The organism is Vibrio sp. 397 (assembly GCF_033339395.1).
In the GTDB taxonomy this organism is placed as follows: Bacteria; Pseudomonadota; Gammaproteobacteria; order Enterobacterales; family Vibrionaceae; genus Vibrio; species Vibrio alginolyticus.
This window is the reverse complement of the sequence record NZ_JAWOUN010000007.1, coordinates 62,127-119,797: the sequence shown is the minus strand read 5'-3', so window position 1 is coordinate 119,797 and position 57,671 is coordinate 62,127. Positions and strand designations below refer to the sequence as shown.

The window sequence follows — 57,671 nt, the reverse complement described above, 5'->3', positions numbered from 1 at the left end:
CGAGATCGCCATTCTTTTTCCATGATGCCATCGCTCGACGGAGTTGATCGGCCTCGCCGCCGCTAAACCCTGCGGCTACCATGGCTAGCTTGATGACTTGCTCTTGGAAAATAGGGACGCCCATAGTCCGCTCAAGAACGCTTTTTACTTCTTCCGATGGATAACTGACAGGCTCTTTGTGATCTCGTCGTTTTAAAAAAGGATGCACCATATCACCCTGAATAGGGCCTGGACGAACAATTGCAATTTGAATCACTAAGTCGTAATAACAAGCAGGCTTTAGGCGAGGAAGCATGCTCATTTGTGCACGAGATTCAATTTGGAATACGCCTATCGTGTCAGCTTTTTGGATCATGCGGTACACGTGTGGATCATCTTGTCGGCGAGTGATCTCGGAAATCGAGAGGGAGCGCTGGTGATGTTTCTCGACCAGTTGAAAGCACTTTTTGATGGCGTTTAACATGCCGAGTGCGAGTACATCGACTTTTAGTAGCTTCAAGCTTTCTAAATCGTCTTTATCCCATTGAATGATAGTGCGATCTTCCATCGAGGCATTTTCAACAGGTACCAACTCATATAAAGGGCCAGATGAAATTACAAAGCCACCTACGTGCTGAGATAAATGGCGTGGGAAGCCAATGATCTCGTTGACCAATTGGATAAACTGCTGCCCTTTGAGAGATTCTGGTTGTAAGCCAAGTTCAATAATTTGAGCTTGCCAGCCTTGGCTGCGATCTCGGCGATTAACGTTCTTAATGAAAAAATCTAATTGGGTCTCTTCAATCCCTAGTGCTTTACCGACTTCACGCACGGCACTTTTAAAGCGATAGCTGATCACTGTTGCAGCAAGTGCTGCACGCTCACGACCATATTTTTTGTAAATATACTGGATAACTTCTTCACGGCGCTCGTGTTCAAAGTCTACATCAATATCCGGCGGTTCCTTACGTTCTTTACTGATAAATCGTTCGAATAAGACAGCGATTTGTCGAGGATCGACGGCGGTAATTTCCAGGCAATAACACACCACAGAGTTTGCAGCGGAACCTCGCCCTTGGTAAAGAATGCCTTGCTGTTTCGCGAACATTACGATGTCGTGAATAGTAAGGAAGTAGTAGTGGTATTTCAGCTCTTGAATAAGCGCCAGTTCATTCTCGATGGTTTGATTGACTTCTGCTGGCACGCCTTCAGGAAAACGCAGCTTTTTACCGCGTTCTACCAACATACGTAAGTAAGAGTCGGGTGTGTAACCATCTGGGATCAGCTCGGTAGGATATTCGTATTTTAAATCGGAGAGCTTAAACCCGCATAAATCGGCGATGTAAGTACTTTCTTCCAGCCATTCTGGTTTGTAAATCCGAATCAACTTTTTAAAAGGACGAAGCGCTCGCTCAGTATTCGAAATACGGTCAAAACCGAGTTTATCGACGCTACAACCATGCTTTATAGCAGTAAGTACATGCTGTAATGGCAAGCGTTCAACATCATGCATGAGAACGCCTCCGCAGGCAGTTATAGGTAATTGAAATTCATGTGCTAACTGCTCGCAGTGCGCAATGTACTCAGTATCGTTGTTACTCAAATGGCGCTGAATCGCTACCCACAAACGATTAGCGTGGTGTTGATTGAGCCAGCGCCCCCAATAATGATCACTCTCTTGATGTGTGGGCAGCCACAATACCAAACAATGTCGAACCGACATCAAATCCCATTCGAACAGTTGATAGTTGCCTTTTTCACTGCGTCTCCTTGCGTTTGTGATGATACGACACAACTCGGCATAAGCCTTGCGACAAGGGCAAAGCAGTACGATTTGGCATTCATCATTTAACCAAAACATACTTCCAACGATTTGTTTGATATCGAGTTTATGTTGTTCGATGGTCGCATGGGCTTTGACAACGCCCGCGACTGAACATTCATCCGTTATAGCTAGAGCTTGATAGCGATAGAAAGCAGCTTGGAGTACCAGCTCTTCTGCATGAGAAGCTCCAGTCAAAAAAGAGAAGTTAGACTGACAAAATAGTTCCGCGTAACTCATAATGACCCAACAAAAATAACTGTCGATTTAACAAAAATAGCCATGAAGAAACCAGTGCTTGTGCTGATCACGAAATATCCATAACCAGCGGCCTTGCTTGGTGTGTGCAATGTAGTAATCACGCATGATCTCATCACCATCCCACCACCCAGAAACTATTCGCTCAGGTCCGTGGACCAAAGAAACTTGCTCTTGCAATACAATGGGAGTCGGTAATTGCATTGCTGGGCGTAGTATGGATGGTATGGCGTGCCCCTTTTCATCCGTAGCATCAGCAGGGCGATACTGACTGGCCTTTTCTGGTCTAGGATCGCAAGCAATATTGGGTTTTAAAACGGCACTTTTCCCCAATTTAGCTTGCAGTAAAGAAAGCAACTCTAAAGCATTCATGTTTCCTTTCTGCCCAGCAAAGAGATCGCGTGATGCACTAAGAGGCTCACCTTGACGGATGACTTTTAACGTTAGCCCTGTGACTGGGCCATTAAGCGAGAGTGACTCTAAGCTCAAACTCGCTAACTGTTGCCAACGCTGACATAGGTAATCACCTTGCGCAGAAGTGAGTTGAAGGTGTTGCTCTTGTTTCTCACGCTGGTGGAGTGTTAAACACAGTTCAAAAGCGACCTTATCTCTTAATTTAAGAAAGATTTCGAGTTGACGAAGTAATTTGGCCAACGGCTTTTCAATCCACTGAACGTTTTCGATCTCAAACAACAGCTCTAAATAAACTTGGAAGGATTCGGTAGGGTGATAAAAGTCGACAGGGTGTTTAAACTGCCCAGTCAGTCGACCAACGTAGTTCACCAAATCGATATCAAAGCGTCGTGCGATGTCTTGCAATGGCAGTTCAAGCAGGTTTTGCAATGTGGTGACACCTACACGTTGTAACTTCTCTACGGTAGCGTTTGATAAATCTGTCAGTTTTAACGGTAGTGGTGATAAAGCTTTTTGTATGGCAGATTTGTCTTCACTGATGACGTTCGCTCCTGATATTGCCATCAATTTGGCAGCAAAAGGAGAAAAACCACATCCGAATTGAAAACTCAGTTTCAGCTCCGATAAGTGAGCTCTGACTTTATTCCAATAGTTTTCAAGCCCTTCATACAGAGCGAGCATTGGAGTAGCACGCAGTAAAATACCTTGGTTTGGCATCAACACAACGTCAGATGTGATCAAATACAACCACTGAGCTACCTCTTGTAATTTATTTAATTCGGTTTGTGGATGATAAGGATGCACTTGTAAATCTCGACACAAGGACGCAGCACTGCCTAGGCCCATACCTGGCTTAATGCCTTGTTGTTCGGCAATCTCGTTGTATTGAATAATCTGGCAACGTTGGCTTTCGACAATCACCACGGGTTGTTCTTGGTTATCACCAAAGAGTGCGTCTAGCTGTAGGCGAGGGAAGTGCAAGTAAATCCACAGAGCCATATCACTAACCTTGGTTCGCCAGTGGGAAATTGACCACAGTCGAGTGCACAGTTTCAGATGATGGTTTCACCAGTTGCGGGTAATGGTGTTGGAAGCCGATACTAACGCTACCTCTATTCCAGCCTCCTTTCCTTTTCAGCACTTCAACATTAATCCCTTGCTCGTCGCCTTTCAGTTTTAAACTGAGTGACACAGGCAAAGACAAGCGGTTGATAGTATCTGTTTTAAGCATAAAGAGCGGACAACTCCCTTGTTCACTTGCTACCTGTAAGCGTTTCACTTGATGTATTTCAAGCTCTTCTTGCCATAACAAAACATTACTGCATACCCCACTTTTCAGACATTGCTCTGCAGCCCAAAGAGCATCTTTGGGATGAGCTGGATTAACAACCCACACTTGGTTTATATCCAACCCGATGTAGTGTAAAAACAGAGAATTCACTAGCGCAGGTGGTTGAATAAATGCGGTTATACCATTGGTCTGAGTGGCTTTTAAATAGGGAGCGAGCAAACGCAATTCACCAATACTACCAATAGATTCCATCTCCACTACGCCATGAGGTGGAAAGCCTCCGCCGAGCAAATCATCTAATTCAGAAAAACCGGAACTAGTCTGCAACTGCTGAGGATCTGCTTTCGTTAAATTTGCTTGCCAAACAAGGTGTTGGCTTTTTAAGTTCTGAATAATATCTTGCATAATAAATACCTGTATGTATATACAGTATATTTCTGTGGGAGAAAGTCGCAAGATTTTTATGAAGAGAGAAATGAAAAAAGGCAGCGTTTGCTGCCTTTTCAATCAATTATGTGAGGTAACCTGAATGAGTTATTTACGCTTCGGTTGAGCGTCGATGCACTGACCGTTCACATCGGTAACCGCAGGATCCATTAAGTGCAAATATAGCGGCATGATATCCAGTGGCGTTTTGAGAGTATTCGCATCTTCACCCGGATATGCTTTTTCACGCATGCGAGTACGAGTGGCACCAGGGTTAATTGCGTTAACGCGGATCGGTGTATCACTCAGCTCGTCAGCCAAAACTTGCATCATGCCTTCTACGGCAAATTTAGAGATAGCATATGGCCCCCAGAATGCGCGGCCAGAGTGGCCGACGGTTGAAGAGGTAAAGATAATACGCCCAGCTTCTGATTTACGCATCACAGGCAGTAGTGCTTGAGTCATTAGCACTTCGGCTTTCACGTTGATCTGCATGATATCGTCGAAGTCTTCCTCTTTGATTTGATCAAATGGACACAGCGAACTCAAGACACCTGCGTTGTGTAATAGACCATCCAAGCGACCAAACTGTCCTTCGATTGTCTCTGCCATATCAATGTAATTCTGCTGAGTTGCACCCTTGAGATCCAATGGAATGATAGCTGCTTGTGGATAGCCAGCAGCTTCAATCTCATCATAGATAGATTCAAGGTTTTGCACATTTCTACCCAAGAGAATAACAGTTGCACCGTGCTCGGCATAAGAAAGCGCGGCTTGACGGCCGATGCCATTACCAGCGCCAGTAACAAGAATGACTTTACCTTTTAGAGCATCAGCTGAAACGGAGTAGTTCACGGCGATAAATCCTTATTATTGTAAGAGGGTCCATGATAGTTAATTGACGCTAAAAAACGCCTGTTTCTCAATGGAAAATCTTGGTAATCGTGACAAGATGGTTACAATACACCAATTCATGTGTTATACCAATTCCAGAACTTTCGTTAGGTATGCTATCAATCAGAACAAGTGGTTACAAACCGCGCTGCCTTCTCGCTGATGTTTCTGCGTAACATACTAACGTCATCTGAAATGAGATAAAGGAGCTCTCGTTGGAATTTTTATTAGATTATGGTCTGTTTCTGGCCAAAATTATCACGGTGGTTGCTGCGATAATTGTTCTGCTCATTATTGCAAAATCGGCTGGTGGCAAATCGGGTGCGGCGAAAGGGGAGTTAGAGATTACCAACCTTTCAGAGCAACACAAACAATCTGTTGAGCAGTTAGAGCATCATTTGCATGACGATGCTTTCATCAAGGCTCGAGATAAAGCCGTCAAGAAAGAAGAAAAAGAGAAGAACAAATCTCGCGAGAAAGAAATCAAACAAGCGAGCAAAGACGGTTCATTAGATAGCAAGCGTGAACCACACCTATTTGTTCTTGATTTCAACGGTAGCATAGACGCAAAAGAAGTCGCGTCTCTACGTGAAGAAATCACCGCTATTTTGGCTGTCGCACGTGAAGGTGATGAAGTGTTACTTCGCTTAGAGTCTGGCGGTGGTATGGTTCATGGTTACGGCCTTGCCTCTTCTCAACTGGACCGAATCAAAGCTGCAGGTCTTCCTCTGACCATCTCTGTTGACAAAGTTGCGGCAAGTGGCGGTTACATGATGGCATGTGTAGCAGATAAGATTGTTTCTGCACCATTTGCAATTGTGGGGTCTATTGGCGTTATCGCACAAATTCCTAACTTCAACAAACTGTTGAAGAAACATGACATTGAGTACGAACAACTAACAGCGGGTGAATATAAACGCACGCTAACGATGTTCGGTGAGAATACCGATAAAGCGCGCGATAAGTTTAAGCAAGAACTTGAAGAAACACATGTCTTGTTTAAAGACTTCATCCGTGAGCGTCGTCCTAGTTTGGACCTAGACAAAGTAGCCACTGGTGAGCACTGGTTCGGTACACAAGCGAAAGAGCTTGGTTTGGTGGATGACATTAGTACATCTGATGATATCGTTGTTGCAGCATGCAAAGATAAAACTGTACTTTCTGTGCATTATGTACAAAAGAAAAAACTGGCCGACAAGCTAGCAGGTGTGGCGGGTAAAGTCGCTGATAGTGTGATTTTAAAGTTAGCTGAGCGTGGTCAACAGCCGATTGTTTAATCGAGCTTAAGTTCATGACATTTAAAACGGCGAGGGCGGAAGCTCTCGCCGTTTTTGTTGAACTTTATGTTTGTTGATGAATCCAATTACGCATTAGGTGTAATGCTTTACACGACATTTTTCCTCGCTCCAAAGACTGATTACCCGTATAATGTGCGCCTCGAAAACCGAGCAAATTGCTGAAAAGAAACTATTGGTGGAGAAGAACATGTCCTCTCAAACTCCGGTTGTAACCGTAGATGGACCTAGTGGTGCAGGTAAAGGCACTTTATGTATGTTGCTGGCGAAAAAGTTGGGTTTCCAACTCTTAGATTCTGGCGCAATTTATCGTGTACTTGCACTCGCTGCGATTCACCACGGTGTCGACACCGAGTCAGAAGATGCTCTTGTCCCACTAGCAACACACCTAGACGTTCAATTTATCGCGGAAGGTGACTTAGTTAAGGTCATTCTAGAAGGCGAAGACGTGTCAGGGGAGCTTCGTAAAGAAGAAACGGGTATGGCAGCATCTAAAGTTGCGGCTTTGCCACGTGTTCGTGAAGCATTACTACGTCGTCAGCGTGCATTTGAGACCGCTCCGGGTCTGGTTGCTGATGGTCGTGATATGGGCACAATTGTATTCCCGAGTGCGCAAGCAAAAATCTTCCTTGATGCAAGTGCTGAAGAGCGTGCAAATCGACGCCTTAAACAGTTGCAAGAGAAAGGGTTAGATGTTAGATTTGCTGACCTTTTAAGCGAGATCCAAGAGCGTGACGACCGAGATCGTAACCGCCCAGTGGCGCCATTACGCCCTGCTGAGGATGCGCTTGTGCTAGATTCTACGTCGATGACTATCGACGAAGTAGTAGAAAAGGCACTACAATATATCGAATCGAAGCTAGCTGAGTAATAATACTCGACTAGGCTAAGAGCGTTGGTCGCAAGGATGATGACTGGCGAATTTAATAACCCCATGCGGTAGGATACCCGTGGAAGTTTAATTTATTGAAGATTAATTAAATGACTGAATCTTTTGCTCAACTCTTTGAAGAGTTTCTAAACGAAACAGAATTCCAACAAGGCAGCATCGTTAAAGGTACTGTAGTAGCTATCGAGAACGGTTTCGTTCTTGTTGACGCTGGTCTTAAGTCTGAATCTGCTATCCCTGCTGAACAGTTCAAGAACGCTGCTGGCGAACTTGAAGTTGAAGTTGGCGCTGAAGTAGACGTAGCTCTAGACGCTGTTGAAGATGGTTTCGGTGAAACTCAACTTTCTCGTGAGAAAGCTAAGCGTCACGAAGCTTGGATCGTACTTGAGAAAGCTTACGAAGAAGCTGAAACTGTTGTTGGTATCATCAACGGTAAAGTTAAAGGCGGTTTCACTGTTGAACTAAACGGTATCCGTGCTTTCCTTCCTGGCTCTCTAGTAGACGTACGTCCAATCCGCGACACTGCTCACCTAGAAAACAAAGAGCTAGAGTTCAAAGTTATCAAACTTGACCAAAAACGTAACAACGTAGTTGTTTCACGTCGTGCAGTTATCGAATCAGAGAACAGCGTTGAGCGTGACGAGCTTCTAGAAACTCTACAAGAAGGTTCTGAAGTTAAAGGTATCGTTAAGAACCTTACTGACTACGGTGCGTTCGTTGACCTAGGTGGCGTTGACGGTCTTCTACATATCACTGATATGGCTTGGAAGCGCGTTAAGCACCCATCTGAAATCGTTAACGTTGGTGACGAGATCCAAGTTAAAGTTCTTAAGTTCGACCGTGAGCGTACTCGCGTATCACTAGGTCTTAAGCAACTAGGCGAAGATCCATGGGTAGCAATCGCTAAGCGTTACCCAGAAGGTCACAAACTAACTGGTCGCGTAACTAACCTAACTGACTACGGCTGCTTCGTTGAAATCGAAGAAGGCGTTGAAGGTCTAGTTCACGTTTCAGAAATGGATTGGACTAACAAGAACATCCACCCTTCTAAAGTTGTTAATGTTGGCGACGAAGTTGAGGTTATGGTTCTTGAAATCGACGAAGAACGTCGTCGTATCTCTCTAGGTCTGAAACAGTGTAAAGCTAACCCATGGCAGTCATTCGCTGAAGCACAAGCTAAAGGCGACAAAGTTACTGGTAAGATCAAGTCTATCACTGACTTCGGTATCTTCATCGGTCTAGAAGGCGGCATCGATGGTCTAGTTCACCTATCTGACATTTCTTGGAATGTTGCTGGCGAAGAAGCTGTACGTGAGTACAAGAAAGGCGACGAGATCTCTGCAGTTGTTCTAGCAGTAGACGCTGAGCGTGAGCGCATCTCTCTAGGCATCAAGCAAATGGAAAATGACCCATTCAATGCTTACGTTGCTGACAACAAGAAAGGTGTTCTAGTTAACGCTACTGTAACTGCTGTTGACGCTAAAGGCGCTACTGTTGAAATCGCAGAAGGCGTTGAAGGTTACATCCGTGCTTCTGAAGTATCACGCGATCGCGTAGAAGATGCTTCTCTAATCCTAAGCGCTGGTGATGTTGTTGAAGCGAAGTTCACAGGTGTAGACCGTAAGAACCGCGTAATCAACCTATCTATCAAAGCTAAAGACGAAGCTGACGAGCAAGAAGCAATGGCATCTATCAACAAGCAAGATGACAATGCATTCGGTAACGCAATGGCTGACGCTTTCAAAGCTGCTAAAGGCGAATAATATACTCGCTTAAGCAAAAAAGGAGCCGCAAGGCTCCTTTTTTATATTTGGTCATATTTAAGTAGTAATACTAATGACAGTAAACTATCTTAATAAAAGGCATTTCTTCATTGCGCATTTTGCATAAAATTTGTCTAGAATTGTCAGCAAGTGTTTGTTGGAATTAGTATTACTTACTATAATAAGTGATAAAGATACTCAAAGAGGGCAACTATGACTAAGTCTGAACTGATTGAAAGACTCTGCGCTGAGCAAACACACTTATCAGCGAAAGAGGTAGAGGATGCTGTAAAAGATATTTTAGAGCACATGGCCTCTACACTAGAGAGCGGTGACCGTATCGAGATCCGTGGCTTTGGTAGTTTTTCTCTTCATTACCGCGAGCCTCGCGTAGGTCGTAACCCTAAAACGGGCGATAAAGTGGAATTGGAAGGTAAATACGTTCCACATTTCAAACCTGGTAAAGAACTTCGTGAGCGTGTAAATATTGGTTAATGCACTCTTATTAGTTTGAAAAAAGCGGCATACGTTTGTGTATGCCGCTTTTTTGTAATGTATCCAAGTTAGTCATACATCTAAGATCGTTTACTAATCTAATTGTGGATTCAGCTGTTTTCTATACCCAAATAACTTTAACTTCTAAGCATGTCTACAAACTAAGCATCTTGAGGTTACTTGGGTATAGATTATTGCTAATATACGTAGTCTGAAGAAGCATTTTCCTGCATAATCTTACCGACTTACTCCTAGAAGGGTGATGTAACATGAAAATTATAAAAATCGTTGCTGTTTTAGCTCTCTTTTTAATTGCATTGGCGTTAGGTTCCCAAAACCAAGAGCTCGTGACTTTTAACTATCTTCTAGCAAAAGGAGAGTTCCACTTATCTACGCTATTAGGTGTAGTATTTGTGGTTGGCTTTGCTTTAGCGTGGGTTATCTTTGGTAGCATCCAACTGAAAACTCAGCTACAGGTCCGTCGTTTAAAGAAAAAACTGAAAAAGTACGAACCAACGGAATCAAACAACGCTGCTGATAAACCAGCCATTGAAAAACAGGCATAAGGATAAGGCTTAACTTTAATGCTTGAACTACTCTTCTTGTTGTTGCCTATAGCTGCTGCGTATGGCTGGTATATGGGGCATCGCAGCGCTCAGCAAGACAAGCAGAAGCAATCTCATCAAATCTCTCGTCAGTATATGACGGGTCTTAATCTGCTGCTCTCTGACCAATCAGATAAGGCTGTCGATCACTTTATTGAATTGCTCCAAGTTGATAACGAGACCATCGATACTCACCTTGCGTTGGGTAACCTGTTCCGGTCTCGTGGTGAAGTCGACCGCGCAATCAGAATTCACCAAAATCTTATTTCTCGTTCAGGCTTAACACTGGACCAAAAGAACCTCGCCCTTCAACAGTTAGCGAAAGACTACATGGTCTCAGGTTTTCTTGATCGTGCAGAGAAAATCTTCGAACAGTTAGTCGAAGAGCCAGATTACAAAGAGGCGGCTCTTCAACAATTAGTGACCATTTATCAGCAAACACGAGAATGGGAAAAGGCGATTTATTACGCGAACCAATTGGCTAAGTTAGGTAATAAACGCTCAAGGATGCGTGCAAATATTGCCCATTTTTGGTGTGAAATAGCCATGCTCGACCAAGCTGATGGGAATACTAATAAGGCAATACAGCATTTTAAAAAAGCGTTAGCGGAAGACCCGAAGTGTGTTCGAGCAAGTATTGCTTTGGGACGAATTTACCTAGAGTCTGAAGACTATAAGCACACCATCAAATATCTGACGGGGGTACTTGAGCAAGATAAAGACTTTATCAGTGATGTCTTGCCAACTATTGCAGAATGCTATCATCATCTGGGTCAGGAAGATGAACTTGTCGAGTTTCTGCGAGCTTGTATTGATAAGAAAGCTGGCGTATCAGCCGAGTTGATGTTGGCTCAATTAGTTGCTCATCACGAGAACGTTGGGGCTGCTCAAGAGTTACTGACGAAACAATTGCTGAAAAACCCAACCATGAAGGGCTTCTACCGTTTAATTGACTACCACATTGCAGAAGCAGAAGATGGTCGAGCGAAAGACAGCCTATCAACACTACAAGCGATGGTGGGTGAACAGTTAAAAGTGAAACCACATTACCGATGCCGGAAGTGTGGATTTTCTACCCATTCCCTTTATTGGCATTGTCCGTCCTGTAAAGGATGGGGGACGATCAAGCCAATCCGCGGATTGGATGGTGAATAATTCTTAATGCAGCTGGCAGAGTTTCTGTCTGCTGCATTTTTTTAACTTTTTATTTAATAAGAACCAAAACAGTTAGGAGATGAAATGATCGACCAAAAAGTTATTGTCGCACTGGATTATGATAACCAAGCAGATGCACTTGCGTTTGTAGATAGAATTGATCCTGCGTCATGCCGACTAAAAGTTGGTAAGGAGATGTTTACGCTATTTGGTCCTGATTTTGTACGTGAACTCCATAAACGTGGTTTCTCGGTATTCCTAGATTTAAAATTTCACGATATTCCAAACACCTGTTCGAAAGCAGTTCGCGCTGCGGCTGAAATGGGTGTATGGATGGTGAACGTACACGCGAGCGGTGGTGAGCGTATGATGACGGCATCACGTGAAATTCTTGAGCCATATGGTAAAGATCGTCCACTTCTTATCGGTGTAACGGTACTAACCAGTATGGAACAAAGTGATTTAGCTGGTATTGGTTTGAATGTTGCGCCTCAGGAGCAAGTGATTCGTCTAGCAACCTTGACCAAAAACGCGGGCTTAGATGGTGTCGTATGTTCAGCGCAAGAGTCCTCACTACTGAAGAGCGAACTAGGCCAAGAATTTAAATTAGTGACCCCTGGTATTCGACCTGCTGGTTCAGAACAAGGTGACCAACGCCGTATCATGACGCCAGTAGACGCTATCCAATCAGGTTCAGATTATCTTGTGATTGGTCGCCCTATCACTAAAGCGTCAAATCCTGCAGAAGTGCTGAAGTCGATCAATGAGAGCTTATCTAAAATGTAAGCACTGTCTCGATTGTATGGAGAAAAGTGAGGCTAAGATGCCTCACTTTTTATATCGAGTGAAAATACTGATCGCGGTAAACAGCCATTCCTTTTAACCAGCTATGTCTGATCATTTACTCGCTGTAACTGGTATATCGGGGCCAATTGAGATAAAGGTTCTGCGGTTTATTCTGAGTAAAGTAGGGCTTGGTACTATGCTGATCACACTTTTGTAACATAACTCACTGTGATGCCTCGAAAATGCAATCATGTGTTATTGATGGCTTGCGTTACAAATATCTAAAGAATACTATGGCGAAGATGCATTCACTGCGTTGTAAGGTCTAGGATGACCTAGTGAAACTCTTTGAAATTAATATAGAAGCTGGCAGGACGTCACTTCATATTACGTTCCTATTATTTCCTATCTGCGTATTTTAAATCGCAGCTTTCTGTGAGCTTTCACACGCTGTCTTCCTTGTTACGACCTTAGTGCGCAAACACAACAAGGAAGAAACATGACTAAAAAACTGCCATTTTCAGTACTAGCAACACTGACCGCTGCCAGTTTTCAACTGAGTGCGGCAGAATTGCCAGCTGATATCGAATGGATTTCAAACAACAACGAACCTCTATTTGCCTCTGAAGAAGCGGTACGAGGTGGCACCTATCGCACTTACATTCAGAGCTTTCCGCAAACATTACGAAGTGTTGGTCCAGATGCGAACTCAGGTTTGCGCCAATACTTAATGGATGGTTCACCAAAACTGGCTCAGCGTCATCCAAATACTGGCAAATGGATCCCTCAACTTGCTAAGTCATGGGCATTTGGAGAAGACAACAAAACCGTATTCTTTAAACTCGACGAAACGGCCGAGTGGTCAGATGGTGAAAAAATTACAGCAGATGATTACGTCTTTATGATGAAGTACTACACGTCAAAAGACATTATCGACCCGTGGTATAACGACTTCTTCACAAACAGTATTGTGAGTGTTGAAAAAATTGATGACTACACGATCAAAGTCAATCTTGCTGTAGCTCAAAGTCATGACTCACTTATGGTTATGATTAACATGCCAAGTAATGGTTTTCAGCCTCGTCCTGAACACTTCTTTGAAGGAGAAAAGGACGCAAATAACGATGGCATGCCTGATAACTTCGTCAGAAAGTTTAACTTTAAATCTGAGCCAACCGCAGCGCCTTACTACATTGATCAAGTGAAGAAAGGTAAGAGCGTGACATTCAAACATGTCGGTGAAGATTGGTGGGGATACAACAACCGCTACTATAAAAACCGTTATAACGTTGAAAAGGTTCGCATTAAGGTAATTCGCGATCCTGATATTGCCATGAAGCACTTTGAGAAAGGCAACTTAGACTACTTTGAGATGGTGCTACCAAGCTTTTGGCATGACAAAACCAATAGTGATGTGTACAAAAAAGGCTATATCCAAAAGTACTGGGGCTTTAACGAAGCACCGCAAGGAGCTGGTGGTCTTTGGATGAACACAGCGATGCCTATGTTGGATAACCTAGAAGTGCGTAAAGGTGTTATGGCAGCCACTGACTATGACGGCATGATTGAAAACATCATGCGTGGAGATTATTCACGTAAACCGCATGGACTCGGCTTTGGTCATGGCGAATACGATGATCCTAGCAATACACCGCCAAAGTTTGATGCTGATGCGGCGGTTAAACACTTCGAAAAAGCGGGCTTTGATAAAGTGGGCGCAGATGGTATTCGTGTTAACGACAAGGGCCAACGCTTGAGCTTTGCTATCACCTACGGATACAACTCTTGGACACCGCGTATTGCATACCTGAAAGAGCAAGCGAAACTTGCTGGTCTTGAGTTCACGTTAAACTTGGTGGATGGCTCATCTGCGTTTAAATACATTCTTGAGAAAAAGCATCAGCTAGCGTTTTTGAATATGGGCTCTGGTGAGATCCCTGCGTATTGGGAATACCTACACTCGGATAATGCAAATCGACCACAAACGAATGCTCATACCAATTACAGCAGCCCTGAGCTAGACAAGTTAATTGAAGCGTATGATTCTGAGTTTGATCAGGAGAAGCGTTACGACTTGTCGCATCAAATCCAAAACTATGTCAGCAAAGCAAATATCATCGTTCCTGGCTACATGGTGCCTTATTCTCGAGTTGCTCATTGGCGCTGGGTTAAAATTCCTAAAAACGGCATGACAAAAGCGACAGAATGGGTGCTTCATCCAATGGATATCGGTAATTTCTGGATTGATAACCAAGTAAAAGAAGAGACAGAAGAAGCGATGGACGAGGGTAAAACCTTCCCAGAACTAACGGTAATTGATGATCGTTACAAATTGTAAATCAGTAGTTTAGATAGAAAATGATAGCCCCGATAATGAATTTTATCGGGGCTTTCTTTTTTACTTAATAAGGTAAGACACTTCTAAAAGGTAGGTTTTTGCATCACCAAGCAAAGAGAACGCTCTATCGATGGTTTTAAATCGATCATCAAGCGAGTCGCTTGATATCAGCTGGCTGAATGTTTGCAACGAAAAAGCTTCGTTTGCTTTGAAGAACTGATGTACGTTTTCAAGCTGAACTTTATGAATATGCTCCACCTTATTTAGGGCGGTGGTTAAATCGGAAATGTTAATCGACATTGCTACTCGGGAACCTTATCAATAAGACCTATATGAGGTCATAGAGTGGGGTTTTATATTTTGCGACAGAGAGTAACACCGAAGAGCAATTTATAGTCTGATGAAGATCAATTTGCCTTATTTAAGCATCTGTAACGCGACACTAGACGTGTACCTAGAGCTAGTACACGTTACAACGCTTGAATATAGGCTAGGGTTTCACCTGATCAAAAGTAAAAGCCAAGTCCGACTAAAAGCCCTTGAGAAGCTGTATCATATTCAAATACTCCCTCATTTTTGTAATCAACCCAGGTCGACTTGTAAGCTAAGTTGAGATCAGACCATTCGTTAAAACGATAACGAACACCAGTTTGAATGGCATAAGTGAAGTGAGTATCGTTGCCAAGTCCGGCGTCGATGCTGGCATGAAATCGCCAGTTTTCGCTCAATTCATCAATGAGTCGCAAGCCAACTAAAAAATCGACCCAATCTTCTTGTAATGACAGTCTATCTTCTAGTACCCGGTTATCATTACGATACAGCTTGCCGGTGATGTCATTGTCCCACCAACGTAATCCAAACATATAATCCAGTTTACCAAATGAATATTGTTCGCGTTGGAATGCCTTTGCTTCTAGAACACCTTGCCGTATTTCGATGTCCGCACGATAACGAGCGTTAGGCAGAGCGCCCTTGATATTATTAACATCACCACTTAAGTTCATGAAACTATAATCTATGTAGTAGCCCCACTTACTTTGGTAAATACTCTCGAATCGCAACATCGCCCCAATATCGAGGTGGTCTACGATGAACTTAGGATCGACATCCACCTCTGATGAAAAGCGACCAATACTGGTATCCCCGTGGATATTCAGTCCTAGCATGTACACTTCTATGCTATTTCGCCAACGAGATTCTTGTGTCTCGGCTGAGAGCGCTACTGATGTAGGTAATACAAGAATGAGTGAGGAGAGTGATAGCAGGTTACATGGTTTCATCCAATTTCCTTTTCGGCTTTTCGTCAGCTTTCAGCTTAGTAGAAGTCGCTACACTCTGCATAAAAAAGGGAAGCAACTTGCTTCCCTGTAATTAACATTGACTTAGAGTTGTTTGGCAATGTCTGAGGTTAGGCTTTCTAAGCCTATGGATAAAGCGTTGACGAGCGCTTCATAGCCCTCATCTTGAAGCGGCTGTGAGATTTGTATTGGCGCACTGTTTTCGACCTTACCTTCGGCATTAATGAGCAACCATTCTCCCTCAATTTCGATATTACCTTTGTAGCTGCCATTAAATTTATTTAACGTAAGCTGTAGTTTGGCTTCACCGCTTTGATCCAACAGATTGTTCATTTCAGTCGGCCAGTAATGACTTTGCTTTTGACGTAGTTCCGCGACAACTCTCTGAGTGATTTGCTCAGAAATACTGTGCGCCCATTGATTGTGTTTTGCCTGAATAACTTGGGTCTCAGAGGTTCGATAAACAATGCCATTATCATTCAAATAACTCGCCAATGTCACTGGACGAACAACTAAAGTTGGGCGCTGAGCGATATCAGAAGAGCTCAGCGTCACTGGTTCCGCCTTAGGTAGAAGGTACATAGCTCCTTTAGTTTGCGGAGCGCTACTGCAACCCGTTAGACCGACAAATAGCGCGATAGACAGAAAGAATACTCGTTTCATTAGTTTTGGCCTTTAACTGGTATTGGGTCACTGATTTCATCTTCTCCAAACACAAGAGAGTTTGGCTTTTCGTTTAGCTGTTTAAGTACGGGTTTAAACTCTGTCATCACGCTTTCTAATTCTTTTAGCGTGGCTTCCATTTCGCTGTACATGGTTGAGTTGGGCCCATAACCATCGAGTGTTTTTTGTAATTGCTGTAAGCTTTGGCGAATATCTGTTGGGATCTCTTGCGTCTCTTTTTGATTCAAAAGTTTATCAATACTGTCCGCCACACGTTCTGCTGAAGCTAACGTTTTTTCGGACGTTTTTAACGTTGAATTGAGAGAGTCTAGTGTTTCTTCCATTGGTAAGTTATTAATCTTATTTAGGAAGTCGTTCACTTGGCGCTGAACCTGCGCAAAACCACCACGCATGGTTGGGAAAACATCTAAATCAGCAAACTTACTCGGTACGTAAGGCTCGTCGTTTGGATAGAAGTCGGCGTCAACATACAGTGCGCCTGTTAATAAGTTACCTGTTTTTAAAGTACCACGTAGGCCTTTAGCAAACTCACTCTTCAATTTATCTTTTAACATTGGTAAAGATTGGGATTGGAAATCGCCATAAACACGGCCGAGCTCGATACGTACCAATACAGGGATTTTTTTCGCAGAAAAGTTCTCTTCTGGGGTTGGAAGTCGCATTGGTACACGCATCACAGTACCAATTCTCAAGCCTCGATATTCGACAGGTGCCTTACGTTTAAGTCCTCGTACCGATTCATCAAAAAGCATAACGAATTCAATATAATCATCGTACATGCCTTCTCGAAGTTGTTTAATATCATCGTACAAGCGGAAGTTGACCATATTTTCAGTGAGCTGTTCACCGGATTCAAGACCTGGAACGGTATCGAAGGTAACACCACCCGTTAGCATGCTCTCTAATGAGCCAAACTTGACTTCGAACCCTTCAGCGTTGAGCTGTAAATCTACGCCAGAATTCAGCCAGAACTTGGTACGAGTGTGCACTAAGCTGTCATAAGGCTTGAAAATAAAGAGTTGGTATAACGCTTTGCGAGTGTCAACATCAAAGCTGGTTTTCTCTACACGACCAACCGTAAAGCCTTTATAAATGACGGGGTCACCAACGCCTAGCTTACCAGCCTCGCGGTGTGTTAACACAAGGCGTAACCCCTCTGCATCAGGAGAGGCCACTGGGGGAACATCTAAGACCGTAAAGTGCTCTTTCTCTATCTTAGATTTACCCGGTTGAAGTTGGATATAAGCGCCAGACAGCAAGGTCTCTAAACCTGAAACGCCATCACGGCCAATACGAGGCTTCACCACCCAAAACATGGTGTCATCTCGCAGCATGCGTTCTGCATCCTTGTTCATTTGTGCCTTAGCGATGATGTGATCGTAATTTTCACTGAGAGTGACTTCAGTAATCAGTCCGACTTTTACATTCAATGCTCGGATTTCGGTTTTGCCAACCTCAATCCCATCTGCGGTTGGCAGTTGGAGAGTAATTTGTGGGCCTGTACTGTTGATATATTGGAACAGCATCCACGCTCCCATGGCTAGCGCAAGGATCGGGACAATCCATATCGCAGAAATCTGCTTTTGCGGTTTTATTTGAGCGGTTACGTTGTTCTCATCACTCATATTTGGCTTTCTCGTTTAAGTTGTCAGAAATCGGCTCCTGCACTTCGTTTTGTGGCAATTGCCACAATAAACGTGAGTCAAATATCATTGCAGAAAGCATAGTAAAAATGACCACTGCCGCGAAAGAGAGCGCAGCAGGACCTGGATAAATCGCCATTAAGTTTTGCAGTTGAACCAGTGCAACTAAGATCGCGACGACGAAGATATCGATCATGGACCAACGGCCAATAAACTCAGTTATACGGTAGATCTTTAAGCGTGAAATACTCTCTTCGTGCGGAAGATATCGCGCTTTTTGCGCATTGTAATACAGCCACGCGAGTGCCAGCATTTTCGCCATTGGAATAAATACGCTAGCAAAGAAAATTACCATCGCAATAGGGTAAGAACCTAAATGCCAAAGCAATATTACCCCCTCCATGATAGTTGAACCTTCTGCATGTCCAAGGCTTACTGTGTACATCATAGGGTAGAGGTTTGCAGGGATATAGAAAATGATTGAAGCAAACAAAAGCGCCCAAGCTTTTTGTAAATTGTCTGCGGGGTTGTATTTGTGAATAGGGCTTTTACAACGAATGCAGTGTTGGTGTTTTTTAGCTTCAATAGGGTTGAGCTGGTGACACGTATGACAACCAATATGGTTGTGGTTATGGTGCGTATCACCCTCTTTTACATCAGGTAGCTCGATAGCTGGAATGAAGTGCCCCCAGAGCCAGCTTTTGTCGACCATTGATATGCATTTGACTACCAGAACGGTATATACACAAAACGCCCAGAATGAAGTGCCCATTCCTATGTCTGCGAGGGAAGCGATTTTAATTAAGCTGACCAACACGCCAATCAAAAATACATCCACCATTAACCAAGGTTCGACTCGAAACAGAAGACGGCATAAAACTTTTGCCATTCGTTGCTGCTTTTTGGAGGGGGTATGTTTACGTGCTTTTAATGCTTCAAGGTGAAGAAAGAGAATGAGACCAACATAGATTGCAGGCAAAACGATAACTGTTGCGAGTAGCAGCACACCCAAAAGCACATTTTGAAACTCAGCCAGCATTTTGGCAGCGTGCAACAAGGTGATTTCTTGCGACAACCCTTGCACGCTGAACGACATAAAAGGGAAAGAAATGCTTAGCACTAACATGATCAAACATGCCGATGATATGGCGATCACGCTTTGGTAAGGCTTGGCATTCACTTTAGTCAGCGAATGCGAACATCGAGGACATTGTGCTTTTTGCCCCTGTTCGATATCGGGAATGCGAACAACAAGGCCGCACTCTTCGCATGAAATTAACTGACGGGAATTAGGTTGAATACTCATCGGGTAGGTTTTAGATTCATTTGCTTTAAGAATACTCTTTTTTCACTAGGCACGCTTGTTTTGATTCAGGAGTTTACGAGTTTCTTACTTCTGGCATTAGAGCATATGGGAGATCTAAGACATAAACGAAGTCGCGTTTGGTACAAGATTTTACGGCGAAGATGAGTATGTTGGAAGCCGAAAGTAATATGATGTTGCTTGTTTATTGGAGGGGGTAACTACTTGTTTTTAAGGGTAAGTAACCCTGCCCAGATAATCTGAGCAGGGAAAAAGAGCATTTTATTTAAGGTGCTTAGTTGTACTTTACTTGACCGTTCCGCTCTTAAAGGCATTGGAGCCGACTTGCGTACCGTTGAGCGTTTTGCCGTAATAGCCTTGGTGCTGGTGATATTTCTCCGAGTTTGCGGTGACATTGCCTTTGAATCGAGGATCTTGTGGGCGCTCATGGCTGTTAACGTATGCTGCGACATCCCAAGCTTCTTGCTCTGTCAGCTGCACACTTTTCCCAAGCGGCATGTTTTCGTAAATAAAATAGGCCGCTGTGTTAATCCGGTGCATACCTGCGCCCCAGTTATACGCATATTCGCCCCAAAGTGGTGGAATGTATGAGTGGCCGTTGGTGTCTTTGATGCCAGAACCTTCGGCGCGATGGCAAGTTTCACAGTTCTTTTCGTAGACCAGTGCGCCTCGCTCTATTGATGGTTCTTGCTCAGGGGCGTTGATTTTTGGGTAGCCACGCCCAGAGAGATTACCTCGCTTTTCAATTGGTAGTGCTTGTGCGATGGCTTCGGGCAACGGGAAGTCTTTTGCTTTTCCACCAATTTGCAACGCTTTTGCGTCTAGCTCTGGAATGGGTTCATCCGCCATACCATGTTTGTCAAGCAAGCCGCCCATCGCTAACCAGTAGGCGTAAGCACTAAGGGCAACAATTTCTGGCGAATCGTAAGCGGGCGCTTTACCGTTCATGGAATACTCGAAACAACCCTGGATACGGTCAGCATAGCTGTTTACGCGATCGTTTTTCTTACGATATGCCGGGTATGCCATGTAAGCTGCCCACAGTGGCGCAGCGTTTGCTTTTCGTCCTGCCTCCATATGGCAGTTCACACAGTTTTGTTCGTTGCCAACGTATTTTCCGCGCATTTGTTGTGAGTTAACAAAGAGCGAGTAACCGCGTTTTACTTGCTCACCAAATGCGGTGTTTGGGATTGTGCTGAGATCACGCGGTTTTAAGTATTCACCGTGCTTTTCTTTTTCTATCGCAGGTAGCTCTTTCTGGCGGTCCGGTAATGGATCGTTAGCTAGTACGAGCGTAGAAATGAAAGGCAGTGCGAACAAAGAATAGAAACGTTTCATGACTGCTCCTAGTAACGTAATGAGGCAAAGTAGTAAGCAAGATTTTCGATCTCTTTGTCAGTGAGATTTTTTGCGATGGTCCCCATCATATTGAGCGGGTCACCACTGCGAGTGCCGTTTTTCCATGCCATCAATTGCGTTTTTAAGTAATCAGCATGTTGGCTTGCGAGGCGAGGGAACTTGTCGACGCCCATACCGCTGGCTCCATGACAAGTTGCGCAAGCTGGAATATTTCTATCCCAATTGCCTTGGAAAATTAATTTACGATACGGGTTACGAATATCAGCTTGGTCGCCGCGTTGTTCTGGATTCGTGAACTCGTAGCTCGGGAGGTTAGCAAAGTACTCCATAACTTCCTTACGGTCTGCGGGATCGCTGAGTTCCTTCGCCATGCCTTGCATGACCACATTTTGGCGTTCGCCACTAAGGAATAGTTCGATTTGAGTGTTGAGATAATTCGCGTTTAAACCAGCGATCATAGGCGCGATATTTGGCTGTCCCATGCCATCTTGGCCGTGACAACCGCTACATACGCTGGCTTTTTCCGGAATAGACGAGGCGCTTGCGCCCATAGTGGTTGCTAACAAACAGGCCACCACCACTGGAAGAATTTTTGACATGCTGACTCACTTTAATTTTTATTAATATGTCTAAGTGCTACTTGGTAGTCACTCGGACGATATTGTCGGCCTTGTCAATAATGAAAGGTATTGTGGATTTCCACATATTTAATAAGTGTAAATGGCCGTATTTGTTTTTATTGGTTGTTCTATAAGCGATAAAAACAAAGTGGTGAAGAGCTGCACAAATCGGCAGCTCTAAGTGGTAGAGACGTCTTAACGTGCGGCGTTACGCTTTGCGGATTTTGGCCGGCAAGGACTGACGTGCCGCCGCGCCCACTACCCAATCCAACAATACACCTTTACCTTCTCGGGTAGGATCAATTAAGCCAATGTCGTTAATGTTGACGCCATCTTGGCTGCGCGTTTTTACGGGTTGTTGTTTATCGCCGATCCAGTGCGAGCGTTGTCCTAGCTCGGTATGACCAAACCCATGTTCAAATCCGAGTGTGCCAGGGCGAATTCCGCTGACTATCATCGCAAGTGCTTTGGTGCTTGCAGATGGTGTCTCAATAACAAACTCATCACCTGTTTTAATGCCTGCGCGCTCGGCATCGATTGGATGGATGTACACTGGGTTTACGCCTTTAATCGAGTTCAACCTTGGCGATAGATTGGATACCGCACTGTGAATGTTGGATTTAAAGTTCGTCAGGCTGAATGGCCATTCTGAGCTTGGGAACTGTTCTTCCATTGGTGTGCCATCGGCCAGTTTTTGTGGATGCCATGTTGGGCAACCCGTGTAGAAATCACCGGTCATGGTGTTTCTTGCGCTGCCGACACGTTCATTCCATATCGCAACAGGTCGTGTCCATTTGTGCTTCATTTGCTCACCTTGATACGCTTCGGTTGCATTTTCAAAACGTCCACCGCGAGCAAAAATAAACGCCACACGTTTCATCTCATCCGCTGTCAGCGTCTTCTGCATGGCTGGCATTAAACGCTCTAGGCCGGACCACGCAATGTCTTCTGCCGAAACTTCAGGCACCCCGCCTTTCACATAAGCCAAGTTTGCCGCGGAACGTAAGTAGAAATCTTCAGCGCTGTGGAGAGCGTGCCAATTCCCTTGCGCATCTTGAATCGCGTTGTCACCAAAGCCGCCTAGTTGCATTTTCTTGGCGACATCAATCAAAAAGTTTTCTAAGCAAATTGAACGACCATCGGCGGTTTTCTCTGTTCGCGCTTCCACAATCGGCCAGCGAGCGGTGATGGTTTTCACCGGAACGTCGTGCCAAGGCGTTGCCATACCCCAGCTTTCGTAGGTGACCGTGTCCGGCACAATATAATCCGACAATGCGGTGGTTTCGTTAATGAACGCATCAACAGACACAATCAAACCGAGCTGCTTTGGATCTTTAAGCTTGTCTTCCAGCAGCGCTTTCAAGCCGGGTACACCATACATTGGGTTCGCCATGTGATTGATCCACGCTTTAACGCGGTATGGATACCCATCAATAGCCGCAGATAGGTGTTCTGTCAGCAGTGGCGCTGCAAACGGATACCAAGGTGCGCGAGTTGGATAAGGGGATTCACCAGCCTCAACGCGACGTTTGTATTCGCTGGTTTTGTGGTATGGGAATTTACTGCGCGATAAAAAGACGCCTTTCGGGCCGACTTTGCCAGCAAATTTGGTGAAGTCGTAACGAGGACCCGCAGCGGAAGTTGGGTAGCCACCCGCTTTCGCCATCGCGCCGCCTTTCATGTTGATATTACCAATCAACGCATTGAGCATCATGATAGTAAACGAGTTATAGAACCCATTGGTGTGCATGTTGCCACCGTGGGTATCGACCACCGCTTTTGTTCCGTGACTGGTAAAGCGCTTTGCTAGTTCAACAATTTGTTCGACAGGGATTTCACATTGTTGGCTGTAGAACGCAAGACTGTATTTGAACGCCTCTTCTTTGAGTCTTTGTAGAGACGATTTTACGCGCACTTCGCCCGATGCAAGCGAAACCGTTTTATCGACAAACAGTGCCGCTTCCTCAGCTTGGGTATGAACACCAAATTCGCCGCTTTGCTCATCCACGATGACGTACGGGTCGGAGTCAGACAACGCTTCGCCCTCGAATGGCAGATTCAAGTCCGACGCGCGTAAAAACGTGCCGTTTCTCGGGTGCTGATTATCGCTTATCACGAGATGCGTAGCATTACACCAGTGCGCGGTGCCGGCTCGTTTCATCGCGTTTGCCCCCGGCTGCGCCAAGAAGGTTTTGTTGTAGCGTTGGTTTTCGATAATCCATTGGATCATGCCAAGCACGAGGGCAGAGTCGGTGCCCGGTTTGATTGGTATCCAGCGGTTGTTGTCACCGGCGGCCAAGCTCGATGAACCCGCAGGCAAACTTGGCGTGACGATTGTGTATTCCAAGCTACCTTCTGTTCGCGCATTGGCGAGTTGGCGCGCCTGGCGCTTAAAAGGGTTGCCAGCTTGCGCAGGCGACATACCGATGAAGATGATGTATTCCGCATTATCAAAATCTGGCTTTAAGTGTGCGTTCTTATCTAAGTCGTTCATAAATGCGCCGCTGCCAGCACGAAATGCGTAGCCGCAGTAAGAGCCGTGATGCCCAAAGTTACGTGTACCATAGCTGTTGAACGCGAAGCGTTTGAATATGTCGTCTCGGCCTTCGTTACCGGCGTTGGTCATTAACAATTGGTTGGCTTTCGGTCCATATTCTGGGTTTTCAGGATCTACGGGCGTTGTTAAATCGCGAATGTTGCGTAAGCCATCAACATGGCCTTCACCAAATAAATCACCACCTTCTACGATTTCTTCTATCAATTGCTCATAGCTGATCGGAATCCATTTTCCTTCGCCGCGTTTTCCAACTCGTTTCAGTGGCTGAGTAATGCGGTACGGGCTGTTGCGAATTTCTAGCATCCCATTGCCACGTGCGCATGCTGTTGAACGACCGTCAAGGCCCGCTTCTCCTGTCAAACTTAAATAAGCATCTTTGACTGGCGTTTCGAACGGAATGTGTTGCTGATGAGAGAGTGGGTGATATGGGTTGCCAGTAATACGCAAAATCTCGTCGCTGCGGTTATCAATGCGTACACGCAATCCGCACAGTGACCAACAACCAAAACACATCGATGGCGCAACGCGCTGATTTGGATTCGGGATTAGGTTGCCTTTGCTGTTGACCGTGTACTCTGGTTCAAGCGAGTTACCGTGGTGAATATCACGCGTTTTTTCTCCCGCAGTGCCTTCGAGCGCACCCTCGACCATGTGTTTGGTGGTGGTGGCGTAACCCGCAGCGAATGCGCCAAGCCCACTCACTGCAATGCCTGATTTCAAAAACTGACGGCGTTTGTTATCCATGATGAAATCCCCTTTGATTAGCGTTCAGTTAAGGTGAGTGATGAGGCTTTTACTTCGATCTTTTGTTTTGGCTGAACCAGCTCCGAACCGAGCAGTGCCAGTGCAAGCCATAATCCGAGCATGCCGATAATGCCTATCCAGCCATTTCCATCCATAGTGAGTTGGTATGGATACAGCCCTGCATCGAACTTGGCGATGATTTGCACTTCCATGATGGTAAACCAGCGAATCAGCCATGCACTTGCCAGTGCGGCAGCAGACACAAAACTGAGCCCTATGACGTGACGAAATCTGGCTGATGCGGACTTTTGGGTATCGCGCAAGAAGATGAAAGCGAGCAAAACACAACCTAAAACGACAAAAGTGAGCAGGGCAATGTTGTGCATCCACTGTTCGCTAGAATAGAGCGAAAATGCGGAATTGTTGGATGCCCAAATCGGTAGCAGTATCAGCGTTAATACACCGCTGGTAACCACTGATTTTTTAAGTAAATTAGTATCGCCAGATGTCAGTGTCTTTGACTGACTAGGCAGCAAGAGCCAAATCAACAGAGAAAATCCGACCGCGCTCATAAATGCAGTGACAAACCAAAGAACCGGCGACGCGGGTTGGTGCCATAAAGAGCGCGATTTAACGACTGCAATTTCAGCTCCAGTATAAAGGGCGATGGTTAAGCCTGATAACACGGTGATTGCAGATATTGTGAGCATCACTTTGCGAGAAATAGCCCACTCACCAAGCGGCAACTTAGATAACAGAGGTAGTACTTTTCCCGGTTGATTTCGCAGTGCGATAAGATCCTGATGCAGATACAGCCATGCAGTCACTACCGCTAAACCTGAGAAAACAGGCAGGAACAGCGAGCCTAGAGACATCCATGACCACGGCGTGATGTGCGCGTAAAAATGCCAAGCTCGTCCCGGCTGGTGAAGGTCGCCAGTTAACGCCAACGGGCCTACGATAGCGCCGATGGCCATCGTTAGCACCAGCGCGGCGCGTAACCGATGACTGGTGTGTTGCTCAAATAACAGTGCGATTAGGAACAAAATAGCGGCAGCGTAAGCAGAACCGATGTAAAAGAAGTACTGCACCGCCCACGGGAGCCAAGCCATTGCTTGAGGTTGGACTAACACTTCGGTGATGTTCATGCGCGCTCTCCTTGTGGGTCGTAAATAGCTGGCTGCCCGTCGATGTGGCTGGTGAAGCGTTCATCCATGCCGATGTAAAACACATGCGGCTTGGTCTCTTCATTGGGCTTTAGCACTTTGATATCGTCTTGGTGCTTCGCAATTAAGCGGCGAACTTCACTTGATGGATCATTCAAATCACCAATTACACGTGCTCCGCCAACACAGGTTTCCACGCAGGCAGGCAATAGACCTTGTTCTAGACGGTGAGCACAGAAGGTACATTTATCTGCGGTGAGGGTGTCTTCATTGATAAAGCGAGCATCGTAAGGGCAAGCTTGTACACAATACGCACACGCTACGCAGCGACTGTTATCCACCATGACAATGCCATCTTCGCGCTGAAAGGTTGCTTGAACCGGACACACTGCCACGCAAGGTGGGTTGTCGCAGTGGTTACAAAGGCGCGGTAGCATAAAGGTTTTTGCTTCTCGCGTGGCTGTAGAGCCATCATCTAACGTAACTTCGTATTGCTTTACGGTGGTTCGGAATTGACCGATAGGCACTTGGTTCTCGATGCTGCAACCCACAGTGCAAGCCTGGCATCCGACACATTTACGCAAATCTATCACCATGGCATAACGCTTCCCGACTTGTCCTTTTCGGTCAGCGGACTGGTTATTTCGAATAATGTTTCCCGCAGTTGCCGTGCCAATGCCTGCGACTGGAATTAACGCGGCTCCGGCTGTGACCGCGCTGAGAAAGCGACGTTTGGTGGAATCCATAACTCACCTGCTTTTTTGTTGTATTTGAATTGACTGATTCCATTGTGAGAAATGCACTGCGAGGCTTATATTGTGGATTTCCACATACCCAGATCAAACTTGATCTAAAACAAATGTGGTTTAGGGAAGGTAGCTGTTATTCTTGTCGCACTCTCTTGACGGAACGATTCGACTCATCATGAAAAAAGCACTGTGGCTTCAGCTTTGGATTCTTTGCTTAGTTGCCTTTGCATCTTTGGCTCAGGGCGCTGTTTCTGAACAAGAATATCTGCAAGGAATGCAAGAGCAAAAAGCAGAGCAGCCACAGGTCAAGCAAAAAGTCGAAGTGGGCGTGTTAGCGATACGCGGCCATCTTTATGCTGAGCAGAGATGGCAACCGACCATTGATTGGCTCAATCAGCAAATTTCCGATGTGCATTTTGTCCTTCATCCCCTTAACTTGGATGAAATGGGCGAAGCGGTGAAGTTTCAGAAGATAGATTTCATCTTAACCAACCCAGGTCAGGCAGTGCGATTGGGCAGGCAATACGCGCTGTCGTGGATGGCAACGCTAACCAGCAGAGCACCACAAAACTCGAATTACGGCATTGGTTCGGCGCTGGTGGTTCGAGCCAATTCAAGTTATCAAACGGTGCAAGATGTCTCAGGACGTCCCGTTGCGGCGGTATCAGAAAAAGCGTTTGGTGGTTATCTAACGATGCGCTATCAAATAGTCAAAATGGGGCTTAATCCAAACGATTTCTTTTCTGATGTCCGCTATCTTGGTTTTCCTATTGATGCCAACCTGTATCAATTACGTGATGGTAATGTGGAAGCGGCCGTCGTCCCCGCTTGTTTATTGGAACAGATGTTAAGTGAAGGGCTTTTACAACCGGGTAATTACCGAGTTTTAAATCAACAGCCGAACGAGCGCTCGTTATGCGCTGTTTCCACACCGCTTTATCCTAACTGGTCATTTGCCAAAACAGAGCGCGGCTCAGCTCAGATTGCCAAACAGATTGCGCAAGTATTGTTAGCGATGCCACCTGAACACCCTGCGGTTATTGTGGCAGGCGCGTCAGGTTGGACCTCCCCCGTTAGCTTGCTGAGCATCGACAAACTTTATCAGGCGTTGGATCTCCATCCGTTGCAACAACCTTGGTGGAGTGAGGCACTGCGCTGGCTGCGTAGTCATCAAGAATGGGCGTGGGCGCTGTTCATGTTTGTCATTGTATTGAACGTTTACCACTTTTGGCTTGAGTATCGATTTAGCAAGAGCAAGCACGCGTTGGAGCAGACATCGTTACGCTTAAAAGAGAAAAGTGAACAGTTAGAGCATTCGCAAAGAGTGGCGATTGTCGGGGAAATTGGCACTAGTCTTGCCCATGAACTCAATCAGCCACTGGCGGCAATTCGCAATTACAGTGAAGGCGGTTTACTTCGCTTGGCCAAAAAACGCCCTCATGAAGATATTGTCCCTGTGCTTGAGAAAATACAGGGGCAAGTTGAAAGAGCCGATGCAATTATTCAGCGCTTAAGAACGTTGATTCGCAAGCGCAGTGTCGACAAAGCGCCGTGCGATCTTCAAGTACTCATTGATGACACGATTGAGTTGCTCCATTTTCGAATGCAGAAGCAAAACATTTCGATCGTGACCAGTACAGAGGGGAACATTCGTCCGTTACTTGTCGATGCAGTTGGTGTACAACAGGTTCTAGTTAATGTGATCAGCAACGCGATTGATGCGTGTACTTTGTTCCAAGAGAAATATCACTCATCAGGTTATCAAGGTAAAATTGCCCTGCATTGCGATTACCAAATCAGTCAACTCTCTATTCGAGTGTTAGACAATGGTACAGGGTTGCAGCAAGAGAATCCGACTCAAGCGTTTGTGAGTAGCAAAGAAGAAGGGCTTGGGCTAGGGTTAGCCATTTGTCGCGATGTTATGGAAATGCATGGTGGCGAGTTTGTCATCAGCTCGACAGCACCACATGGTTGTTTGGTTGAGCTTGTGTTTCCATATCAAAACTAATCTGGACTAGGCATAGGAGCATTCAATGAGCAGCGGTGAAAAGCAGCTACCTGTTTTTGTAGTCGATGATGATGAATCGGTGCGTGACTCGCTCGCTTTTATGCTGGAAGAGCATGACTTCAACGTGACGACTTTTGCTGATGGGCAATCTTTTCTCGATAAAGTGAACATTCATCAGGCCGGATGCGTGATCCTTGATAGTCGAATGCCCAACCTTCGTGGTCAGCAAGTGCACCAAATTTTAAATCAAGCCAACAGCCCGCTAGCCGTTATTTATCTGACAGGGCATGGTGATGTTCCGATGGCGGTCGATGCATTGCAAGCTGGGGCGGTCAATTTCTTCCAAAAACCAGTCAAAGGCGATGAACTGGCACGAGCCATTTTGCAGGGACAGGCGCAGTCTGCCACAAACCTCGATATGGCAGCAGCTAAATCGGCTTATGAATCGCTCACACCTAGAGAAAAAGACATTTTACGTTTGATTATTGAAGGAAAGCGCAATATTCGTATTGCTGACGAACTTTGCATAGCAATGCGAACGGTTGAAGTACACCGAGCTAATCTATTGAAGAAGTTCTCGGCAAAAACCGTCGCAGAGTTGGCATATATTTATGGCAAGCTAGATTAAAGGTTACCGAGTGAAGCCTCTTAAGGTTATTTAGAGGATACAACTTGAGCTTTATGACGACTCGCGTATTATCTTCTTCGTTCTTACTTTATCTGAATTCTTATGAGTTTGTTGACTAAACGACATCACACGCCACATAAGCGGGCAAAATGGCTACTGGCGATTATTGGCTGGGTGGTCGTTGTGTGTCTGATGCAAAATTCAGGCTTTGCATCGTCATGCTCTATGAAATATGAGACGGAATCGCCCGCGGTTTCACTTGCTGATGAGCGTTCGAGCGTCAAGTCGATTGATACTAAAGAAACTAGCAAGTGCGAATTGTCTGAAAAGTTAATTCAGTTTTCTCAACATCAACTCGATGTATTTATTGTTGTTCTGTTTGTCGGTCTTTTTGCTTCGGCAATTTGGTTGTGCAGTGCCTATATTGGTGCGCAACATTGGACGGAACCGATAGGCCGTAAGTATCGAGTCCATCTGACTTTCTGTGTGTTCCGAGAATAAAAGCGTGCTTTCTGACCACTAGCGTCAGTTATTTAGCACCTTTGTCTTTTAACTAGGAATCACTATGAATCAAATTACTAAACTGACTCAGTTTGCGTTCATGTTTTTTATGACGCTTGCTTTGAGTTTGCTCTCTCTGAGTATTTCAGCTCAAACTACTGATACAGGTTGGCTAACCAACCCACAACATCCTCCAGTGCAAACGCGCTTTGTGCTCACTGGTCAACAAGATCCGCAAGCCAAAACACTTACAGGTTATTTGGATGTCAAGTTAACCGGAGACTGGAAAACTTACTGGCGTTCACCTGGTGAGGGCGGCGTAGCACCATCTATTGATTGGCAAAATTCACAAAATTTATCCAAAGTGGATTGGCAATGGCCGCACCCACAAAAATTCGAACTATTAGGTATCGAGACTCTTGGGTATAAAGGCGATACTTTGTTCCCCATGACGCTGCACGTCGAAGACATGTCCAGACCTGTCACGATTGATGCGGTACTGACACTTTCTTCTTGTACGACGATTTGTGTGCTGACCGACTATCAAATTCAATTGACGTTCTTGCCTTCTGATCTAACAGTCGATGAAGGCGTGATGTTCAGTTACGCTCAAGCAGTGAGTAACGTGCCGCAGCCATCGCCGTTTATTGATGTTACTCAGGCGAGTTGGGATGCAAACCAATCGAAACTACAAATCAAGCTACAGAACAGTCAGGGTTGGCAACAACCACAAGTGCTGGTGGATGGTGTCGATGAAGCAACGCGAGACTATAGCTTCAAGCTTGAAGGAATGCATCAAGAAGGAAACATCGTCACCGCGAGCTATATCGTTGATACTTGGCTGGGCGATGTGGAGTTAGATGGTCAGTCGCTGTTTGTGACCATCAAAGACACCAATTTACTAGCAGAAGAAACCACTCAAGCAACTGCTGAGGCAATAGTTGAACCGCTGCCAAGCACGTCTCTAACGAGTGTTTTTCTATTCGCGTTGCTCGGCGGTTTAATTCTTAACATCATGCCTTGCGTTCTTCCGGTTTTGGGGATGAAGCTAAGTAGTATTGTTGCCGCTCAAGGTATCGAGCGTCGTCAAATTCGCGCTCAGTTTGTTGCCTCGTCACTTGGTATATTAACGTCGTTCTGGATTCTCGCTAGTTTTATTTTGGTGCTTAAGCTAACAGGTAATGCCATTGGCTGGGGCGTGCAATTTCAAAGCCCTTGGTTCTTAGGTTTGATGGTGTTGGTCACCACTTTGTTTGGGGCCAATATGCTGGGGCTGTTTGAAGTCCGTCTATCATCGGGTACCAATACATGGCTAGCCTCGAAAGGTGATAACTCCCTAGTTGGTCACTATGTTCAAGGTATGTTTGCCACATTGCTTGCGACGCCTTGCTCCGCGCCTTTTCTAGGAACGGCCGTGGCGTTTGCCTTGGGTGCCGACGTATTAACGTTATTTGCAACCTTTACAGCATTAGCATTGGGTATGGCACTGCCTTGGCTCTTAGTCGCTGTGTTTCCAAATATCGCGCTGAAACTACCAAAGCCTGGCTCGTGGATGAATGTCGTTAAAATAGCGTTTGGCATAATGATGCTGGCAACCAGCGTTTGGCTACTTTCATTAATGGCAAATCATGTACCTATGTTATGGATTGCACTCATCGCTGTGGTTGCTTTTGTTGTAATGATGGCAAGAGTTAAGAAAGTGTATGGTGAGAAAGCGCTTGCTGTATCCGGAACTGCGTCATTAGTGTTGATAGCTGGTGGCCTGTTACTTGGTAGTGTCACTGCCGACCAATGGGCGACACCGCTTCCTGAGGACTTAGCGTGGCAGAAGCTTTCTAACTCGGCGATTGAAGATCACGTCAATAATGGGCGAGTGGTGTTTGTGGATGTCACTGCGGATTGGTGTGTCACGTGTAAAGCGAACAAGATCGGTGTGATCTGGCAAGATCCTGTCTACTCATTGCTGCAAAGCCCTAATGTAGCGACGTTAAAAGGGGATTGGACACATCCGGACGGCTCGGTAACTGACTTTTTACGAGCTCATGGGCGTTACGGTGTGCCGTTTAACATCGTCTATGGCCCGGCAGCGCCGCAAGGTATCCCGTTACCTGTGATTCTGACTGATGATGTTGTTTTAAGTGCGGTGAAGCAAGCGAGTGGGGGAGCTATTCAATGAGTTCGACAAAGCGGCGTAGAACATTCCGATATTGGCTCGTTCAAATCGTACAGATGGTGCTCATTGTCACCGTCATTTCCATCGCGATGGATTGGTATCGCACTAAAGATATTCCTAAACAGGAGTCACCACCATTGAGCTCAGTCTTGAGCGATGGCGAACACTTCGATGCAATCGCGCAAAGTTATGAACAACCTGTCGTTGTTTATTTTTGGGCGACTTGGTGTCCCGCTTGTAAATTTGTAAGCCCAAGCGTGAGTTGGCTGAGTGATGACTACACCGTAGTTGGCGTTTCTGGATCGTCGGGACCGAATGAGCGTGTGGCGCAGTTTATGAGGGCAAAAGAATATCGTTTCGAAAACATAAACGATCCTTCAAGCGATATTATGCGCGAATGGAAAATTAGCGTGACCCCAACCATTTATGTTTTAAGAAATGGTGAAATTTCCTCCGTCACAACTGGCGTTACTACTCCGATAGGAATATTAACGAGAATTTGGTTAGCTCGATAACGCAATAAAAATCCGATATTCAAAATATAGAGTATCGGATTTTTTTGTTGTCCTAAACAACCAGTCGGTCACATTCCATAAAGGACTAGTTAACCAATAAGTGTCTAGATGCTTATTGCGTGTTACATTCGAGCATCGTTCTGGTTATCAAGGAGGAAACGATGAACGTAGCAAAAATGTATGATGATGTGTCGGATCGCTATCAAAAGTTGGTGGATGGCAGTCACTACGTCGGTCCACGTTGGATTTCTGAGAAGTTAAAAACCTTTCCCATCGAGCAAGGCTCGGTTCTCGACCTAGCCTGTGCGACTGGCAGTATCGGCCATGTCGTAAAAAGTCACTATCCAGAACTCGCCATCCATGGCTTAGACATCTCGTCCAAAATGGTTGATAAAGCGCGCCAAACTAGCCTCTATCAAAGTGTCGCGGTTCATAATCTCGATGAGCCATTTTCCCCTTTGTTTGAGCAAACCTTCGACCTTATCACCGCACTTGGTTTTACTGAGTTTCTAGCAAAGCCTCAACAACTTCTGGAGTGCATTTCGCATAAGCTAACTGCGAATGGACGATGTTTTATCAGCTTTCAATACCACGATCCGGATGGGCAAGATTTGCCTCGAAATACTTATAGTGGATCGGTCGTGCATAAGGCATATACCGAAAGTGAAGTTGAGCAACTCTGTCAGCAAGCTGGGTTGGAAGTGGTTTCCCTAGAAAATGTGATTGGTTACGTATCTGGTGTTGGTTATGTGTGTCGATACTTGATGCTAGAGCAGAAAAAGTCACACCGCTGAAATAAGTAACAAACAAGGATTGTTTTTGAAAACACAAGATTTAACCGAGTTCGGGTCTGGAATTGAATACGATGCTCAATACGACCAGCATTACCATCACGACATTGCTTTCATCACAAGGTTAATCGAAGAAACCAATGCTCGAAGTGTATTGGATGTTTGTTGTGGTTCCGGTATTGTCACGATTCCAGTCTCTGAGCAACTCAACGAAGCCATTGGCATTGATATTTCTGAAGGGATGCTCAAACACGCAAAGGACAAAGCCAAAAGCAGGAGTAACTTGCGTTTTCTTCATCTCGACGCAACCCAGTTTTCGTTAGGTAAGAAGTTTGACCTAGCCATAATGACAGGGAATGCATTCCAAGCCTTTTTAAGTGACGAGATGCTAGCAGGTGCACTGAGCTCAATATCAAGACACCTCGAAAAAGGTGGGCGATTTGTTTTCGATACGCGGTTACCAACGCCAGAAAATCTAGAATTGGATCATGAGATGGCGCTGTGGCAAACCTATGTTTCTCCAACTTATGGTGAAGTGAATTATTTCGGTATGAAGGCCGAGTATGACTTGCAAACGTCCATCATGTATTTGAACAAAGAGCGCCATTTTGAAAGTGGAACGATTGAGCATTCCAGCATTGATTTAAAATATCGTCCGCTAGAAGACATAGAGGGTTTCCTTGAACAAGCGGGATTCAGAATCATAGAGAAGTACCAATCTTGGTCAGCGCAAGTATTTGAGGCGAATGCCAACTCGCTTGTCTGTGTGGCTGAGAAAATATAAATCAATGTTGAGGGATACAATGCAAGGATTTCGAATTACTATGTCGTTAGATGACATGGATTTAGACGTTATCTACCAGTTCATTTCAAACAGTTATTGGGGAAAGGGTATTCCAAGAGAACGCTTTGAGAAGTCATTGCGCCATTCGTTCTGTTTCGCGGTTTTGGATGATGAAAATCAACTCGTTGCTTTTGCTCGGTTAATTACCGATCGTACCACGTTTGCGTACCTTGCCGATGTGTTTGTTGTGGAGGTACACCGTGGTAAAGGCATCAGTAAGTGGTTGATATCAGAAATTGTTGCTCATCCAGAACTACAAGGCTTACGCCGTATGATGCTTGCAACCCGCGATGCTCATGGGTTGTACGAACAGTTTGGGTTCACTCCTATTGCTCCAGTAGAAAACTTCATGCAAATCTGGAAACCGAATGTTTATCAGAGCTAAATCATGATGAGAGTTGAATCTCAACAAGTGGCAATCAGATACCTCAAAACAACAGACGCTGCTCCCCTGTTTGAAAACTATTTAGGCGATGAGAAAGCATGCCGCTTCCTCAATCGCCAAGTCCACCAAAATGTTAATCAAACCCTTGAAGCTAGCGAGAAAGATGGCGTGCTCAATATGATCAAAAGTCTCCCAATCTATTAGTCTTCGCTATTGAAGAACTCACTTCTCAAACTCCAATTGGTTGTCTGGTGCTGATACCTGAGCAAGACAGCAGTGAAATCCATTTTGGTATTTCTGCTCGCTATCGGGGAAAAGGCTATGCAACCCAAGCCTGCAAACTTGGCGTTGTCTACCTGCAAAGCTTGGGTATAACGCGCATTCGCACCGCCCCGCATATTGGCAACCACGCGAGTATCCGTGTGTTGGAGAAATGCGGCTTTATCAGCCAAAGCATTTTAAAAGCGCATGCAGTTTTTCCTGCTCTAGGACGTGAGGCGCAAGACTGTATGGATATGCGATTGGAGGATATCGAACAGCGCCATTTTGCACATTGTTCAGAATGAAATTGATAGCGGTTGAAACGAGCGGTTACAGAGCTTGTCAGTCGCCATCGTAGACAGCGTCTTCGCTGAATGATTCCTCGAGATTTTTTTAGTCTTTGATTGTCAGAGGTGACTGACAAAACCATACCAACTGTGACAACCAAACCGCTATTAAAGCAGGATATTATTCCTTCAACTTTGTGTTTTAGGAGTAGTCATTAGACTACCCAATAATTTTTGGAATAAATAATGACGAAACGTTGGCTTGTCTCCGCAGTGAGCATTGCGCTGCTCGGCGGTGCTGCGTACTTCTATCTCCAATCTGCCGCTCAACCAGAATTACTGCCTACATTGATTGTGGAAAAAGGCACGATTGAAAAACAAGCGGTGGCTGTTGGTAAAATTGTCCCTGCACACTCCGTGTCTATCAAGTCACAAATCGACGGTATCGTCGGTGAAATTTACGCGAAAGTTGGTGAAAAGGTGAAGCAAGGCCAGCCGCTGATCAAAGTGCGTCCAAACCCAACCCCCCAAGCATTAACGGATGCATCGGCAGAACTCATGCGTAGTGAAGCCGATCTGGAATCCGCCAAACAAAAACTGTCCAACTTAGAAAGCTTGGTCAAGCAGGACATTATTCCAAGTAACTACGACGAATACGTAAGTGCGCGCTCGGCAGTCAAATCTGCGCAAGCGGACGTATTGCAAAAGCGCCAGAATCTCGAACTCATTCGCAGTGGTGAGGCGTCTATCGGTGATGCGCGTTTAACGTCGACGATCTACGCGCCAATTGATGGCACGGTACTCAACCAGAAAGTTGAGGTCGGAGAGCCGATCATCTCGACTCAATCAAGCCAAGCCGCGACTGAAATGATGTCATTGGCCGACATGAACAGTCTGATTTTTAAAGGTAGCGTCAGTGAGCATGATGCTGCGCAGTTGTCTCCGGGAATGCCCGTTATGTTGACGGTTGCGCCTTATCCTGATGTGGCGATTTCTGGTGTGCTAACCAAAGTGGCGATTCAATCTGAGAACCTTAACTCACCAGAGGGCAATGCTTCTGCAAAAAGTTTTGATAACGGTTTTGAGGTTGAAGTGGGAGAACTCAAGATCCCACAAGATGTGTTGCTTCGTTCTGGTTTTTCATCGACGGCTCAAATCATTCTGAAGAAGTCTGAAAACGTGCTCACTCTACCGGAGCGCGCTCTGCAATTTGATGGTGACGCACCGAATGTTCTGATCCCCGACAGCTCAGAACAAGGGTTTCATAAACAACCTGTGAAACTCGGTCTGTCAGATGGCATCAATGTCGAAGTGCTTGACGGCGTGGAGCTTGATGAAGAGGTTATCGACAACAGCATGATGGGAGCGGCGCATGGTTAAGCTGCAACGATCAACAATCGCCTTTGCATTGTTGGCTGCCACGCTCAGTTTGCCGACCTACGCAATTTCTATTGAACAAGCTTGGCAACAAGCAAAGCAGAACGATCCAAATTACGAAAAAGCGAAAATCGGCGTCCAGCTTGGCGAGGTTGGCGTACAGAGTAGCCGCAGTGCGTTATTGCCGGGTTTAAGTGCCAGTGCGTCAGCGGATTGGAATGAGTCCTCTAGCCATTCCAACAGTTACGGCGCTACCTTATCTCAAACTATTTGGGATAGCAGTTTGTGGTCGGAACTGGATCAAGCGAATGCCAATTATCTCAAAGCACAGTTAGAGCTATCTCAATCGCATAACGAGCTTGCGCAGAAGTTTCTCACTGCTTACCTAGATGTGGCAAGCGCACAGGGCGACCTCAAATTGGCGCAGTCCAAGCTGGAGGAGGGGAAAGAACTTCTCAACATCATCGAGAAACGCTATCGAGCAGGCAAAGTGAAGTCGGTTGATGTTGAAGAGATGCGAGCGAATCAAGTCTCTGAGCAAGCAAGTATCCTCAATGCAAAAGCCGATCTCGAAGTGAAAAAAGCAGAGCTTGCGGCGTTAATCAATCAAATGCCGGAGAGTGTCGACCAAATTCGAACGGATTCTTTGATTCAGCCACCGATGCTGGTGGACTCTCAGGAGCAATGGCTAAAGCTGGCGAAAGATAGTAGTCCAGAGCTGTTGGTGGCGGCGCAGATGGTGAAAGCGAGCGAGTTCGCGAAAGATTCAGCTAAAGGTGGATACTACCCAACCGTCAAAGGCAGTGTGGGCTACAGCGATGGTGATAGTCGTTCAAACGGCGAGTTTAACGCTAGGATTAGTTTGAATTTGCCGATTGACCTCAATGGTGCAGTGCGAGCGAAAGTGGACGAAGCATCGTTGAACATTTTAAGCGCCAAGCAAGATATGCGTAGAGTGGAAATTGATATTCAGAAACGAGTTATTCAGCAGTTTACGCAGGTCGATATCAACTGTAATCAAGTTTTGATAGCGAACGAGCTGGTTGAGTCGCGCGCCAGAGTGTTGCAAAGCAAAGAGAAACTTTACGACGCTGGCCTGCTTGAAGTGTCGGAAGTTATCAGCGCACACAACAGCTTGTTTGAGGCGAAAAACAGTCTGCAAACCAACTTGTACAGCTACTGGCGTAAGAGAATCGGCTTACTGCAAACCGTAGGGAAGCTCGATGACGATACCATGGCGTTGATCTCTCGGGCTTTTCATTCATGAGCAGCCTATTGCAACAAACTTGGCAAACGTTGATGGCGCACCGCATGAAGAGCGTTCTAGCCATTATCGCGATTGCTTGGGGCGTGATCTCTGTGGTGGTGTTAATCGCACTTGGCGAAGGCTTTTATCGCCATCAGACTCAGTCGTTTTCATTTATGATCAACAATGTGCAAGTGGTGTTTCCGTCGAGTACCAGTAAACCGTGGCAAGGGTTACCTTCAAGGCGACAAATTGATATTCCACAAGAAAAAGTCGACATGATCAAACAGTCAGGCTTTGTGCAACAGGCGTCGAGCGTTTACGCCAAATGGGATGCGAATATCACCAATCTCAAAGGACAGAATTTATCGAGTACGGTCAGCGGTATTGATACGTCTTACTTTCCTTTAATGCAACGCAAGCTGCAATCTGGTTCGAGAAACCTGTCACCAAGTGATATGAACAACCATACTCGCGTGGCGGTGTTAGGCGATCAAATTGCGCAAATGGGCGGAATCCAAATCGGGGATAGGCTCAAAGTCAACGGCATTCCGTTTTTGGTGATTGGGATAACCGTTGGTGAGGACACTGGCATTTCATTCGGCGATAGCCGCACGGTTTTCATTCCTCAAACAACGTACCGCGATTTGTGGGATGCGAAACCTTGGATGGTATTGATGAAGCCGAGAGAAGGGATGGATGCATCGTCATTTCGACAAAATATCGTAAATTTTTTCGCCAAGCAGCTTCATTTTGACCCAAGTGATAAAGATGCGGTCGAATTACCCGATTTTAGTGAAGGTGCGGCGGTCATCAGTGGAATTTTGCGTGGCATTCAGATTTTTCTCGGAGCGAGCGGTGCGATGACCATGGCGGTCGGTGCGCTTGGTGTTGCCAACATCATGTTTTTATCCGTCACTGAGCGCACGCGTGAAATCGGTGTGCGTTTGGCGATCGGGGCGACTCAAAAATCCATACTCAGTCAGTTTATTTTTGAGGGGCTTATTTTGGTAGCTGTGGGCACGGCATTAGGTCTGATGTTTTCGTATGCCGTGGTATCTGTCCTAAGCAGCATGGGATTACCGGAATGGATTGGTTTGCCTGTGATCACGCCAGATTCCATTGCTTGGTCTTTACTTGTGACGCTTATCTTGGCATTGATGGCATCGTATTTCCCAGCAAGGCGAGCATCACGTCTCACGCCAGTCATTGCTTTGAGTGCGAGGGCTTAGCCATGTTGTTACCGATGAGACAAATTTTCCAAGAAATGGCCGCAGAAAAGCTGAGACTGGGTTTGACCATTCTAGCAGTAGCGTGGGCGACCCTTTGTATCGCTGCTATGTTGGCGGTAGGTGAGGGTATTCGTCAGGGCGTATTGAAAACCGCACAAAATGGTAACGGCAACTTGATTTATTTGACCGGAGGGATGGCCACCGTCGACCACGGTGCTTTTCACCAAGGTAAGTTTCTGACACTAAAAATGGACGATTCAGAGGTTGTTCGAGCGTTACCCGATGTAAAAAGCGTTGCGCCAACGGCGAAGTGGAAAGAGCGCATCACCGTTGGTGACAGAAGCTCGTGGCAAGAGCCGTTAGCGGTCACGAGCGAGTTTCAATCCATGACCAATTTGGTGCCGATGGCGGGGGGACGATGGTTAAACCCACTCGATCAAAAAGAGACGCGCAAAGTCGTTGTACTGGGTTATGAACTGGCAGCCGACTTATTCAACCCGAATGAGGACTTTAGTTGGTTTGCGACAGTCACATTGCAAGTCAACCCTGTGGGGAAAAAGGTAAAAATCGGCAATGAGGAGTTCACTGTTGTGGGCGTATTGGAGAAAAACAGCGCCCAAATAGAACTGGGGGATCTTATCAACTATTCCAGCTTTGTGCCGTTAGCGACGTGGAAGCGATTTCATGTCAACGGTGAAATTGGTGGCATCAATGTGCAGCCACAAGCGGATGTAGACCGAGAAGCCTTAGCAAAGACGATCAGGCAAGTGATTGCCCGTAAACACGGGGCAAGTGTCAGTGATGAACAGGTCGTCCAAGTCGATGATATGTTCCTTAAGCAAAAGAGTATGCAGCAGTTTCTGATAGGTTTGCAGAGTTTCCTTGGCATTATCGGCTTCGTGACGTTAGCTGTTGCTGGTGTTGGCATCGCCAATGTGATGTATGCCACCGTAAAGCGATCTACGCGTGATATCGGTGTGCGCATGGCAGTCGGTGCAACCCCAACGGCTATTCGCATGCACTATTTAGTACAGTCTTTATTGACAATGATGATGGGGGGGGCGTTTGGGTTAGCCGTGACGTACGCGCTGGTGTCTGCCATCAGTTCCATTCCTTTAGAGGGCAATGCTTTTTATGAACAACTGGGTAAACCTGTCCCTGAGTTGTCGTGGGTCGTTGTCGCGATTGTCATCCTCACCTTAGTGATCATTGGTGTGGCATCTGCATGGTTACCTGCAAACCGAGCCGCAAAAGTCAGCCCGTTGGAGGCGCTACAAAGTGAATAACAACAATAACTCTGGAAAGAACATGTCGAACAAACCGCTTGTTGAGCTGACCAACATCTGTAAATACTACTCAAGCGGGGAGGCGGAAGTTCGCGCGCTAGACGGCGTTGACTTAACCATTAATCAAGGCGAGTTTCTTTCGATTCTTGGCCCGTCCGGTTCAGGCAAATCAACGTTGATGAACATGCTCGGTTGTTTAGATAAGCCCACCGATGGCAAGTACCAACTTGGCGGCCAAAACGTCGCAAGTTTAAGTGCGAATGAGCTGGCTGGCATTCGTAACCAAAAGATCGGATTTGTCTTCCAAAGCTTTAACTTATTGGAATACGCGACGGCGCTTGATAACGTGGCACTGCCGTTGGTTTACTCTGGTATCAAAGCCAAAGAACGTCGCCAGCGCGCAGCTAAATTGCTAGAGCAAGTCGGGCTAGGGGATCGTTTAGACCATAAACCAAACCAGCTTTCTGGTGGTCAAAAACAGAGGGTCGCGATTGCAAGAGCCTTGGTCAACGATCCGCAAATCATCTTAGCAGATGAACCAACGGGTGCATTGGATTCAAAATCCGGCGCAGAGATTGAAGCCTTGTTCAACCAACTCCACGCCGAAGGTAGAACGCTGATCATCGTGACGCACGATAACGCTCTGGCAGAGCGCACTAAACGCATCATCACCATCAAAGACGGCAAGGTAATTTCGGATAGGGTGCCGGAGTGATATTCACAGTTTGGAGCTTTACTAAAATAAAGGTAATTCGCCTATGAAAATGGTCACTTTGGAAGTGGTGTTTTAGTCAGCCTTGTTTAGAATTTACATCTTGATTTGAATTGCTAACTGTTTTGATAGTTAGTTGATGTGAAATTTGGTTCCCACAAGGCTACAAGATTGTAATGAATATAAACCACGCACTTTATAGAAGCGAAAAGTATAGCGAAGAATCAATGGAAGAGATTCTTTTTAGGTTAAAAAATACTGACTATTTTTATTTAAATGAGAATAATCCTAGTGAAGGTGCTTACTTGACTAAGAAAAAGGAAAATATCTTAATAGTAAAAAGAAAAACTTCTCGAAGTTCTGAAGCACATCAAGACCGGTTACTCAATACTCGTGAGTTTATAAACTTCAGCTCAATTGTTGCAGGACGAGAGATTGGTGGGGAGCTTCGATGTAAACTAGGACAAGATAAAAATAAAACGAAAATAACGTACTCTTGGTATCCTGATGAGTTTGTTCAAAATTTTTGTTATGCATTTATTGTTCTGGTTTTATTAATGTCAGCTTTTAAATTTACTCCTGGTGATTACGATGTTATTTGGAATCTATTGAAAGCTGTTTTGATGTTTTCAGTTCCAAGTTTATTACAAATGATTCACCTTCCAGGACTAATAAAGCTGGCAAACAAAATTTTGAGATTAAATGGCACTAAACAATTGTTATTAAATACATAAAAATAGACTTTAATGTAAGCAATCACTTTCTATATTTAATAATCCGATTCCTAACAAAAGTAATCGACTTTTGTTTATATCTCGTGTGGTTAAAACCGATTTTTAGAGAGCAACTGCTCCAGTTTTCCTTTTGCTGTCTTACTTACCGTTTGCATAAGCTTGAAGCTTGGCGCTGCTATGCCCGATTGTTCAAGCTCTTCCACCATCAGTAACCAAAGCTTTGCCATTACCTGTGCATCGGCTAACGCGCGGTGGAATACACCGTCGTTTTCAATGTTCTTATAACGAACCAACTCACCTAACTTGTGTGACGGCGCATCTTGAATAAGGCGTTGTGCCACCAATAAAGAACACGCGAACTTGCCAGAATAACCGCAGTTAATTCGCTCCAGTTCCGCATCCAGAAAGCGCTTATCGAACGACGCGTTGTGCGCAGCATGTTATTGGTAATGCCTGTGTAAACTTCAATGGATGAGCTCACACGAAAGCCAGGATTCATAAGTTGCTGAAAACTATCGATCACCTCAACATCAACGATCTTAACCGCACCGATTTCAATCGCGCGATCACCCATATTCGGAGACAGACCTGTGGTTTCAAAGTCGAGTACGACAACGGAGTTAGCTTGAGGCATGAAGTTTTCCAACTGAACAATAAGGCGCAAGAGTATCGTTGAAAGTGTGGGAAAAGGGAAGGAGGAGGAGAAGCTTTAGTAGTGAGAGAAACTTACGGAAGCTCAGTTAGAAATTGCCCACTAGATAAAACACCTTACAAAATCTGGTGCGTTCGTTTGCCCTCATAAAATGTAACCTAAGGCGATTCAAACTCTCACTGTGGTATTTGTCTGTTCAAAGTTACGTTTTTGGGTGGCGGGGTTATCCTGATATCTGGGCAGCAATGATTACTCTGTGCTTTTTAATGAAACGGCACTTACCCACTTTGATCATACCTTTTAAAAGGTGCAATCTTAACCATTACGCTGGTGTCCACAAATAACGTTGCAATATCATGACTTACTAAATTTGAAAAAGTTACAAATACATATTCAGAGGTGTGCTGGTGGTACACCAAACACGATTGTATTTTTACCCGTTGTACTTTCTAGCTCAATAGTGTTTCTTTTCTACATAGTGTTTTTACTCACTTATATGTTTCTGACGTGTTTTTGCCTGAAAAAAAAGTTATCTTGCATAGTGAAACCAACACAAACACGGTCAATTTTTGGTTATCATCGACTGATGCTTACCTGTATTTACCAAATTGAACAAAAATACAAGTAAACATTGAAGTTCAATATTACTAATAACTATTAAATTTGATATGAAGTTCGGAGGATTTAACCTTGGAGAAATTTAGATAACAATGAAAAAACGTGATGTTAATTTATTGCAAAGAGTTATGTTCAGGCTAAAAATAACATTCAATATTATTTATAAATTACTTGTTGTTGCGTTGCCGATTGATATTCTTAAATACTTAGCGATAAAGGGGTCTAGTGTGGCTCAAATTATCTTAGCGAGACGTTACTATCATGGAAGGCGTGTTAAGTATAATAAAAAGCTAGTAGTAAATTGGTTAACGAAGGCAGCGTTGAAGGGAAGCTCGGAGGCAAAGAAAGAACTTGGCTACCTGTATTTTAGTGGTGAAAAATTTAAAAAGGATTGGCGGTTAGCTAGCAAATGGTTGACGGAAGCATATGCTGACGGAGAAGTAGATTGCGCTGCTATTTTAGGCATAATCTATGAAGGAAACGGACACTTTCGTCGAGATTCAGCAGAAATGTTGAGATGGCACACGATTGCAGCAGAGTCTGGAGATTTAGAAGCGCAAAAAACTCTTGCGGCGATTTATACTATGGACAAAGAGTACTCTAACCCTAAAATGATGATGCATTGGCTACACAAGGCAGCAGATCAGAATGACACGGACGCAATGCTTCTTCTTGGACACACTTATCTGGATGGTGACCATTACGATTTCAACGAGGCTCTTAAGTGGCTTAAGACTGCTGCCAACAAGAAGGATCACTACGCATTAGTTTTACTTGGTGACATTTATTCATCAACTAAGTACAACATTGTAAATTATAAAGAAGCCATCCAAAAATACTATAGTGCAGTAAACGAAGGTTCAAGCGTTGCGATGGGGAAAATTGGGTATATGTACCAATATGGCCTGGGTTGCGATAAGAATATAGATAAAGCAATAGAGTGGTATTCCGTGGGGGTTAAATACAATGACCCATATTCTCAATTTGGCTTTGCGCAATTATATCGTGATGATGAAAATGGGATGATGAATTTAATTGAAGCGTTTAAATGGTCTTACTGGGCAAAAAAAAACAAACATCCAGACGCAGAAAAACAGTTCAAAGAAATCTCTGGAAAACTAACGAAAAAAGATATAGATAAAGCACTACGTTCGGCTCAGAGTTATAAAGTAAAGCCTGTTAAAAGTTTGGGTTTTACTTTAGGTTATAAAATGGGAGAAAAAGGTACTATATATAGGTGAGTAATTATGAAAATTAAATCCACTTAATAGTTTATTATGGTTATTTATTAATGGAGCGAAGAAAGTTAATTCCTAAAAAATATGGAACAACTCCTTTAACTATTGATGAACTGGGGTAACTGACTAAATTTGTTTTCTGGTTCGCTCTAATAAATAATTCTAAATTGATGTTTTCATAAGAATACGGAATTTTTAATACTGGTAAATAGAAGTAGCAAAGGAGGCACAATGATTTATTCATTAAAACTGAACTGGAGGAATATGCTAATGCTCTGTATTAGAAGTACAATATGTACATTGGGTTTGGTAGCTTTTTCTGTCAGCGCTTTTGAGGGAGAGAGTTTTCAACACAAAGATTGGTATCTAGCTTGTGATAATACAGGGACCTGCCGGGCGGCTGGCTATTCAAATATTGGCAGTCTCAATCCTGTTGCTGTGATGTTTACTCGTAAAGCGGGTCCTGCAGCGTCAGTAACGGGCAAAGTGTATTTAGGGGATGAATCTGATTTTGACCATTGGCCTGAGCAGATAAATCTTTATATCGATGGCCTAGAGTTGGGCCCGATACAGCATGACGCCATGACATCCATGCAGGTTCAGGCCATTCTTGCAGTAGTGACTAAAGATGCACTTATTGAAATTGGTGATGGTAAAACTAAATGGGTACTGTCTGGTAGCGGTGCCAGTGCCGTGTTTCGTAGGATGGATGAATATCAGGGGCGCCAGAATACTCCGTTTGCTATTGTCGCAAAAGGTCAAGGCGCTGAGTCTAGGGTGAATCTTGCTGTGGCTATCCCCACACTTGTGAATGTTGGCGGCGATGCAATGATGAAATCACTTGAGCCAGAATCTGCCCAATATGCCAAATTGTTACCACAGCTTCGTGCTAGCTATCAGTCTAACGGAGACAGTTCCGAGTGCCATAGACTGTTTGAAGAAACACCGTCAATTGCTATTGCAAAGCTTAATAATGGCCAATCATTGATTGAGGCGTCCTGTTGGATGGCGGCTTATAACTATGGTTCAAGTTATTGGTTGTTGGGAGAAGGCGATGCTGCTGTGCCTAAACGTCTTAACATCTATGGTAATGACTATTCTGACGGCATTGTTTCCTCCGCTCATAAAGACCGAGGATTGGGGGATTGCTGGAGCTTTGAAAGCTGGTTGTTTGATGGCAAACAAATGGTTCGTGCGAGTTATGGTAATACAGGTTTGTGCCGTGGTATTGCCGCTGGAGGCATTGACTTCATGCCTATTTGGGTGAGCGAAGTGGTTACTACACAAGATTTGAATAAATAGCTATGTTTTTAAGTTACTGTTCTAGCACTTCTGCTCAGGGCCTTTTAAGGTTCTGAGTTTAAAAGCAATAATTGCTGTCTGACTTGTAACAATTCTGGTACTAAAAAACGGTAGACCCTATCACAAATACCTACGAGAAATTGTTTGTGAAGTATAAATTACATAAAACTCTTCTTGTGCGTTCCTAGCTTCGATAAGGTGTAGCTATAGTCAGATAAAAAATACATCCAATATATAATCAATTCGGTGTAAAGTTTGCGAAATCAGGAACTATACCAAAAGCTCTTTTGATGAGGTTCTTTACTCCTATTTCAACTTTTATGCCGGCTCGCCCCTCAAGCTTAATTTTGCTCGTGGTACTTTGTGGATGTGATGGTTTTAAGAGGGCTCTACCCCAAATTCGTTAGATTAAATAATCTAAAAAGTCTAAAAGCGTGTGTTTTATACTACGAAAATACTGCGATAGAATGAAACTTAACAAGATTTAAGCCTTTTATATAGTTGTTTTGCTTGTCAAACCGCTTCTTTTAGTAGTGAAATTGTTTAAACAACTTGTTGGGAATGATAAGTCGCAATAAGTATTGCTATCATCCTCTTAACCCAAGATAAAACGGACCGTATGTGAATGTTTTATGCATTCGCACAGAAAATCTGATGACGGTCTAAATATAAATCTGAGAACAGGTATGTCATTATCAATAACAAGATTCACGAGGGTAATCTGCCCGACCCTGGGCAGTTTGCTCTGTTTAACCTTTCTTACTGGCTGTGAAAAAGCAACAGAAGGGTTGGTGTATGGCACAAAAAGCAAGTCAGTAATTATTGACTATAATGGTAGCGAAACAGATGTCATCATCCCAGATTCGGTAACTACTATTCGGCGTGATGCGTTTAGACGTAGCAAGCTCACCAGCGTGACTATCCCTGATTCAGTGACTACTATTGGTGCGAGTGCGTTTAGTTACAACAATTTGACCAATGTGACTATTCCAAATTCCGTGACCACCATTGGTAGGGATGCATTTAATGGAAACAAGCTCTCTAGTCTGACCCTTTCAAATTCGTTGACTACCATTGGTGATTGGGCGTTTCAACACAACGAACTAACTAGCTTGATCATTCCAGACTCGGTAACAACCATTGGTAAGGAAGCATTTTATGGAAACAAGCTCTCTAGCCTGACCCTTTCAAATTCTGTGACCACTATTGGGGATAGTGCGTTTGAACGCAACGAGCTTACTAGCCTGATCCTTCCAGATTCGGTGACCGTTATTGGCGAGAGTGTGTTTGCCGATAATGAGATCCACAACGTGACTATACCAGAATCTGTGACCACCATTGAGGATGACGCGTTTATTCGAAACAAACTCACCAGCCTGACTATACCTAATTCAGTGACCACCATAGGAAAAGTTGCGTTTGCTGACAACAACCTCACCCACGTGAGTCTCTCTGATTCGGTAACCACTATTGGTTGGGGGGCATTTACTGGCAATACGCTTACCAGTGTGACCATCCCAGACTCTGTGACGACTATTGAGGGTTCAGCGTTTTCTGACAACAATCTCACCAGCGTGATTATCCCAGATTCGGTGACCACCATTGGTTCTAATGCGTTTAATGGTAATGCAATATCCACATTCAACAATGCGCCATCAGATGGCATAATCTTTGCTCGTAATGATGATGGTACTGACAACAAGAAGGTTGTTGTTTCCTTTGGCGGAGGGAGAAAGGAGATTGTTATTCCTGATTCGGTGGCTACCATTGGTTTCGGTATGTTTGAGGGCAACAATCTTACCAGTGTGACTTTTCCAGATTCGGTGACTGCCGTTGATAAGAGCGCGTTTGGTCATAATAATCTCACTAGCATAACCCTTCCAGATTCGATAACTACTATTGGAGACTATGCGTTTATTTACAATGAGCTCACTAGTGTAACGCTCCCAGGTTCTGTGATTACTGTTGGGGATAATGCGTTTGCTCACAACAAACTTACCAGCGTGACCATTCCAGACTCGGTGACCACCATTGGTGAGGAGGCGTTTGCTGATAACGCGCTCACTAGTGTTACTATTCCAGATTCGGTGACTACCATTGGTGAAGGGGCGTTTGCTGGTAACAAGCTCATCAGTGTGACCATTCCAGATTCAGTGACTACCATTGGTGAAGGGGCGTTTGCTGGTAACAAGCTCATCAGTGTGACCATTCCAGATTCAGTGACCACCATTGGTGAAGGGGCGTTTGCTGGTAACAAGCTCATCAGTGTGACCATTCCAGATTCGGTGACCACCATTGGTGAAGGGGCGTTTGCTGGTAACAAGCTCATCAGTGTGGCCATTCCAGATTCGGTGACCACCATTGGTGAAGGGGCGTTTGCTGACAACAAGCTCATTAGTGTAACCATTTCAGATTCGATGACCACCATTGGTGAGAGGGCATTTGCTGATAATGAGCTTACTAGTGTGACCATTCCAAATTCGGTAACCACCATTGGTGAGAGGGCATTTGCTGATAATGAGCTTACTAGTGTGAACATTCCAAATTCGGTGACCACCATTGGTGTGAAGGCGTTTTCTGCTAACAAGCTTGCTAACGTGACTATCCCTGATTCGCTGACCACCGTTGGCCAGGGGGCGTTTGCTGATAACGAGCTCACCAGTGTGACTATACCTAGTTCTTTAACTACCGTTGAGGATGATGCGTTTGCTCACAACAGGCTCACCAACGTGACCATTCCAGATTCGATAACCACCATTGGACATCGGGCCTTTTCTGGCAATGAACTCACCAGTGTGACTATCCCAGATTCCGTGAATATTCTTGGGTGGGAAGCATTTAGTTACAATAATTTAACCAATTTGATCATTCCAGATTCGGTGACCATTATTGGTTGGAAGGTGTTTAGTGATAATAAACTCACCAGTTTGACTATCCCAGATTCCGTGAACACTATTGAGGGGGCTGCATTTTCTAACAACCAGCTCATCAGCGTGACTATCCCGGATTCTGTGACCATTATTGGTAATGGAGCGTTTAATGGTAATGTAATATCTGCAGTTAACAATGCGGCATCAGATGGATTTATTTTTGCTCGTAATGATGATGGCACAGAGAACAAGAAGGTTGTCGTATCCTATGGTGGTTCAAGAAAAGGAATTGTTATTCCAGATTCGGTAAACACTATTGAGCGTGGCGCGTTTTCTGATAATGAGCTCACCAGTGTGACTATGCCTGATTCGGTGACGACCATTGGTGAAAAGGCGTTTGCTTACAACAAGCTCACCAATGTGACTATACCTTATTCAGTGAATACCATTGAGAATGAGGCGTTTCGGAACAACCGACTGACTAGCGTAACTATCCCAGATTCTGTGACCTCTATTGAGGATAGGGCGTTTAGTAATAATAAACTCACCAATTTGACCATTCCAGATTCAGTAAGAACTATCGGAGAGGCTGCGTTTTCTGACAACCAGCTTGTCAACGTGACCCTCTCAAATTCGTTGACTACTATTGGCTTAGGTGCATTTAATCGCAATGCACTATCCACAGTTAATAATGCACCATCAGATGGCTTTATTTTTGCTCGTAATGAGGATGGCACCGAGAATAAGAAGGTTGTTATTTCCTATGGTGGGGCAAGAAAAGAAGTTGTTATTCCTGATACGGTGACCATCATTGAGCGTAGGGCGCTTGCTAGCAGCGAACTAACCAGTGTGGTCATCCCAGATTCGGTTACCACCATTGGGCGTGAGGCGTTTGCTGGCAATGAACTTATCAGTGTGGCCATCCCAGAATCGGTTTCCACTATTAGCCATGGGGTATTTAGTAACAATAATCTCACTAGCGTAACTATATCAGATTCGGTAAATACCATTGCACCGGAGGCGTTTGCTGATAATAAGATCACTAAGGTGACTATACCAAGTTCAGTGTCCTTCATTGGTTATAAAGCGTTCCGGAATAACCGACTTACCAACGTAACTATCCCAGAATCAGTGTTCGATATTCAAAGTGAAGCGTTTGCTGGCAATGAACTCACCAGTGTGACTATTCCATCTTTGGCGACCCACAATGGTTTGATAGCGTTTGATGAAGGTGTAGATATTCACTGGTATTAACACTATTTTGTGTGCTGTTGCAATTTTAATATGTGGCAGTACACAAAGTTTTTGGAGAATGGTGTTTTCATCAGATGTTGTTTTTGAAGGCTCTCTTATGACGACAGAGGTCTACGTGCAACATCCTTGTCTAGGTATTTAAAGTAATGGTATTTAATAAGCTGTATCTAAACAAAGCCTTTTTACTATTGCGATTTCGCTCATCGCACTAGCACTTCCAAACTCATGTTGCCGCACCTGTAGTTATTTGATAGTTGCTTATATTCAATTTTCCTAAAGACGTTTTTGTCCAGAAATATCACGATCTGAATTTTAACACGTGGTACTTTCTAGCTTGAAAATGCCCCCAAATCGCTTAGAATCTTAACCCTATAAAACAGAGGCCGCATGTACTTACCCTACTGAAAGTAATCCTTTTTTATACTCCACCGCTTATTGATGCGAACAACTTAGCAAGCCGCCACCAAGATCGACATTTAAACTCACCTCATTTACAAAATTATTGCTTAGAAGGAAAAGTTACATCAGTGATGTAGGTCGGCATAGGGTCAATACCGCCGGCAATACCTCGGCATGGACCCGTGCTGGATATCAAAGTGGGTACCATAGATTGCCCATCAAACACCCATGCCTGACTTTCCCAGCAATCGCCATATCCTCGTCCCTTGCGGTCTTGGCGCGCCATACCATCTATATAAAAACCATCACTGTCCAATGCAACCAACTGATTGGGGCCATTTTTATCCGCTAACCAATGGTTGCAAAGCGCGTTGTAAGCCATAAGCCAACAAGCACCAATAAATCGTTTACCCTGACCCAGCTCTGCAGTTTCAAGTGATGCGCTCTGGAGTTCGAAATCCAACTCAGATGCTGGCACATTAATGGTCAGCAACTGTAACACCTCATTATAAGCTGACGAACCGATTTCAAGGGTAACAGCGTTTGATAGCGGTGCTTGCACAGTCAAACTTGGTGGTACTTTAGCGGGTGGTACTTCGTTCTCAGATTGTTTACCTTTGGCAACCACAGCAAATGGTGTGTTGCTACGCCCTTGATACTCATCCATTTTGCGAAACACAGCGCTGGCGCCATTGTTCGAAATGCGCCAGCGCTGCTTTCCAGCGCCTACTTCAATTACCGCGTTAGTAGTAACCACCGCCAATAATGCCTGTACTTGCATGGCGCTCAGCTGACTCGTTTTATCTGTGTAGATTGGGCCGAGGTCTTGGTTGTCAATCAACAAAGTCACACTTGCTGGCAACGCCTGCTCATCATGTAGCTGCAGAAAAAGCTTTGCCGTGATCTGGGTTGCAGGTCCAGCTTCACGTCTAAACATCATTGCCATACCATAGCCAAGACCAGCTGGCGCGTACCCCGCTGCTCGGCAAGTGCCAGTATTGTCACATGCCAAATACCAATCTTTGTGAGCAAACCTAGCTCCGTCAAAAGCTTGGACAGAAAAAATCGCTACACTCAATGCGATTATAATTAGACGAATATAGCGCATTTTCTTATTCCTTTGAGATAATATATCTGTGAATGTTTGATGGATTCTATGCGTTGAATTTAAGTTAATTTGACTTATTCGAAGGCGATTTTTGACATGAACTACTCCAGCCAGACTGGAGTAGATAATGATTAATCTAAAGCCAATCTCATCGCTTGAAATACATTAGTTTTACCAGCTGTTACGCTCCTTCAGGCGCTTGCGTGCGAACATCCCTATAATATTGAATTGGGTGAGGAGCGTAACTTCCGCTTGGTCTGAGCTTTTGTTCGCTTCCGCGACTTTTAGCTCGACTTTGATAGCCGCAGAAATTGCCCATCTCTAGTCTTCTTATGAATATTCATCTTGAATATGGATGATCAAATAGGCAACAGTTTTCTTTATTACAGGAAACTATTGCTCCTATACTCATTAGATCAAATACCCTGCAAAAAGTTATCCGATAGAATGAAATTCAACACGAATTAAGCGTTTTATATGCTTGTTTGGCTTGTCAAAGTTGCCTCTTTTGTTAGAGAAACTATCTAAGCATCTTTTTGGGAGTGATAATCCATTAAAAGTATTGTTATCATCCTTTTATCTCTGAGTAGAGCTAAATTTCTGTGAACATTTTATGCGTTTGCATAGAAAGACCGATAACGGTCTAATTATAAACCCGCGAGTAGCAATGTCATTATCAAGAATAAAACTCAATAGGCTAACTGGCCAAATCTTTGGCATCTTGCTTAGTCTAGCCCTTCTAACAGGCTGTGAGCACGCAACGGAAGGGTTAGTCTATGCTAAAAAATTAGATGGCTCGCAGAACAAATCAATACTTGCAGAGTATACCGGTAGAGAGACCGATGTCATAATTTCAAGCTCGGTGACCATTATTGGTGAAGGCGCGTTTGTTGGTCACCAACTCACTAATGTAACCATACCGGATTCGGTTGCCACAATTGAAGATGAGGCATTTAAGGACAATGAGCTCACCAACCTGACCATTCCAGATTCCGTGGTAGCCATTGGCAAAGGGGCGTTTAGCGATAACAAGCTTACCAGCGTTATACTCTCAGGTTCGTTAAATACCAATTGGGGACAATGTGTTTAGTTTTAACCAACTTAATAGTGTGACCCTCCCAGATTCGTTATCCACCATCGGTGCTGGAGGGTTCAATGGTAACGCGTTACCCACATTAAACAATATACCATCAGATGGCTTTATTTTTGCTCGTAATGATGATGGAACTGAGAACAAAAAGGTCGTTGTTTCCTACGGTGGAGCAAGAAGAGATATCGTTGTTCCTGACTCCGTGACTACTCTTGGGAAGGGGGCACTTTATGGAAATAAGCTCACTAACGTAACCCTTCCAAACACGTTGACTACCATTCGGGAGTTGGCACTTAGCCATAATGAGCTCACCAGAGTAACTCTACCTGACTCAGTATTTACCATTGGGAGGAGGGCATTTGATGGAAACAAGCTTACTAGCATAACCTTTCCAGATTCGGTGACTGTCATTGGTGAAGAGGCATTTACTGATAACGAGATCACTAGTGTGATCATTCCTGGTTCGGTGCGCGCTATTAGCCCATGGGCGTTTGATCTTGGTGTAGTAACTAAGCGGAATTAAAGCTATTTTTGGATGCTGTCGTCTTCAGCTGGTAAATAGCAACTATTGATAAGTTATCCTTGAAACCATATATATTGAGGCACACAAAACGAGCACTGCCGAATAAAAGGCAGTAGTTCTTTTGACGGTTTGTTTGTATGAGTCTCGAAAAGGCGAAAGTACATAAATGTGCAGGGTCTTTTTTACACGAGCTTGGCTTGCTGAAAGGTAAAAAATTAACGACAGATCCACATGCAAAAGCTATTCAGTAGAGCACGGGAGGAGATGTTTAAGATCTTCCTTTTGTTTTGAAGGTAATATAGCTACCGTCGGAGACGCCTTTCAGTTATTTACTTAGTCGTTTGGGTAGCAGAAAGGCTTTGTGATTCAAACAAACGTAAAGCATACAAGAGCAGTTAACTCCCACAGGGCAGTTCGACTTATTTGGAAATCTCATTTCAGCAACATTTCGTCTGCTCAGTATTTTAGCGCTCATAAATTGAATGACTGTCAAGTGATCGGGCATCTTGGTGGATTTTTGATATCTTAAAAAACTATATTTATGGATCTATCCATACTTCTCCTAATCACCGTCAGCCAAAATAGAGCAGAAAGTTCAACAAGCTTCTGTCCAACTTTGAGTTAGCATACTCAAAGCCAACCATTTCTCCATCTACAAATTCGAGACGCGGAAATCACTGCGTCTCATCTCCTCAACCTCAGCCTCAAACAAACAACTGTACCGCGCAGTAAAGTAGCGTCGCCGCTAAGGTCATATTGATCGCTTTGCCATATTTCTGGAATTGCGATTGAAGAAGTTTGCCTGCAATTGCCCAGATCAAGTTGCTGGCTAGAGCAATAAACGCGAGCACTAGGCTGGTGGCCAAGATCCAGTAGATGTTTTGTGTGTAAGGCAACACGAATGTCGATATGGATGTTACGCCGTATAGAATGATTTTCACGTTTACGAACTGCAAACCAAAGCCCGTCAAGAAAGTGATGCCCTCAGAATCTTCTGATGTAGTTTTGATATCACTTGTCGCGATTCCCCAAGCTAACCAAATGATGTAAGCCGCACCCACCCATGTGAGCCAAGGTGTAATCACAGGAAGCAGGCTGACCATGTGGTAAGTGAAAACGCCACACAGCAGCATCAAAACAATATAGCCGCAGAACATCTCAGAAATGACGTTGGTAGATCGCTTTAGCCCGTGCTGTGTTGCAACACTGAGCGACAAAATGTTGTTGGGACCCGGCGTGATCGAAGTAATGATGACGTAGGTGAAAAATGCGGTGTAGATGGCACTCATCTCTATCTCTCCTGTTTTTTGTGCACTATACTTCGCGTTAATCAATTAAAAAATTGAATGCATTTAAACTAAGAGTTTTAACTTTTCGAACTATTAAGTTAGGAGTTTGGTCATGAATCTAAAACGTTTCATTACGTTTAAAACCATTGTTGAGGAAGGCTCGTTTCTTAAAGCATCGCAAAAGCTTTATTGCACTCAGTCGACAGTTACCCTTAAGATCAAATGGTTAGAGCAAGATCTCTCATTGCAGTTGTTCGAAAAGATCGGCCGAAAAATGGTGCTGACTCAGGCAGGAGAAAAGATCCTTCCGTACGTTTATGAGCTCGCACGAGTGATGGAAAACATTGAAGGCACGGCACAACAAGAGAGTTCTGTGCCGACAGGGGAGTTGAAGGTTTTAATCGCAGGAACTCAGCTCGCTTATAAAATGGCCAATGTTTTGAAGGAATTCAGAATACGAGCGCCGAAAGTAAGGCTCTCACTGCAATCACAAAACTGCTATAAGATTCGTGATGAATTGATTGCTGATAAAGCCGATTTGGGTGTGTTTTATCGTGTCGGTAATGATGATGCACTCAAGGTGCATGAGTTTGAACAAGAGCCGTTGGTCCTTGTTGCTTCGCCGCTTTTAACAGGGTTGGATCTACAGAAAGGGGAGCAACACATTGATTTGGGATTCATCAGCAATGGTCCTAAGTGCCTTTTCCGTAAGACTTTTGAGAGCATCATCCAAGAGCGAAACATCAGCATCGATAACATGATTGAGCTGAGCAGTATTAACACTATCAAAAACTGTGTAGAGAGTAATATCGGTATCTCTTTTCTGCCTCGCTTCACTGTTGAAAAAGAACTACAAGAGGGCAGCCTGCAAGAGCTTGAGTTTACCAACGCACCGCAAATGATCAAACCGCAGTGTGGCTGCAATGCCGGAAAGTGTGTTACGCCTGCAATGGAAGTCTTTATCGACTGCATGTGTAACACGCACGAGACAGGCTTTGTCCTCAAATCATGAAATTCCTTCATGTTCAATGTGAAACAATACCAATATTACTCAACTCGTGAAGCAAGTATAAAAAAAGGACTGCTCTGGTGTTAGGCACTGCGACGGTCGTTTTTTGTACGAACCGTTCGTCGTAAGTGCTGTGCAACCTAACGATTGGGAAAACCAAAAAACAAAAAATGTCCCCATGCACAGAGTTAGGAAAAGTCTGCTTTATCTAAGGAAATAGGATACCAACTCACGATGAATAACGATTTCACATTTGCTATCAAAAGCATTCGCTTTGATGAGAATTACCAACCATCAGACAACACGCGAATCACTACCAACTTTGCTAATCTGGCTCGCGGAAACTACCGCCGAGAGAATCTGCGCAATGCGCTCCGAATGATCGACAATCGTTTTAATGCGTTGGCATATTGGGATAACGCGCAAGGTGACCGCTACTCCGTTGAACTTGAAATCATCTCCGTTGATATGGATATCCAAGGTAGTGGAGAAGCCTTCCCATCGATTGAAGTGCTCAAAACTAACATTGTTGACCACAACACTAACGAGCGTATCGAAGGCATTGTGGGCAACAACTTCTCTTCATACGTGCGTGATTACGACTTTAGCGTTTTGCTGTTGGACCACAACAAAAACCAGCCACAGTTCAGTATCCCAGCGAACTTCGGTGATTTGCATGGCAAACTGTTCAAAGCTTTCGTTAATTCTGAGTCTTACAAACAGCATTTCAAAAAGCTGCCAGTGATTTGTCTGAGCGTATCGGACAACAAGGTATATCGACGCACCGAAAACCAACATCCTGTTTTGGGCTTTGAATATCAGCCGAACGAATCTTCGTTGACGGAGCAGTACTTCAAAAAGATGGGCTTACAGGTGCGCTACTTTATGCCGCCAAACAGTGTTGCACCATTGGCATTCTACTTCTTCGGTGACTTGTTGAACGATTATTCAAACCTAGAGCTTATCAGTACGATTAGCACGATGGAGACATTCCAGAAGATTTACCGACCTGAGATTTACAATGCCAACGCGGTTGCCGGTAATTGCTACCAGCCAAACCTAAAAAACCTAGACCACTCGCTAACTCAAATCGTTTACGACCGAGAAGAGCGCAGCCAACTGGCAATTGAACAAGGGAAATTTGCCGAGGAGCATTTCATCAAACCTTATCAATCTGTGCTTGAACAATGGTCTGCAAACTACGCGTAATCGACAACAAGAATCTAGAAAGGAATGACGATGAAAACACTATTACCGACTTCAACGGCTGGCAGCTTGCCGAAACCTTCTTGGCTAGCGGAACCAGAAAAACTTTGGTCACCGTGGAAACTGCAAGGTGAAGAACTGATTGATGGCAAACGCGATGCGTTACGTGTCGCTTTGCAAGAACAAGAACTGGCAGGCGTTGATATCGTAAGTGATGGCGAGCAAACTCGGCAACATTTTGTGACGACCTTTATTGAGCATTTAAGCGGCGTAGATTTTGAAAACCGCAAAACGGTGACTATTCGCAACCGTTATGAAGCAAGTGTTCCGACTGTGGTTGGCCCAGTAAGCCGCACAAAGCCCGTGTTTGTTGAAGATGCCAAGTTCTTGCGTCAGCAAACTAAGCAACCTATCAAGTGGGCGCTTCCAGGCCCTATGACGATGATCGACACACTTTATGATGATCATTACGGTAGCCGTGAAAAGCTGGCTTGGGAATTTGCAAAAATCCTCAACCAAGAAGCGAAAGAGCTTGAAGCGGCAGGTGTCGATATCATTCAGTTTGATGAGCCTGCGTTTAATGTGTTTTTCGATGATGTGAACGAGTGGGGCATTGCGTGTTTAGAGCGTGCGATTGAAGGGCTGAAATGTGAAACTGCAGTGCACATCTGCTATGGCTACGGTATCAAAGCGAACACGGATTGGAAGCAAACGCTAGGCACTGAATGGCGACAATACGAAGAAGTATTCCCTAAATTGCAGCAGTCAAATATCGATATTATCTCGCTTGAGTGTCATAACTCGCGAGTGCCTATTGAGTTGCTTGAGTTGATTCGCGGTAAGAAGGTGATGGTTGGTGCGATTGATGTCGCTACTAACGAAATTGAAACGCCAGAAGAAGTAGCGAAAACATTGCGAGAGGCGTTGAAGTACGTTGATGCCGACAAGCTTTACCCATGTACCAACTGCGGTATGGCACCTTTGTCTCGTGAAGTATCGACCGCTAAGCTCAATGCGTTAAGTGCGGGTGCGGAGATCATTCGTAAAGAGTTGGTGGGTTGATATTAATACTTAGGCTCCGCGCCATGAACTAAAATTAGGGTCAATCTAGCGAGTTTAAATGAGAATAGGAATCGGATTACAGCTCGCTAGGAAATAGCGATAACTTTCGCACTTCAAAGCACTCGGTGGGTAGATCCTGAATCACCTCGTCCCTCGTTGTTCAGGATGACGGATGTTGGAAGATACATTGCTCGCCATCCCCCAGGTATTAGAGCAGCTCTAAGGTAGGGTCATTCCAGCGAGTCTAGACGAGACTAGGAATCTGATAACAGCTCGCTGGTAAATGACGATAACTTTCGCACTTCAAAGCACGTGATTAGTAGATTCTGAATCACCTCGTCCCTCGTTGTTCAGGATGACGGATGTTGGAAAATGCATTGCTCGCCACAAAACCGATATTTGAGCAGCTCCAAGATAGGGTCATTCCAGCGAGTCTAGACGAGACTAGGAATCGGGTTACAGCTCGCTAGGAAATGACGATAACTTTCGCACTTCAAAGCACTCGGTGGGTAGATCC

46 protein-coding genes and 3 pseudogenes (1 of these 49 only partly in view) are annotated in these 57,671 nt (G+C 44.6%); 32 read left to right on the top strand and 17 right to left on the bottom strand.

The genetic code is table 11. From position 1 onward, the window contains the following. The 4 genes from R7P36_RS13130 to R7P36_RS13115 all read right to left on the bottom strand — a co-directional run. Positions 1-2,041 carry the 5' portion of an error-prone DNA polymerase gene (locus tag R7P36_RS13130; protein WP_213899688.1) on the bottom strand. It extends 1,034 nt beyond the left edge of the window, so the window shows 2,041 of its 3,075 coding nt (coding positions 1-2,041); its start codon is at positions 2,039-2,041; its stop codon lies beyond the left edge, outside the window. Between the two features lie 27 nt (positions 2,042-2,068). Further along, positions 2,069-3,472, bottom strand: a complete 1,404-nt coding sequence (locus R7P36_RS13125) for a Y-family DNA polymerase (RefSeq protein WP_206970736.1) — start codon at positions 3,470-3,472, stop codon at positions 2,069-2,071. A gap of 4 nt (positions 3,473-3,476) precedes the next feature. Next, positions 3,477-4,169 carry a translesion DNA synthesis-associated protein ImuA gene (imuA, locus tag R7P36_RS13120; protein WP_054577653.1) on the bottom strand — a complete coding sequence of 231 codons (693 nt, stop codon included), beginning with the start codon at positions 4,167-4,169 and terminating at the stop codon, positions 3,477-3,479. A 129-nt stretch (positions 4,170-4,298) separates the two neighbouring features. After that, positions 4,299-5,045 (bottom strand): YciK family oxidoreductase, encoded by a 747-nt coding sequence (locus R7P36_RS13115; protein ID WP_005372980.1) that lies wholly within the window; start codon positions 5,043-5,045, stop codon positions 4,299-4,301. A gap of 254 nt (positions 5,046-5,299) precedes the next feature. On the opposite strand from R7P36_RS13115, the gene sohB reads away from it, so the two are divergent. The 8 genes from sohB (at position 5,300) to R7P36_RS13075 (ending at position 14,410) form a co-directional block, all read left to right on the top strand. Then, on the top strand, positions 5,300-6,361 hold the full coding sequence (gene sohB, locus R7P36_RS13110; protein ID WP_213899687.1) for a protease SohB: 1,062 nt from the start codon (positions 5,300-5,302) through the stop codon (positions 6,359-6,361). A 208-nt stretch (positions 6,362-6,569) separates the two neighbouring features. Continuing rightward, the gene (gene cmk / locus R7P36_RS13105) at positions 6,570-7,250 is read left to right on the top strand and encodes a (d)CMP kinase (RefSeq protein WP_021033981.1); all 681 of its coding nucleotides are present in this window, start codon (positions 6,570-6,572) and stop codon (positions 7,248-7,250) included. A gap of 110 nt (positions 7,251-7,360) precedes the next feature. Then, complete coding sequence (gene rpsA / locus R7P36_RS13100; protein WP_005385817.1) at positions 7,361-9,031, top strand: 30S ribosomal protein S1; 1,671 nt, start codon at positions 7,361-7,363, stop codon at positions 9,029-9,031. 213 nt (positions 9,032-9,244) lie between these two features. After that, positions 9,245-9,526: an integration host factor subunit beta gene (gene ihfB, locus R7P36_RS13095; RefSeq protein WP_005385816.1), complete on the top strand. Its 282-nt coding sequence runs from the start codon at positions 9,245-9,247 to the stop codon at positions 9,524-9,526. A 269-nt stretch (positions 9,527-9,795) separates the two neighbouring features. After that, the gene (locus R7P36_RS13090; RefSeq protein ID WP_005376663.1) at positions 9,796-10,092 is read left to right on the top strand and encodes a LapA family protein; all 297 of its coding nucleotides are present in this window, start codon (positions 9,796-9,798) and stop codon (positions 10,090-10,092) included. An 18-nt stretch (positions 10,093-10,110) separates the two neighbouring features. Next, positions 10,111-11,286: a lipopolysaccharide assembly protein LapB gene (gene lapB / locus R7P36_RS13085; protein WP_005376665.1), complete on the top strand. Its 1,176-nt coding sequence runs from the start codon at positions 10,111-10,113 to the stop codon at positions 11,284-11,286. An 84-nt stretch (positions 11,287-11,370) separates the two neighbouring features. Next, positions 11,371-12,072, top strand: a complete 702-nt coding sequence (gene pyrF, locus R7P36_RS13080; protein ID WP_042523084.1) for an orotidine-5'-phosphate decarboxylase — start codon at positions 11,371-11,373, stop codon at positions 12,070-12,072. 499 nt (positions 12,073-12,571) lie between these two features. After that, entirely contained in the window at positions 12,572-14,410 is a 1,839-nt protein-coding gene (locus R7P36_RS13075) for an extracellular solute-binding protein (RefSeq protein ID WP_042523082.1), read from the top strand. 60 nt (positions 14,411-14,470) lie between these two features. Here R7P36_RS13075 and R7P36_RS13070 read toward each other — a convergent pair whose 3' ends face one another. The 10 genes from R7P36_RS13070 to dsrO form a co-directional block, all read right to left on the bottom strand. Next, complete coding sequence (locus tag R7P36_RS13070; protein ID WP_033905728.1) at positions 14,471-14,710, bottom strand: hypothetical protein; 240 nt, start codon at positions 14,708-14,710, stop codon at positions 14,471-14,473. Positions 14,711-14,916: 206 nt separating this feature from the next. Further along, a complete protein-coding gene (locus R7P36_RS13065; protein WP_005385811.1) occupies positions 14,917-15,690 on the bottom strand; it encodes a hypothetical protein in 774 nt (257 codons plus the stop codon). A 102-nt stretch (positions 15,691-15,792) separates the two neighbouring features. After that, on the bottom strand, positions 15,793-16,371 hold the full coding sequence (locus R7P36_RS13060; protein WP_042523078.1) for a membrane integrity-associated transporter subunit PqiC: 579 nt from the start codon (positions 16,369-16,371) through the stop codon (positions 15,793-15,795). Then, positions 16,371-18,017: an intermembrane transport protein PqiB gene (pqiB, locus tag R7P36_RS13055; protein ID WP_318122177.1), complete on the bottom strand. Its 1,647-nt coding sequence runs from the start codon at positions 18,015-18,017 to the stop codon at positions 16,371-16,373. Before pqiB ends, R7P36_RS13060 begins: the two co-directional genes overlap by 1 nt. After that, positions 18,010-19,341, bottom strand: coding sequence for a paraquat-inducible protein A (locus R7P36_RS13050; protein WP_005376683.1), 1,332 nt, complete (start codon positions 19,339-19,341; stop codon positions 18,010-18,012). Before R7P36_RS13050 ends, pqiB begins: the two co-directional genes overlap by 8 nt. Before the next feature lie 303 nt (positions 19,342-19,644). Beyond that, positions 19,645-20,697, bottom strand: a complete 1,053-nt coding sequence (locus tag R7P36_RS13045) for a c-type cytochrome (protein WP_213899686.1) — start codon at positions 20,695-20,697, stop codon at positions 19,645-19,647. An 8-nt stretch (positions 20,698-20,705) separates the two neighbouring features. Next, the gene (locus R7P36_RS13040) at positions 20,706-21,269 is read right to left on the bottom strand and encodes a c-type cytochrome (RefSeq protein WP_395234560.1); all 564 of its coding nucleotides are present in this window, start codon (positions 21,267-21,269) and stop codon (positions 20,706-20,708) included. A gap of 277 nt (positions 21,270-21,546) precedes the next feature. Further along, positions 21,547-24,639: a tetrathionate reductase subunit A gene (locus R7P36_RS13035; protein ID WP_213899684.1), complete on the bottom strand. Its 3,093-nt coding sequence runs from the start codon at positions 24,637-24,639 to the stop codon at positions 21,547-21,549. 17 nt (positions 24,640-24,656) lie between these two features. After that, positions 24,657-25,787: an NrfD/PsrC family molybdoenzyme membrane anchor subunit gene (gene nrfD, locus R7P36_RS13030; RefSeq protein WP_213899683.1), complete on the bottom strand. Its 1,131-nt coding sequence runs from the start codon at positions 25,785-25,787 to the stop codon at positions 24,657-24,659. After that, positions 25,784-26,551, bottom strand: coding sequence for a sulfate reduction electron transfer complex DsrMKJOP subunit DsrO (gene dsrO, locus R7P36_RS13025; protein WP_213899682.1), 768 nt, complete (start codon positions 26,549-26,551; stop codon positions 25,784-25,786). Before dsrO ends, nrfD begins: the two co-directional genes overlap by 4 nt. 178 nt (positions 26,552-26,729) lie before the next feature. Between dsrO and R7P36_RS13020 the strand changes: the two genes are divergently transcribed. The 15 genes and pseudogenes from R7P36_RS13020 to R7P36_RS12950 all read left to right on the top strand — a co-directional run bounded on the left by R7P36_RS13020 (position 26,730) and on the right by R7P36_RS12950 (position 41,534). After that, entirely contained in the window at positions 26,730-28,562 is a 1,833-nt protein-coding gene (locus R7P36_RS13020) for a sensor histidine kinase (RefSeq protein WP_213899681.1), read from the top strand. Positions 28,563-28,587: 25 nt separating this feature from the next. Continuing rightward, a complete protein-coding gene (locus tag R7P36_RS13015; protein WP_025767241.1) occupies positions 28,588-29,190 on the top strand; it encodes a response regulator transcription factor in 603 nt (200 codons plus the stop codon). Positions 29,191-29,292: 102 nt separating this feature from the next. Further along, the gene (locus R7P36_RS13010; RefSeq protein ID WP_005376702.1) at positions 29,293-29,691 is read left to right on the top strand and encodes a hypothetical protein; all 399 of its coding nucleotides are present in this window, start codon (positions 29,293-29,295) and stop codon (positions 29,689-29,691) included. Between the two features lie 64 nt (positions 29,692-29,755). After that, positions 29,756-31,867, top strand: a complete 2,112-nt coding sequence (locus R7P36_RS13005; RefSeq protein ID WP_213899680.1) for a protein-disulfide reductase DsbD family protein — start codon at positions 29,756-29,758, stop codon at positions 31,865-31,867. Further along, positions 31,864-32,379 carry a protein disulfide oxidoreductase gene (locus R7P36_RS13000; RefSeq protein ID WP_025767244.1) on the top strand — a complete coding sequence of 172 codons (516 nt, stop codon included), beginning with the start codon at positions 31,864-31,866 and terminating at the stop codon, positions 32,377-32,379. Before R7P36_RS13005 ends, R7P36_RS13000 begins: the two co-directional genes overlap by 4 nt. A 161-nt stretch (positions 32,380-32,540) precedes the next feature. Further along, on the top strand, positions 32,541-33,173 hold the full coding sequence (locus R7P36_RS12995) for a class I SAM-dependent DNA methyltransferase (protein ID WP_165935363.1): 633 nt from the start codon (positions 32,541-32,543) through the stop codon (positions 33,171-33,173). A gap of 25 nt (positions 33,174-33,198) precedes the next feature. Next, positions 33,199-33,954, top strand: coding sequence for a class I SAM-dependent methyltransferase (locus R7P36_RS12990; protein ID WP_054866271.1), 756 nt, complete (start codon positions 33,199-33,201; stop codon positions 33,952-33,954). Positions 33,955-33,973: 19 nt separating this feature from the next. Continuing rightward, a complete protein-coding gene (locus R7P36_RS12985) occupies positions 33,974-34,399 on the top strand; it encodes a GNAT family N-acetyltransferase (RefSeq protein ID WP_165401637.1) in 426 nt (141 codons plus the stop codon). A gap of 3 nt (positions 34,400-34,402) precedes the next feature. Further along, positions 34,403-34,965, top strand: a pseudogene (locus tag R7P36_RS12980) (GNAT family N-acetyltransferase). Positions 34,966-35,193: 228 nt separating this feature from the next. Beyond that, positions 35,194-36,327: an efflux RND transporter periplasmic adaptor subunit gene (locus tag R7P36_RS12975; protein ID WP_065274694.1), complete on the top strand. Its 1,134-nt coding sequence runs from the start codon at positions 35,194-35,196 to the stop codon at positions 36,325-36,327. Next, positions 36,320-37,591 carry a TolC family protein gene (locus tag R7P36_RS12970; RefSeq protein ID WP_213899679.1) on the top strand — a complete coding sequence of 424 codons (1,272 nt, stop codon included), beginning with the start codon at positions 36,320-36,322 and terminating at the stop codon, positions 37,589-37,591. Before R7P36_RS12975 ends, R7P36_RS12970 begins: the two co-directional genes overlap by 8 nt. Next, the gene (locus tag R7P36_RS12965; RefSeq protein ID WP_213899678.1) at positions 37,588-38,802 is read left to right on the top strand and encodes an ABC transporter permease; all 1,215 of its coding nucleotides are present in this window, start codon (positions 37,588-37,590) and stop codon (positions 38,800-38,802) included. The genes R7P36_RS12970 and R7P36_RS12965 overlap by 4 nt, the downstream gene beginning before the upstream one ends. A 2-nt stretch (positions 38,803-38,804) precedes the next feature. Beyond that, positions 38,805-40,088 carry an ABC transporter permease gene (locus R7P36_RS12960; RefSeq protein WP_132936824.1) on the top strand — a complete coding sequence of 428 codons (1,284 nt, stop codon included), beginning with the start codon at positions 38,805-38,807 and terminating at the stop codon, positions 40,086-40,088. A 22-nt stretch (positions 40,089-40,110) separates the two neighbouring features. Continuing rightward, positions 40,111-40,803 (top strand): ABC transporter ATP-binding protein, encoded by a 693-nt coding sequence (locus tag R7P36_RS12955; RefSeq protein ID WP_213899677.1) that lies wholly within the window; start codon positions 40,111-40,113, stop codon positions 40,801-40,803. 173 nt (positions 40,804-40,976) lie between these two features. Then, positions 40,977-41,534, top strand: coding sequence for a hypothetical protein (locus R7P36_RS12950; protein WP_213899676.1), 558 nt, complete (start codon positions 40,977-40,979; stop codon positions 41,532-41,534). A gap of 89 nt (positions 41,535-41,623) precedes the next feature. Here R7P36_RS12950 and R7P36_RS12945 read toward each other — a convergent pair. Next, positions 41,624-42,168 (bottom strand): annotated as a pseudogene (locus tag R7P36_RS12945) (PolC-type DNA polymerase III). A gap of 728 nt (positions 42,169-42,896) precedes the next feature. On the opposite strand from R7P36_RS12945, the gene R7P36_RS12940 reads away from it, so the two are divergent. The 3 genes from R7P36_RS12940 to R7P36_RS12930 all read left to right on the top strand — a co-directional run bounded on the left by R7P36_RS12940 (position 42,897) and on the right by R7P36_RS12930 (position 49,468). Then, entirely contained in the window at positions 42,897-44,045 is a 1,149-nt protein-coding gene (locus R7P36_RS12940) for a tetratricopeptide repeat protein (protein WP_053304256.1), read from the top strand. 228 nt (positions 44,046-44,273) lie between these two features. After that, the gene (locus R7P36_RS12935) at positions 44,274-45,344 is read left to right on the top strand and encodes a DUF1176 domain-containing protein (protein WP_017633893.1); all 1,071 of its coding nucleotides are present in this window, start codon (positions 44,274-44,276) and stop codon (positions 45,342-45,344) included. Between the two features lie 686 nt (positions 45,345-46,030). Continuing rightward, on the top strand, positions 46,031-49,468 hold the full coding sequence (locus R7P36_RS12930; protein ID WP_318122176.1) for a leucine-rich repeat domain-containing protein: 3,438 nt from the start codon (positions 46,031-46,033) through the stop codon (positions 49,466-49,468). Between the two features lie 499 nt (positions 49,469-49,967). Here R7P36_RS12930 and R7P36_RS12925 read toward each other — a convergent pair whose 3' ends face one another. Continuing rightward, positions 49,968-50,975, bottom strand: coding sequence for a DUF1176 domain-containing protein (locus R7P36_RS12925; RefSeq protein WP_213899834.1), 1,008 nt, complete (start codon positions 50,973-50,975; stop codon positions 49,968-49,970). 667 nt (positions 50,976-51,642) lie between these two features. On the opposite strand from R7P36_RS12925, the gene R7P36_RS12920 reads away from it, so the two are divergent. The 3 genes and pseudogenes from R7P36_RS12920 to R7P36_RS12905 all read left to right on the top strand — a co-directional run. After that, entirely contained in the window at positions 51,643-52,065 is a 423-nt protein-coding gene (locus R7P36_RS12920) for a leucine-rich repeat domain-containing protein (protein ID WP_158174047.1), read from the top strand. Next, positions 52,058-52,588, top strand: a complete 531-nt coding sequence (locus R7P36_RS12915) for a leucine-rich repeat domain-containing protein (protein WP_053304258.1) — start codon at positions 52,058-52,060, stop codon at positions 52,586-52,588. Before R7P36_RS12920 ends, R7P36_RS12915 begins: the two co-directional genes overlap by 8 nt. Positions 52,589-52,755: 167 nt before the next feature. Next, positions 52,756-53,070: pseudogene (locus tag R7P36_RS12905) on the top strand (thiamine biosynthesis protein ThiJ); the annotation flags it as partial. A gap of 222 nt (positions 53,071-53,292) precedes the next feature. Here the strand turns inward: R7P36_RS12905 and eamB are convergent. After that, positions 53,293-53,877: a cysteine/O-acetylserine transporter gene (gene eamB / locus R7P36_RS12900; protein ID WP_017636062.1), complete on the bottom strand. Its 585-nt coding sequence runs from the start codon at positions 53,875-53,877 to the stop codon at positions 53,293-53,295. Positions 53,878-53,989: 112 nt separating this feature from the next. Here eamB and R7P36_RS12895 point away from each other — a divergent pair, with 112 nt between their 5' ends. The 3 genes from R7P36_RS12895 to R7P36_RS12885 all read left to right on the top strand — a co-directional run bounded on the left by R7P36_RS12895 (position 53,990) and on the right by R7P36_RS12885 (position 57,154). Continuing rightward, positions 53,990-54,889 carry a LysR family transcriptional regulator gene (locus tag R7P36_RS12895; protein ID WP_213899833.1) on the top strand — a complete coding sequence of 300 codons (900 nt, stop codon included), beginning with the start codon at positions 53,990-53,992 and terminating at the stop codon, positions 54,887-54,889. Positions 54,890-55,120: 231 nt separating this feature from the next. Next, positions 55,121-56,095, top strand: coding sequence for a DUF1852 domain-containing protein (locus R7P36_RS12890; protein ID WP_017636059.1), 975 nt, complete (start codon positions 55,121-55,123; stop codon positions 56,093-56,095). A 30-nt stretch (positions 56,096-56,125) separates the two neighbouring features. Further along, positions 56,126-57,154, top strand: a complete 1,029-nt coding sequence (locus R7P36_RS12885; RefSeq protein WP_005376742.1) for a methionine synthase — start codon at positions 56,126-56,128, stop codon at positions 57,152-57,154. The last annotated feature ends 517 nt before the right edge of the window (positions 57,155-57,671 follow it).

Coding starts and splice junctions, on each gene's coding strand:
- lapB (WP_005376665.1), top strand. CDS start 10,111: ATGCTTGAACTACTCTTCTTGTTGTTGCCTATAGCTGCTGCGTATGGC.
- R7P36_RS12925 (WP_213899834.1), bottom strand. CDS start 50,975: ATGCGCTATATTCGTCTAATTATAATCGCATTGAGTGTAGCGATTTTT.
- cmk (WP_021033981.1), top strand. CDS start 6,570: ATGTCCTCTCAAACTCCGGTTGTAACCGTAGATGGACCTAGTGGTGCA.
- R7P36_RS13020 (WP_213899681.1), top strand. CDS start 26,730: ATGAAAAAAGCACTGTGGCTTCAGCTTTGGATTCTTTGCTTAGTTGCC.
- R7P36_RS12935 (WP_017633893.1), top strand. CDS start 44,274: ATGATTTATTCATTAAAACTGAACTGGAGGAATATGCTAATGCTCTGT.
- R7P36_RS13060 (WP_042523078.1), bottom strand. CDS start 16,371: ATGAAACGAGTATTCTTTCTGTCTATCGCGCTATTTGTCGGTCTAACG.
- R7P36_RS12995 (WP_165935363.1), top strand. CDS start 32,541: ATGAACGTAGCAAAAATGTATGATGATGTGTCGGATCGCTATCAAAAG.
- R7P36_RS13000 (WP_025767244.1), top strand. CDS start 31,864: ATGAGTTCGACAAAGCGGCGTAGAACATTCCGATATTGGCTCGTTCAA.
- pqiB (WP_318122177.1), bottom strand. CDS start 18,017: ATGAGTGATGAGAACAACGTAACCGCTCAAATAAAACCGCAAAAGCAG.
- R7P36_RS13040 (WP_395234560.1), bottom strand. CDS start 21,269: ATGGGCGCAAGCGCCTCGTCTATTCCGGAAAAAGCCAGCGTATGTAGC.
- R7P36_RS12920 (WP_158174047.1), top strand. CDS start 51,643: ATGTCATTATCAAGAATAAAACTCAATAGGCTAACTGGCCAAATCTTT.
- R7P36_RS13045 (WP_213899686.1), bottom strand. CDS start 20,697: ATGAAACGTTTCTATTCTTTGTTCGCACTGCCTTTCATTTCTACGCTC.
- R7P36_RS13010 (WP_005376702.1), top strand. CDS start 29,293: ATGAGTTTGTTGACTAAACGACATCACACGCCACATAAGCGGGCAAAA.
- R7P36_RS12885 (WP_005376742.1), top strand. CDS start 56,126: ATGAAAACACTATTACCGACTTCAACGGCTGGCAGCTTGCCGAAACCT.
- R7P36_RS13050 (WP_005376683.1), bottom strand. CDS start 19,341: ATGAGTATTCAACCTAATTCCCGTCAGTTAATTTCATGCGAAGAGTGC.
- ihfB (WP_005385816.1), top strand. CDS start 9,245: ATGACTAAGTCTGAACTGATTGAAAGACTCTGCGCTGAGCAAACACAC.
- R7P36_RS12985 (WP_165401637.1), top strand. CDS start 33,974: ATGCAAGGATTTCGAATTACTATGTCGTTAGATGACATGGATTTAGAC.
- R7P36_RS12950 (WP_213899676.1), top strand. CDS start 40,977: ATGAATATAAACCACGCACTTTATAGAAGCGAAAAGTATAGCGAAGAA.
- R7P36_RS12895 (WP_213899833.1), top strand. CDS start 53,990: ATGAATCTAAAACGTTTCATTACGTTTAAAACCATTGTTGAGGAAGGC.
- R7P36_RS13035 (WP_213899684.1), bottom strand. CDS start 24,639: ATGGATAACAAACGCCGTCAGTTTTTGAAATCAGGCATTGCAGTGAGT.
- R7P36_RS12965 (WP_213899678.1), top strand. CDS start 37,588: ATGAGCAGCCTATTGCAACAAACTTGGCAAACGTTGATGGCGCACCGC.
- R7P36_RS12930 (WP_318122176.1), top strand. CDS start 46,031: ATGTCATTATCAATAACAAGATTCACGAGGGTAATCTGCCCGACCCTG.
- R7P36_RS12955 (WP_213899677.1), top strand. CDS start 40,111: ATGTCGAACAAACCGCTTGTTGAGCTGACCAACATCTGTAAATACTAC.
- R7P36_RS13075 (WP_042523082.1), top strand. CDS start 12,572: ATGACTAAAAAACTGCCATTTTCAGTACTAGCAACACTGACCGCTGCC.
- dsrO (WP_213899682.1), bottom strand. CDS start 26,551: ATGGATTCCACCAAACGTCGCTTTCTCAGCGCGGTCACAGCCGGAGCC.
- R7P36_RS12970 (WP_213899679.1), top strand. CDS start 36,320: ATGGTTAAGCTGCAACGATCAACAATCGCCTTTGCATTGTTGGCTGCC.
- R7P36_RS13090 (WP_005376663.1), top strand. CDS start 9,796: ATGAAAATTATAAAAATCGTTGCTGTTTTAGCTCTCTTTTTAATTGCA.
- R7P36_RS13070 (WP_033905728.1), bottom strand. CDS start 14,710: ATGTCGATTAACATTTCCGATTTAACCACCGCCCTAAATAAGGTGGAG.
- R7P36_RS12940 (WP_053304256.1), top strand. CDS start 42,897: ATGAAAAAACGTGATGTTAATTTATTGCAAAGAGTTATGTTCAGGCTA.
- R7P36_RS12975 (WP_065274694.1), top strand. CDS start 35,194: ATGACGAAACGTTGGCTTGTCTCCGCAGTGAGCATTGCGCTGCTCGGC.
- R7P36_RS13125 (WP_206970736.1), bottom strand. CDS start 3,472: ATGGCTCTGTGGATTTACTTGCACTTCCCTCGCCTACAGCTAGACGCA.
- nrfD (WP_213899683.1), bottom strand. CDS start 25,787: ATGAACATCACCGAAGTGTTAGTCCAACCTCAAGCAATGGCTTGGCTC.
- R7P36_RS13065 (WP_005385811.1), bottom strand. CDS start 15,690: ATGAAACCATGTAACCTGCTATCACTCTCCTCACTCATTCTTGTATTA.
- rpsA (WP_005385817.1), top strand. CDS start 7,361: ATGACTGAATCTTTTGCTCAACTCTTTGAAGAGTTTCTAAACGAAACA.
- eamB (WP_017636062.1), bottom strand. CDS start 53,877: ATGAGTGCCATCTACACCGCATTTTTCACCTACGTCATCATTACTTCG.
- R7P36_RS13015 (WP_025767241.1), top strand. CDS start 28,588: ATGAGCAGCGGTGAAAAGCAGCTACCTGTTTTTGTAGTCGATGATGAT.
- pyrF (WP_042523084.1), top strand. CDS start 11,371: ATGATCGACCAAAAAGTTATTGTCGCACTGGATTATGATAACCAAGCA.
- imuA (WP_054577653.1), bottom strand. CDS start 4,169: ATGCAAGATATTATTCAGAACTTAAAAAGCCAACACCTTGTTTGGCAA.
- R7P36_RS13005 (WP_213899680.1), top strand. CDS start 29,756: ATGAATCAAATTACTAAACTGACTCAGTTTGCGTTCATGTTTTTTATG.
- R7P36_RS12890 (WP_017636059.1), top strand. CDS start 55,121: ATGAATAACGATTTCACATTTGCTATCAAAAGCATTCGCTTTGATGAG.
- R7P36_RS12960 (WP_132936824.1), top strand. CDS start 38,805: ATGTTGTTACCGATGAGACAAATTTTCCAAGAAATGGCCGCAGAAAAG.